The sequence below is a fragment of the Haladaptatus sp. QDMS2 genome (assembly GCF_029338295.1).
In the GTDB taxonomy this organism is placed as follows: Archaea; Halobacteriota; Halobacteria; order Halobacteriales; family Halococcaceae; genus QDMS2.
Genome location: NZ_CP119791.1, coordinates 1,318,314 through 1,373,745 on the forward strand (window position 1 = coordinate 1,318,314; position 55,432 = coordinate 1,373,745).

General features: G+C 60.5%; 58 protein-coding genes, 1 tRNA gene and 2 pseudogenes (2 of these 61 only partly in view). 38 read left to right on the forward strand and 23 right to left on the reverse strand.

The window, feature by feature from the left end; all coding sequences use genetic code 11:
* Window positions 1-726, forward strand: partial view of an SDR family NAD(P)-dependent oxidoreductase gene (locus P1M51_RS07205; RefSeq protein WP_276247508.1) — the 3' portion only. The gene continues 51 nt to the left of window position 1, outside the view; only the last 726 of its 777 coding nucleotides appear in the window; its start codon lies off the left edge, out of view; it ends in the stop codon at window positions 724-726.
* Window positions 727-794: 68 nt separating this feature from the next.
* Here P1M51_RS07205 and P1M51_RS07210 read toward each other — a convergent pair whose 3' ends face one another.
* From P1M51_RS07210 to P1M51_RS07220, 3 genes are all read right to left on the reverse strand, one after another.
* On the reverse strand, window positions 795-1,502 hold the full coding sequence (locus tag P1M51_RS07210) for a hypothetical protein (RefSeq protein ID WP_276247509.1): 708 nt from the start codon (window positions 1,500-1,502) through the stop codon (window positions 795-797).
* 89 nt (window positions 1,503-1,591) lie between these two features.
* A complete protein-coding gene (locus tag P1M51_RS07215) occupies window positions 1,592-2,575 on the reverse strand; it encodes an LLM class flavin-dependent oxidoreductase (RefSeq protein ID WP_276247510.1) in 984 nt (327 codons plus the stop codon).
* A gap of 44 nt (window positions 2,576-2,619) precedes the next feature.
* Window positions 2,620-3,780 (reverse strand): CaiB/BaiF CoA-transferase family protein, encoded by a 1,161-nt coding sequence (locus P1M51_RS07220; RefSeq protein ID WP_276247511.1) that lies wholly within the window; start codon window positions 3,778-3,780, stop codon window positions 2,620-2,622.
* Between the two features lie 88 nt (window positions 3,781-3,868).
* Between P1M51_RS07220 and P1M51_RS07225 the strand changes: the two genes are divergently transcribed.
* Window positions 3,869-5,086 carry an acyl-CoA dehydrogenase family protein gene (locus tag P1M51_RS07225; protein WP_276247512.1) on the forward strand — a complete coding sequence of 406 codons (1,218 nt, stop codon included), beginning with the start codon at window positions 3,869-3,871 and terminating at the stop codon, window positions 5,084-5,086.
* A gap of 27 nt (window positions 5,087-5,113) precedes the next feature.
* Here the strand turns inward: P1M51_RS07225 and P1M51_RS07230 are convergent, their stop codons facing one another.
* Window positions 5,114-5,545 carry a GNAT family N-acetyltransferase gene (locus tag P1M51_RS07230; RefSeq protein WP_276247513.1) on the reverse strand — a complete coding sequence of 144 codons (432 nt, stop codon included), beginning with the start codon at window positions 5,543-5,545 and terminating at the stop codon, window positions 5,114-5,116.
* A gap of 65 nt (window positions 5,546-5,610) precedes the next feature.
* Complete coding sequence (locus P1M51_RS07235) at window positions 5,611-6,087, reverse strand: redoxin domain-containing protein (protein WP_276247514.1); 477 nt, start codon at window positions 6,085-6,087, stop codon at window positions 5,611-5,613.
* Window positions 6,088-6,164: 77 nt separating this feature from the next.
* On the opposite strand from P1M51_RS07235, the gene P1M51_RS07240 reads away from it, so the two are divergent.
* Entirely contained in the window at window positions 6,165-6,404 is a 240-nt protein-coding gene (locus tag P1M51_RS07240; protein WP_276247515.1) for a glutathione S-transferase N-terminal domain-containing protein, read from the forward strand.
* On the opposite strand, the gene P1M51_RS07245 is transcribed toward P1M51_RS07240, so the two are convergent.
* Window positions 6,401-6,799, reverse strand: a complete 399-nt coding sequence (locus P1M51_RS07245; protein ID WP_276247516.1) for a cupin domain-containing protein — start codon at window positions 6,797-6,799, stop codon at window positions 6,401-6,403. The genes P1M51_RS07240 and P1M51_RS07245 overlap by 4 nt on opposite strands.
* A 34-nt stretch (window positions 6,800-6,833) precedes the next feature.
* Window positions 6,834-7,586 (reverse strand): Sir2 family NAD-dependent protein deacetylase, encoded by a 753-nt coding sequence (locus P1M51_RS07250; protein WP_276274943.1) that lies wholly within the window; start codon window positions 7,584-7,586, stop codon window positions 6,834-6,836.
* Between the two features lie 132 nt (window positions 7,587-7,718).
* Here P1M51_RS07250 and P1M51_RS07255 point away from each other — a divergent pair, with 132 nt between their 5' ends.
* Both P1M51_RS07255 and P1M51_RS07260 read left to right on the forward strand, forming a co-directional pair.
* Entirely contained in the window at window positions 7,719-8,789 is a 1,071-nt protein-coding gene (locus P1M51_RS07255; RefSeq protein ID WP_276247518.1) for a phosphotransferase family protein, read from the forward strand.
* Between the two features lie 83 nt (window positions 8,790-8,872).
* A pseudogene (locus tag P1M51_RS07260) lies at window positions 8,873-10,042 on the forward strand (3-hydroxyacyl-CoA dehydrogenase); the annotation flags it as partial.
* Between the two features lie 12 nt (window positions 10,043-10,054).
* On the opposite strand, the gene P1M51_RS07265 reads toward P1M51_RS07260, so the two are convergent.
* The 5 genes from P1M51_RS07265 to P1M51_RS07285 form a co-directional block, all read right to left on the reverse strand.
* Window positions 10,055-11,194, reverse strand: coding sequence for an acyl-CoA dehydrogenase family protein (locus tag P1M51_RS07265; RefSeq protein ID WP_276274944.1), 1,140 nt, complete (start codon window positions 11,192-11,194; stop codon window positions 10,055-10,057).
* Window positions 11,195-11,249: 55 nt separating this feature from the next.
* Window positions 11,250-12,146 carry a ribonucleoside-diphosphate reductase gene (locus P1M51_RS07270; RefSeq protein WP_276274945.1) on the reverse strand — a complete coding sequence of 299 codons (897 nt, stop codon included), beginning with the start codon at window positions 12,144-12,146 and terminating at the stop codon, window positions 11,250-11,252.
* A 453-nt stretch (window positions 12,147-12,599) separates the two neighbouring features.
* Window positions 12,600-13,394 (reverse strand): enoyl-CoA hydratase/isomerase family protein, encoded by a 795-nt coding sequence (locus P1M51_RS07275; protein ID WP_276274946.1) that lies wholly within the window; start codon window positions 13,392-13,394, stop codon window positions 12,600-12,602.
* A gap of 34 nt (window positions 13,395-13,428) precedes the next feature.
* On the reverse strand, window positions 13,429-14,973 hold the full coding sequence (locus P1M51_RS07280) for an AMP-binding protein (RefSeq protein WP_276274947.1): 1,545 nt from the start codon (window positions 14,971-14,973) through the stop codon (window positions 13,429-13,431).
* Between the two features lie 73 nt (window positions 14,974-15,046).
* Entirely contained in the window at window positions 15,047-15,814 is a 768-nt protein-coding gene (locus P1M51_RS07285; RefSeq protein ID WP_369685319.1) for an SDR family NAD(P)-dependent oxidoreductase, read from the reverse strand.
* A gap of 85 nt (window positions 15,815-15,899) precedes the next feature.
* On the opposite strand from P1M51_RS07285, the gene P1M51_RS07290 reads away from it, so the two are divergent.
* The 5 genes from P1M51_RS07290 to sod all read left to right on the forward strand — a co-directional run bounded on the left by P1M51_RS07290 (window position 15,900) and on the right by sod (window position 21,445).
* Window positions 15,900-17,291 carry a deoxyribodipyrimidine photo-lyase gene (locus P1M51_RS07290; protein ID WP_276274949.1) on the forward strand — a complete coding sequence of 464 codons (1,392 nt, stop codon included), beginning with the start codon at window positions 15,900-15,902 and terminating at the stop codon, window positions 17,289-17,291.
* 107 nt (window positions 17,292-17,398) lie between these two features.
* Window positions 17,399-18,340, forward strand: a complete 942-nt coding sequence (locus P1M51_RS07295; protein WP_276274950.1) for a UbiA family prenyltransferase — start codon at window positions 17,399-17,401, stop codon at window positions 18,338-18,340.
* 64 nt (window positions 18,341-18,404) lie between these two features.
* Window positions 18,405-20,111, forward strand: a complete 1,707-nt coding sequence (locus tag P1M51_RS07300; protein ID WP_276247526.1) for a histidine kinase N-terminal 7TM domain-containing protein — start codon at window positions 18,405-18,407, stop codon at window positions 20,109-20,111.
* Window positions 20,112-20,139: 28 nt separating this feature from the next.
* On the forward strand, window positions 20,140-20,757 hold the full coding sequence (locus P1M51_RS07305) for a DJ-1/PfpI family protein (protein WP_276247527.1): 618 nt from the start codon (window positions 20,140-20,142) through the stop codon (window positions 20,755-20,757).
* Window positions 20,758-20,845: 88 nt separating this feature from the next.
* Complete coding sequence (gene sod, locus P1M51_RS07310; protein WP_276247528.1) at window positions 20,846-21,445, forward strand: superoxide dismutase; 600 nt, start codon at window positions 20,846-20,848, stop codon at window positions 21,443-21,445.
* A 102-nt stretch (window positions 21,446-21,547) separates the two neighbouring features.
* Here the strand turns inward: sod and P1M51_RS07315 are convergent, their stop codons facing one another.
* A complete protein-coding gene (locus P1M51_RS07315) occupies window positions 21,548-22,351 on the reverse strand; it encodes a DUF1801 domain-containing protein (RefSeq protein WP_276247529.1) in 804 nt (267 codons plus the stop codon).
* Window positions 22,352-22,674: 323 nt separating this feature from the next.
* Between P1M51_RS07315 and P1M51_RS07320 the strand changes: the two genes are divergently transcribed.
* Together P1M51_RS07320 and P1M51_RS07325 are read left to right on the forward strand one after the other, a co-directional pair.
* Window positions 22,675-23,031, forward strand: coding sequence for a helix-turn-helix domain-containing protein (locus tag P1M51_RS07320; protein WP_276247530.1), 357 nt, complete (start codon window positions 22,675-22,677; stop codon window positions 23,029-23,031).
* Window positions 23,028-23,291, forward strand: a complete 264-nt coding sequence (locus tag P1M51_RS07325) for a hypothetical protein (RefSeq protein ID WP_276247531.1) — start codon at window positions 23,028-23,030, stop codon at window positions 23,289-23,291. Before P1M51_RS07320 ends, P1M51_RS07325 begins: the two co-directional genes overlap by 4 nt.
* Window positions 23,292-23,350: 59 nt before the next feature.
* Here P1M51_RS07325 and P1M51_RS07330 read toward each other — a convergent pair whose 3' ends face one another.
* Together P1M51_RS07330 and P1M51_RS07335 are read right to left on the reverse strand one after the other, a co-directional pair.
* Complete coding sequence (locus P1M51_RS07330) at window positions 23,351-23,881, reverse strand: hypothetical protein (protein ID WP_369685124.1); 531 nt, start codon at window positions 23,879-23,881, stop codon at window positions 23,351-23,353.
* Entirely contained in the window at window positions 23,881-24,651 is a 771-nt protein-coding gene (locus P1M51_RS07335) for a thioredoxin domain-containing protein (protein WP_276247533.1), read from the reverse strand. Before P1M51_RS07335 ends, P1M51_RS07330 begins: the two co-directional genes overlap by 1 nt.
* A gap of 273 nt (window positions 24,652-24,924) precedes the next feature.
* On the opposite strand from P1M51_RS07335, the gene P1M51_RS07340 reads away from it, so the two are divergent.
* The 3 genes from P1M51_RS07340 to P1M51_RS07350 are packed head-to-tail and all read left to right on the forward strand — an operon-like array spanning window position 24,925 to window position 28,971.
* The gene (locus P1M51_RS07340; RefSeq protein ID WP_276247534.1) at window positions 24,925-27,876 is read left to right on the forward strand and encodes an FAD-binding and (Fe-S)-binding domain-containing protein; all 2,952 of its coding nucleotides are present in this window, start codon (window positions 24,925-24,927) and stop codon (window positions 27,874-27,876) included.
* A gap of 37 nt (window positions 27,877-27,913) precedes the next feature.
* Complete coding sequence (locus P1M51_RS07345) at window positions 27,914-28,177, forward strand: DUF5827 family protein (protein WP_276247535.1); 264 nt, start codon at window positions 27,914-27,916, stop codon at window positions 28,175-28,177.
* Entirely contained in the window at window positions 28,174-28,971 is a 798-nt protein-coding gene (locus P1M51_RS07350) for an ATPase (protein WP_276274951.1), read from the forward strand. Before P1M51_RS07345 ends, P1M51_RS07350 begins: the two co-directional genes overlap by 4 nt.
* Here P1M51_RS07350 and P1M51_RS07355 read toward each other — a convergent pair whose 3' ends face one another.
* Complete coding sequence (locus tag P1M51_RS07355; protein WP_276274952.1) at window positions 28,972-29,550, reverse strand: MBL fold metallo-hydrolase; 579 nt, start codon at window positions 29,548-29,550, stop codon at window positions 28,972-28,974.
* Between the two features lie 39 nt (window positions 29,551-29,589).
* Window positions 29,590-29,937 carry a cupin domain-containing protein gene (locus P1M51_RS07360; protein WP_276247538.1) on the reverse strand — a complete coding sequence of 116 codons (348 nt, stop codon included), beginning with the start codon at window positions 29,935-29,937 and terminating at the stop codon, window positions 29,590-29,592.
* Window positions 29,938-30,020: 83 nt separating this feature from the next.
* On the opposite strand from P1M51_RS07360, the gene thyX reads away from it, so the two are divergent.
* Entirely contained in the window at window positions 30,021-30,764 is a 744-nt protein-coding gene (gene thyX, locus P1M51_RS07365; RefSeq protein WP_276247539.1) for an FAD-dependent thymidylate synthase, read from the forward strand.
* Here the strand turns inward: thyX and P1M51_RS07370 are convergent, their stop codons facing one another.
* On the reverse strand, window positions 30,765-30,977 hold the full coding sequence (locus P1M51_RS07370; protein WP_276247540.1) for a zinc ribbon domain-containing protein: 213 nt from the start codon (window positions 30,975-30,977) through the stop codon (window positions 30,765-30,767).
* 82 nt (window positions 30,978-31,059) lie between these two features.
* On the opposite strand from P1M51_RS07370, the gene P1M51_RS07375 reads away from it, so the two are divergent.
* The 9 genes from P1M51_RS07375 to P1M51_RS07415 all read left to right on the forward strand — a co-directional run bounded on the left by P1M51_RS07375 (window position 31,060) and on the right by P1M51_RS07415 (window position 38,064).
* Window positions 31,060-31,233, forward strand: a complete 174-nt coding sequence (locus tag P1M51_RS07375; protein ID WP_276247541.1) for a hypothetical protein — start codon at window positions 31,060-31,062, stop codon at window positions 31,231-31,233.
* A gap of 23 nt (window positions 31,234-31,256) precedes the next feature.
* Window positions 31,257-31,442: an HVO_2922 family protein gene (locus tag P1M51_RS07380; RefSeq protein ID WP_276247542.1), complete on the forward strand. Its 186-nt coding sequence runs from the start codon at window positions 31,257-31,259 to the stop codon at window positions 31,440-31,442.
* 87 nt (window positions 31,443-31,529) lie between these two features.
* Window positions 31,530-32,672 (forward strand): helix-turn-helix domain-containing protein, encoded by a 1,143-nt coding sequence (locus P1M51_RS07385; RefSeq protein ID WP_276274953.1) that lies wholly within the window; start codon window positions 31,530-31,532, stop codon window positions 32,670-32,672.
* 581 nt (window positions 32,673-33,253) lie between these two features.
* A tRNA-Glu gene (locus P1M51_RS07390) sits at window positions 33,254-33,328 on the forward strand.
* Window positions 33,329-33,672: 344 nt separating this feature from the next.
* Window positions 33,673-34,758, forward strand: coding sequence for an ATP-binding cassette domain-containing protein (locus P1M51_RS07395; protein WP_276274954.1), 1,086 nt, complete (start codon window positions 33,673-33,675; stop codon window positions 34,756-34,758).
* Window positions 34,755-35,594 (forward strand): ABC transporter permease, encoded by an 840-nt coding sequence (locus tag P1M51_RS07400; RefSeq protein WP_276274955.1) that lies wholly within the window; start codon window positions 34,755-34,757, stop codon window positions 35,592-35,594. Before P1M51_RS07395 ends, P1M51_RS07400 begins: the two co-directional genes overlap by 4 nt.
* Window positions 35,595-35,922: 328 nt before the next feature.
* A complete protein-coding gene (locus P1M51_RS07405; RefSeq protein ID WP_201741133.1) occupies window positions 35,923-36,084 on the forward strand; it encodes a hypothetical protein in 162 nt (53 codons plus the stop codon).
* Window positions 36,059-37,333 carry a transposase gene (locus tag P1M51_RS07410; RefSeq protein WP_276247569.1) on the forward strand — a complete coding sequence of 425 codons (1,275 nt, stop codon included), beginning with the start codon at window positions 36,059-36,061 and terminating at the stop codon, window positions 37,331-37,333. Before P1M51_RS07405 ends, P1M51_RS07410 begins: the two co-directional genes overlap by 26 nt.
* Before the next feature lie 107 nt (window positions 37,334-37,440).
* Complete coding sequence (locus tag P1M51_RS07415) at window positions 37,441-38,064, forward strand: NUDIX hydrolase (protein WP_276274956.1); 624 nt, start codon at window positions 37,441-37,443, stop codon at window positions 38,062-38,064.
* 519 nt (window positions 38,065-38,583) lie between these two features.
* Here P1M51_RS07415 and P1M51_RS07420 read toward each other — a convergent pair.
* Window positions 38,584-38,955 (reverse strand): annotated as a pseudogene (locus tag P1M51_RS07420) (zinc ribbon domain-containing protein); the annotation flags it as partial.
* Window positions 38,956-39,324: 369 nt separating this feature from the next.
* On the opposite strand from P1M51_RS07420, the gene P1M51_RS07425 reads away from it, so the two are divergent.
* The 5 genes from P1M51_RS07425 to P1M51_RS07445 all read left to right on the forward strand — a co-directional run bounded on the left by P1M51_RS07425 (window position 39,325) and on the right by P1M51_RS07445 (window position 41,458).
* Window positions 39,325-39,597 (forward strand): cupin domain-containing protein, encoded by a 273-nt coding sequence (locus P1M51_RS07425; protein ID WP_276247571.1) that lies wholly within the window; start codon window positions 39,325-39,327, stop codon window positions 39,595-39,597.
* A gap of 469 nt (window positions 39,598-40,066) precedes the next feature.
* Entirely contained in the window at window positions 40,067-40,264 is a 198-nt protein-coding gene (locus P1M51_RS07430; protein ID WP_276247572.1) for a hypothetical protein, read from the forward strand.
* An 84-nt stretch (window positions 40,265-40,348) separates the two neighbouring features.
* Window positions 40,349-40,474 carry a hypothetical protein gene (locus tag P1M51_RS07435; RefSeq protein ID WP_276247573.1) on the forward strand — a complete coding sequence of 42 codons (126 nt, stop codon included), beginning with the start codon at window positions 40,349-40,351 and terminating at the stop codon, window positions 40,472-40,474.
* 9 nt (window positions 40,475-40,483) lie between these two features.
* Entirely contained in the window at window positions 40,484-40,663 is a 180-nt protein-coding gene (locus tag P1M51_RS07440; protein ID WP_276247574.1) for a hypothetical protein, read from the forward strand.
* A 261-nt stretch (window positions 40,664-40,924) separates the two neighbouring features.
* Window positions 40,925-41,458, forward strand: coding sequence for a ferritin (locus P1M51_RS07445; protein WP_276247575.1), 534 nt, complete (start codon window positions 40,925-40,927; stop codon window positions 41,456-41,458).
* A 5-nt stretch (window positions 41,459-41,463) separates the two neighbouring features.
* Here the strand turns inward: P1M51_RS07445 and P1M51_RS07450 are convergent, their stop codons facing one another.
* Window positions 41,464-41,865, reverse strand: coding sequence for a hypothetical protein (locus P1M51_RS07450; RefSeq protein ID WP_276247576.1), 402 nt, complete (start codon window positions 41,863-41,865; stop codon window positions 41,464-41,466).
* 148 nt (window positions 41,866-42,013) lie between these two features.
* Between P1M51_RS07450 and P1M51_RS07455 the strand changes: the two genes are divergently transcribed.
* Complete coding sequence (locus P1M51_RS07455) at window positions 42,014-42,361, forward strand: nucleotide pyrophosphohydrolase (RefSeq protein ID WP_276247577.1); 348 nt, start codon at window positions 42,014-42,016, stop codon at window positions 42,359-42,361.
* Window positions 42,362-42,366: 5 nt separating this feature from the next.
* On the forward strand, window positions 42,367-44,256 hold the full coding sequence (locus tag P1M51_RS07460) for a DNA/RNA helicase domain-containing protein (protein WP_276274957.1): 1,890 nt from the start codon (window positions 42,367-42,369) through the stop codon (window positions 44,254-44,256).
* 334 nt (window positions 44,257-44,590) lie between these two features.
* Here the strand turns inward: P1M51_RS07460 and P1M51_RS07465 are convergent, their stop codons facing one another.
* Both P1M51_RS07465 and P1M51_RS07470 read right to left on the reverse strand, forming a co-directional pair.
* The gene (locus P1M51_RS07465) at window positions 44,591-45,037 is read right to left on the reverse strand and encodes a hypothetical protein (protein ID WP_276247579.1); all 447 of its coding nucleotides are present in this window, start codon (window positions 45,035-45,037) and stop codon (window positions 44,591-44,593) included.
* Between the two features lie 505 nt (window positions 45,038-45,542).
* Window positions 45,543-46,436 (reverse strand): hypothetical protein, encoded by an 894-nt coding sequence (locus tag P1M51_RS07470; protein ID WP_276274958.1) that lies wholly within the window; start codon window positions 46,434-46,436, stop codon window positions 45,543-45,545.
* A 259-nt stretch (window positions 46,437-46,695) separates the two neighbouring features.
* Here P1M51_RS07470 and P1M51_RS07475 point away from each other — a divergent pair, with 259 nt between their 5' ends.
* From P1M51_RS07475 to P1M51_RS07500, 6 genes are all read left to right on the forward strand, one after another.
* Window positions 46,696-47,094 carry a hypothetical protein gene (locus P1M51_RS07475; RefSeq protein WP_276274959.1) on the forward strand — a complete coding sequence of 133 codons (399 nt, stop codon included), beginning with the start codon at window positions 46,696-46,698 and terminating at the stop codon, window positions 47,092-47,094.
* Between the two features lie 415 nt (window positions 47,095-47,509).
* Window positions 47,510-47,770 (forward strand): hypothetical protein, encoded by a 261-nt coding sequence (locus P1M51_RS07480; protein WP_276274960.1) that lies wholly within the window; start codon window positions 47,510-47,512, stop codon window positions 47,768-47,770.
* Between the two features lies 1 nt (window position 47,771).
* Window positions 47,772-48,017, forward strand: coding sequence for a type II toxin-antitoxin system HicA family toxin (locus P1M51_RS07485; RefSeq protein ID WP_255195264.1), 246 nt, complete (start codon window positions 47,772-47,774; stop codon window positions 48,015-48,017).
* A gap of 452 nt (window positions 48,018-48,469) precedes the next feature.
* Window positions 48,470-52,039: an ATP-binding protein gene (locus P1M51_RS07490; RefSeq protein ID WP_276274961.1), complete on the forward strand. Its 3,570-nt coding sequence runs from the start codon at window positions 48,470-48,472 to the stop codon at window positions 52,037-52,039.
* Window positions 52,040-52,409: 370 nt separating this feature from the next.
* Window positions 52,410-53,525, forward strand: a complete 1,116-nt coding sequence (locus tag P1M51_RS07495) for a Fic family protein (RefSeq protein WP_276274962.1) — start codon at window positions 52,410-52,412, stop codon at window positions 53,523-53,525.
* Window positions 53,526-54,362: 837 nt separating this feature from the next.
* Window positions 54,363-55,289, forward strand: coding sequence for a PLP-dependent cysteine synthase family protein (locus P1M51_RS07500; protein WP_276247585.1), 927 nt, complete (start codon window positions 54,363-54,365; stop codon window positions 55,287-55,289).
* A 12-nt stretch (window positions 55,290-55,301) separates the two neighbouring features.
* On the opposite strand, the gene P1M51_RS07505 is transcribed toward P1M51_RS07500, so the two are convergent.
* Window positions 55,302-55,432, reverse strand: partial view of a peptidoglycan-binding protein gene (locus tag P1M51_RS07505; protein WP_276247586.1) — the end only. The gene runs 160 nt beyond the window's last position; the window shows 131 of its 291 coding nt (coding positions 161-291); its start codon lies beyond the right edge, outside the window; the stop codon is at window positions 55,302-55,304.

Below are 55,432 nucleotides of genomic sequence, written 5' to 3' on the forward strand. Positions count from 1 at the left end.
CGAATCGGAAGCGAAGACTGCCGCGTGCTGGCCGCAGAGGGCGCAGAAGTCGTCGTCCTCGACCTCGAAGTTGACAACGCAGAATCCGTCGCAGACGAGATTCGCGAGCAGGGCGGGACCGCTCACGCAGTGCAATGTGACCTGACCGACCGCCCGGACGTGGAGGACACTGTCGCCGCATTACGCGAGGAGACCGGCGGCATCGACATCCTCGTGAACAATGCCGGCCTCGTGGACGCTCAGAGCCAGCTCAAAGACTACGACGATGAGAAGTGGGACCTCGACGTGGAGGTGAACCTGACTGGCTCGTACAATATCTCCCGGGAGGTGTTCCCCGCGATGTGCGAACGCGGCTGGGGCCGGGTCATCAACATGTCCTCGATGGCCGGATGGTACGGCGGATTCGGGCAGGCGTCCTACGCGGCGACGAAGGCGGCGCTCATCGGCTTTGGCAAGACGATGGCCCTCGAAGGCGCGAAACACGGCGTCACCTGCAACGTCATCACGCCGAACATTGTGATGGGCGCGCTCGCTGACCTCCCCCCAGAGCAATTAGAGCAGGTAAACCCGATGTTCGAGCGGATTCGGAAGGCGACGCCGATGGGAAAACTCGGTCGCGAAGAAGACGTGTCGAACCTCATCGCCTACCTGTCGAGCGAGCAGGCGAATTACATCACCGGGCAGGTCATCGGCGTGACCGGCGGCGTGGACCTCTTTTCGTTCTGAGAAGCCGTTGACTCTTCGGTTTAGGTTATGGCAAAAAATCCCGGAGGGCTCGGGATTGCAGGTGAAGGTTAGTTGCTCGTCGTCGTTTCCGTGCTCGTCCCCGTGGACGTACTCGTGGCGGTCTCAGTCGAGTTGCCGGAGGTGGTGGTTTCCTCGACGCCACCGTCTAAGTTCGGCGTCGGCTCGCTGCCGTCGGTGGAGATCATGACCCAGAAGATGTCACCGTCTTTGACCTTGTACTGGGTCGGGTCGATGGTGACGTCGCGCTGCTGGAACGCGATGTTCGTGTTGAACTTACTGGAGTCGTAGGTCTCCCCGTCGATGGTGAGTTTCGAGTTGCTCCCGACCTTCTGATAACTGATGTTGGGAACCTGGTTCAGACCCTGACCGAGCGTGACGGCTTCCTCTGAGAGGTGCCACTTGTTGTTGTTGTTTTTCTCGGTGTGGAAGTGGAACGGTTCCAGGTTCTCGTCGTCGACGAACTTTTCCGTCGAGAGGTTCATGCGCTCGCCGTCGATTTCGAGGTACATGGCACCGTGCCAGTGGTCGCCGTCCTCGGGACCGGGCGACGCACCTTCTAAGTCGGTCTCGGTGGTCGTGGTTCCGTTCTCCGTCGTCGTCATACCACCATCGCTGGTCGTCGTCTCGCCTGCGGTGGTCGTCTCTCCGGTGGTGGTCGTGTCGTCGGAACCGTTGCTCGAACAGCCGGCGAGGCCGACTGCGATTGCGCTGCCTGTCACCTGAAGGAAGCGGCGGCGGGTTTTCTTCGTCATCATTCTGGCAAACCGGTGCTAGCCCCTTTCCTATGCACCCCGTAAATCGGGACCTAAGCACTGATTAATCAGGAAAAATAACTGTCTGTAACTCAGAGGCGGTCGGGCGACAATTCTGTAATGGTCTGTTCTGATAACTGTTCAGCCGTCTGATTTGGAATGGTGATGAGCGGCCGGTCGATGACCGGATTTGCCATCACGTCGCGGAGTCGGTCGCGCGCCTGGTCGGGCGTTCCGGAGACGCCAAGCGCCATGACCATATCGTCGGTGACCGCCCTCGCCGCGGCTTTCCGGTCGCCAGAACGCCACGCCTCGGCGACCTCCTCTGCCTCCTCGGGGAACACCTGTGCGACGGCCCGCTGGTAGCCCTTCCCGCTCCCGACGTAGTAGGCGATGTGCCCACGAACCGCGTCGTGTGCCTCTTCCTCGTCTTCACTGACGGCAGAGGGAATGTACGGGGCGACCGTGATGTCGTCTGGGTCCCGGCCAGCCTCTTCTGCGTGTTCGGCCACGTACTCGAAGGCCTCTTCGAGTTGTGGGAACGGGATGTTGTGGGGAATCCAGCCGTCTGCGAGGCGGGCCACGACGCGGCGGTTCGCCGGGCCGAGCGCGGCATGGTAGACCTCCACGTCGGCGTCGAGCGGTGGGAAGTCCTTGGTTTGGAAAATTTCGCCGTCGTAGTTCACCCGTTCGTCGCCGCCGCCGAGGAACTGCTTTACGAGTTCGATGGTTTCGTGGGACCGTCGCACTGGCTGGTCGAAGGCCATCCCGTGGAGGTCTTCGACGGCTTTTGGCGTACTCGTGCCGACGCCGAGCGTAAAGCGGCCGTCAGAGACGCGGTCGAGGGTTGCCGCGGTCATGGCGAGGACGGCCGGCGAGCGCGAGAAGACGTTGAGAATCGCGGTGCCGATTTCGACCTCCTCGGTATGTGCGGCGATGTCCGTGAGGTGAATCGTCGAATCTGACCCCCAGAGTTCGCCAAGCCAGACCGACCCGTAGCCAAGGTCCTCTGCTCGCATCGCGAGGTCGGTCGTATCGACGGTTCCGATATGTGGAAGTAACAGGCCGAGGCGCATGGTTGCATTCCACGCGCCGGGCAGATAACTCTTGGTGGCCGAGGTTAGTCGATGACGCCTTCCTCGTGGAGTTTGTCGATTTCGAACGCCGAAAACCCGATTTCACGGAGCACGACGGCCGTGTGCTCGCCCTGCTCGGGGAGCGACTCGTCCGTGTCCACATCGCGGTCGGTGACCGCGGGAAACCCGATTCGCGGGCGACCTGACTCGGGACGGCGAATCACGTCCCGCGACTGAAGTTGCGGATGGGAGAGCGCCTCAGAGACGGTGTAGACGCCACAAAATGCCGCTTCGACGCCCTCCAGCGTCGATTCCCACTCGTCTCGGGTCTTCCCGGCGAACAGGTTTTCCAGTTCCTGCCTGAGTGCCTCGCGTTCCGCCTCGTCGTCGGTCATGTGAACCGAGATGAGGTCCGTACGACCGACCGCCTCGCAGAACGCCCGCCAAAACTTCGGTTCGAGTGCGGCGATGGTGACGTAGCCGTCTTTTGCGGCGTAGACGTCGTACCAGGGATACGCCCCCGTGAGCGGCGTCTGCCCGGGTCGTGGCGTCTCGCCGTCGAACGCGGGGGCGGCGAGTGCGTGTGAGAATGAGAGGACGACGTCCGTCATCGCCACGTCCACGTAGCCGCCGCCGTTGCCGAGTTCTCGCGAGAGCAGGGCACTCACGATGGAGAACGCGGCGAAGAGGCCGCCCGCCATGTCGGCGGTCGGGTAGCCCGGAATCTGCGGCGGCGAATTCTCGTCCGCTCGCGTCATGTCGAGCAGTCCGGAGAGCGCGACGTAGTTCAGGTCGTGTCCCACGGTGTCTGCGAGCGGCCCTGACTGGCCAAAGCCACTCAACGAGCAGTAGACGAGGTCCGGATTGTGCTCGGTGAGTGTGTCGTAGTCGATGCCCAGGCGGTCGGTGACGCCGGGGCGAAAGCTCTCGAAGACGACGTCAGCATTCGCGACGAGTTCGTAGAACGCGTCCTGTCCTCGTTCTGCCTTCAGGTCGATGGCGACGCTGCGTTTGCCGCGATTCACGCCGTCGAAGACCGCGCCGACGCCCTCGTCGGTGAGCGGCGGCATCGACCGGGCGTAGTCACCAGTGTTCGTATCCTCGACTTTGATGACGTCTGCGCCGAGATCAGAGAGCAGTTGGGTCGCGTACGGCCCGGGGAGCAACCGCGTCAAATCGAGCACGCGAATGCCAGCAAGGTCCATGCAACCCCCCACAGGGGCAGGCCACTTAATCTTCGATGTCCCCGCAAGCACCCCGAACGTTAACACCCACTCGCCTGTTGGTAGAGCCATGCACAAAGAAAACAACCAAAGTGGGGTTTCCTTCGAGACGGACGAGGAAACTCGGCTCATCCGCCAGAGCCTCGATGAGTTCGTCGAACAGGAAGTCGAACCACTCGAAGCCGACCTCGGCGAGACGTACACGAATCCGCGAAAACGGCACGAAGCCGATGGACGACTCGTTCCCGAAGTCCACGAAGCCATCGAGACAGTCCGCAAGAAGAGCGCAGACGCCGGGTTCTACGCGATGAACATGCCCGAAGCCGTCGGCGGCGAGGGTGTCTCGACGGTGACGTGGTATCGGGCGAAAACGCACGTCGCGTCGATGGGGCTCGGCCTCGCCCGCCACGTCCTCGCGGGACCGGAAGGCCCGAAACCGCTGCTCTTGCAGGCAGACGACGCCCAGACCGAGGCGTACCTGAAACCGGTCGTCCGTGGAGAGAAATCGACGGCCTTCGCCCAGACCGAACCCGGCGCTGGCTCCGACTCGCCGAATATGCAGACAACGGCAAAACGAGACGGTGACGAGTGGGTGCTAAACGGCCAGAAACAGTGGATTACGAACGCCCCCTACGCCGACTTCGTGCAGGTGTTCGCCCGGACCACCTCGCAAGAAGAAGCCGGCAGATACGGCGGCATCACCTGTTTCATCGTCGAGGCCGACGAGTACGAACTCGGCTCGATGAACAACGCCGTCGGGCTGGAGGGAATGCAGGCAGAACTCCTGTTCGACGATATGCGCGTTCCCAACTCGCGCGTGCTCGGCCAACCGGACGCCGCCTTCTACAACGCGATGGACTTTCTCTCGCTCGGCCGCCTCGAACTCGGCGCAGAAGCGATTGGCCACGGCCAGCACCTCGTCGAGGAGTGCGTGAATTACGCAAACGAACGCGAGGCCTTCGGGCGGCCAATCGGCAAATTCCAGCAGATATCGTCGAAACTCGCCCGCGCCAAAGCCCGTATCGACGCAGCGGACGCCACGGGCCTGCGCTGTGCGTGGACGATGGACCGCAGCGAACAGGCCATCGAGGAGTCTTCCGCGTTCAAGTGGCTCGCGACAGACGCCTACTTCTCACTCGCCGACGACGCGGTGCAGGTCCACGGTGGCAACGGCGTCGCAGAGGAGAATCCCTTCATGGACCATCTGCACCTCGCGCGCATCCTCAGAATCGTCGAAGGAACCGACGAGATCCAGTTGAACACGATTGCCAAGCAGCTCGGGCTGTAAGGTTGGGAAAAACAGCGGCAGCTCCGGTCAGAATACCTTGTCCATCTGGACATGGGGGATGCCCGCCTCCTCGAACTCGTCGCCGACCTGCAAGTAGCCCAGTCGGTCGTAGAAGGGTTTCGCGTGGGTCTGGGCGTTGAGGATGAGGTGGTCGTAGCCTCTCTCGTGCGCTTCAGATTCGACGCAGGCCATGAGTTCGAAGCCGAGCCCGTTCCCACGGTGGGAGTCGAGGACGGCGACGCGTTCTACCTTCGCTGTGTCTGCGTCGATAGGGCGGAGTCGCGCCGCGCCGACGGCCTCATCGTCGACGTAGGCGACGAAGTGGATACAGTCGTCTTCGTACTCGTCTACTTCCAGTTCTTCCGGAACGCCCTGCTCGTCTACGAACACCGTAAATCGAACGGAGAGGGCGTCTTCGTATTCCCCGTCGGTTTCGACGACGTGGATTGCCGAACGCATATTGACACAATTATCGCGGCCCGAGCAGATAAATCGCCGGTCTGGGGTGATGACTGCCAGCTCACTCAGCGGGCTGCGATTGCGGCTTCGATTTCCTCGCGTGGAACCGGTGAAATCCAATCGTCGCCGAGCCAGCGATACTCCACGACGCGCGCTGCGTCGAGGACGAACACGGCGCGGCGGGCGGTCTGCGTGCCAGCCATCCCGTCGCGTTCGGTGAGCAGGTCGAACGCCTCGATGGCGCGGGCGTCTACGTCCGAAAAGAGCGCAAAGGGGCTGTCGAGGTCCCTGAGGAAGGCGTTCTGGGCGTACGGTCCGTCGCGGGTGACGCCCGTCACCGACACGCCGTCGAAGTTGTCCCACCCGGCGTTCGCGTAGCGCGTCCACCAGTTGTGCGTGATGGCGCTTCCCGAGAAGCCAGAGAAGACGAGGACGCCGCCTCGAGGGCCAAGTCGGTCGGCGAGCGAGGTGGGCCTGAACGTCTCGCCGTCACAAAGGAGGCTGGTGAAATCTGGGGCGCGATCGCCGGGTGCTGGAGGCATACCCGTGTGGACAGACGCGAGGGGCAAAAGTACCCGGGCGGCACACACTTTTCACCGTGGACGTACCTCATTCGGGTATGAGCCGCACACTGTATCGACTCGAAGGCTGTCCGTGGTGTGAACTGGTCGCCGACAAACTCAAAGCGCTCGACGTCGACTACGAGAGCGTCTGGGTCGAAGCCCTCCACTCGAAGCGAAACGAGGTGAAGCGCGTCTCCGGCCAGCGCGGCGTCCCCGTCTTCGTAGACGAGTCCCAGGGCGTCACGATGGCCGAATCCGAGCGCATCAACGAATATCTGGAAACCTCGTACGCCTAATCGAGCTGGTGGGGGTCTAACCCGGGGTCTTCGACCGGTGGCGACCCGATAGCGAGCACGAGCCCAGTTTCGTCGCCGACGTTCCGGTAGCCGTGGCCGATTTCGGGGCCGGCCGCGAAGAACGTCCCCGGACCGGCTTCACGAATCTCTTCCTCGCCTGACTTCCCGAGTTTGAGCGAGAACTCTCCCTGAATGACGTAGTAGAACTCCTCCTGCTCTGAGTGGGCGTGGTAGCCGATCTGCTCGCCCGGGTCGAGATACCAGAGTTTCGCGTTCATCTGGTCTAAGCCGAGCGCCTCGTCTATCGCCCGAATGTCGAGGTCCGGGGGAAGTTCGTCTATCTCGGAGAGGTCGGTCACGGGTACGTCGTTCGTGTGGGCGACTCCGTATTCCATTCCGGTGAAACCCACGGGAGTCGATAGCAAAAGGCTAGGGCTTGCGGACAGCCCTGACGAGACGCGGTAGGACGTCGGTCACGTCGGCGGTGAAGGTGTAGTCGGCGTCGAATCCCGTTTCTTCGAGATTCACGCAGATGGTGGTCGCACCGTTTCGCGCCGCGGTCCGGGGCAGCGAGGCCGCCGGTTCCACCGACAGCGACGACCCGGCGACGATGAACACGTCGCTGTTTGAGGCGAGCGACTGGGCACGATGCAGTTCGGCTTGCGGCATCGACTGCCCGAACAGCACGACGGCTGGCTTGAGGACGCCCTCACACGAGTCACAGCGTGGTGGTGTGTTCCCTGCTTTTACCGTTTCCCACGCCGAATCTGCGCCATCGTGTTCGCCACAGTCCATGCAGACGACCTCCGCGCCGGTGCCGTGGAGTTCCACGACGTCGCCAGAGCCAGCCGCCCGGTGGAGGCCGTCGATATTCTGGGTGATGAGCGCCGAGAGATGGCCCGCGGATTCGAGGGCGGCGAACGCCTCGTGGGCCGCGTTCGGCGCGATGTCGCCGCCCGCGTAGATATCCTCGAACATCGCGAGTCGGTCGCGCCAGAAGCCTTCGGGGTCAGCGCGAAAGCGACTGTAGTGGAAGTTCTGGGGGTCGTGCTTCTCCCAGAGTCCGCCCTCGCTGCGGAAGTCGGGGATACCGGAGGCGGTGCTGACCCCGGCCCCGGTGAGCGCGACGACGCTGTCTGCCGCGCGAATCGCCCGCGCGGCCTCGGCAAGTGCCTCGTCCATGGCCCTCCTTCACCAGCCGACCAGATTGGTCTGCCGGTTCGCTCCGTCAACAGCCGCCGATACCCGCAGTTTTTCGTATGCGGCCGGTGTAGTCCTAATCATGTTTGTGAACGTCTATCTGTGGAGGGCACGATGACCGACCAGTCAGAGGACTACTTCTCGCGAATCGTCGACGAGGAGAAACTGGCCGACTACCTCGAAGCCGAACTGGGTGCAGTAGACGAGTACGACGTTCGCCACCACAAGGAAGGCCACTCGAACGAGACGCTGTTCGTGACGTGGGGCGACCTCGAACTCGTCATTCGCCGGCCACCTCCGGGCGAGACGGCCGAATCGGCCCACGACGTGCTCCGCGAGTACAAGGTGATGGACGCGCTCCAGGATACCCCCGTCCGCGTCCCGCGGACTATCCTCGGGACGGACGACCACTCCATCCTCGGCTGTGACTTCTACGTGATGGAGAAGGAGGCAGGCGACGTACTGCGCGAGGACGAACCCGAGCGATTCGCCACCCCCGAGATGCGAACGCACCTCGGCGAGCAACTGGTCGATGCGCTCGCGGAGATTCACGAGACGGACTACGAGGCAGTCGGCCTCGGCGAGTTCGGCTACCCGGAAGGCTACACCGAGCGGCAAGTCAAACGGTGGAAAAAGCAGTTCGACTGGGCGAGCGAGGTGACCGAAGACGACCGAAAAGTCGAGGGCGTCGAGGCCGTTTACGAGTGGCTGGTCGAGAACACACCCGAGAGCCACGACCACACGCTCGTCCACGGCGACTACAAACTCGATAACGTCATGTTCGGTCCGGGCACGCCGCCCGAAATCGTCGGCGTCTTCGACTGGGAACTCTCGACGCTCGGCGACCCGCTCTGTGACCTCGGCTGGATGCTCTCCTACTGGCGCGACCCGGAAGACGAACCGCCCGCCGTCCCCGACCTGATGGCGCGATTCATGGAACGCGAGGGCTACCCGAGCAGACAGGACCTCGTCGACCGCTACGAACAGCAGACGGGCCGCGAATTCGTCCACGAGCGATTCTACCGCACACTCGCCGTGTTCAAACTCATCGGCCTCGGCGAGATGTTCTACCGGCGCTACCTCGAAGGCAACAGCGACGACGACCTGTACCCGCAGATGGAGACGCAGGTGCAGGCGCTCACAGACCGCGCAAAGCGCATCATCGACGGCGAAGAACCGCTCTGAGCGCGGCGAGTACACCGGATTTCCGGTGGAATTCGACCACCACCGGCGGTGGAATTAAACCGTTGCCCCGCCCCCACCTAGGTATGGCACTCGAGGGGATTTCGCGGGTGGCAGTGCTCGGGGCGGGAAACATGGGCCACGGCATCGCCGAGGTGGTGGCCATGGGTGGCTACGACGTGACGCTCCGCGATATCGAGAAATCGTACGTGGAAAAGGGGTACGAACAGATTCAGTGGAGTCTCGAAAAACTCGAATCGAAGGGCCAACTCGCAGAATCCGCTGCGACCATTCTCGACCGCATCGAGACGACGGTGGACCTCGTGGAATCGGCCCGCGGCGCTGACCTCGTCATCGAGGCCGCGCCCGAGCGGATGTCGATAAAACAGGGCATCTTCGCCGACCTGTCGAAGGTAGCCTCGCCCGACGCGATTCTCGCGACTAACACGTCATCGCTCTCGATTACGCAAATCGCAAAAGTCGTCGAAAACCCCAGTCGGGTCGTCGGCCTGCACTTTTTCAATCCGCCAGTGAAGATGCCGCTCGTCGAAGTCATCTACGGCGAGGAGACGACCGAGGAGACGGCGACGACGGCCGCGACGTTCGTCGAATCCATCGACAAGACGCCCATCTACGTCCGCAAGGACGTGAACGGGTTCGTCGTGAACTCCGTGCTCGGGCCGTTCCTCGAAGAGCCAGCGTGGATGGTTTCGGAGGGCGTGGCGACCGTACCGGAAATCGACGCGACGCTGGTGTACGAACGAGGCTACCCGATGGGGCCGTTCGAACTCTCGGACATGACGGGCATCGACGTGTCCTACGACGTCAGAACCGAGGCCGGAAAGCCAATCGCCCCGGCCATGCAGGAGCGCGTCGATGCCGAAGAATACGGCCGGAAGTCAGGCAAGGGCTGGTACGACTACGAAAACGGCGGCGCGGACTACACGGAGGAGGACATCTCTGGCGACGTAGACACCCTGCGAATCGAAGCGCGGATGATAAACGAGGCGGCAAAACTCGTAGACGACGCCGTCTCCATCCCCCAGGAAATCGACACCGGGATGCAACTGGGCGCAGGGTTCCCCGACGGTCCCTGTACGAGAGGCGACGAAATCGGCCTGGACGTGGTGCTCGACACCTTGCGAGCCTACGCAGACCGAACCGATGCCGCCCGCTTCGAACCGAGTTCGTACCTCGTCGGGCTGGTCGAGGTTGGCAAGACCGGAAAGGCCGCGGGCGCAGGCTTCTACACCTATCGCTGACGACCGTCAGAGCAGACGGTCTGCGATGATGTTCTTTTGAATCTCAGAGGTTCCCTCGTAGATTTTCGTGATTCGCGCATCGCGGTAGAATCGCTCTGCGGGGTGGTCGGTGACGTAGCCTGCGCCGCCGTGGACCTGCAGACCCTCGTCTGCGACGCGGACTGACTGCTCGCTCGCGAACAGTTTCGCCATCGAGGCGAACTTCGCGGCGATGTCGTCGTCGCCGGATTCGACCGCCGTCGCTGCCCGATAGTTGAGCGACCGGGCGGCTTCGACGCTGGTCGCCATGTCCGCAATCTTGTGGCGTATCGCCTGAAACTGCGAAATGGGCTGGTCGAACTGCTCGCGTTCGTTCGCGTAGGCGATGGCTTCGTCAACCGCCGCCTGCGCGACGCCGAGTGCCTGCGAGGCGACGCTCACCCGTCCGTGGGCGAAGAAGTTCATGAGCTGGTAGAATCCCTTGTCAACTTCGCCGACGACGTTTTCGGCGGGGATGCGCAGCTCGTCGAAGGTGAGTTCTGCGAGGTCGGAAGCGTGGATACCGAGTTTGTTGTCGATTTTGTGTGCGGTGAACCCCGGCGTGTCTGTCGGGACGAGGAAGGCCGTAATTCCCCGGTGGCCCGCGTCGGGGTCGGTTTTCGCCATCACGATGGCCACGTCCGCGACGTTCCCGTTCGTAATCCACATCTTGTTGCCGTCGATGACCCACTCGTCATCGTCGCGGACGGCGCGCGTCTCCATCCCGGCGACGTTCGACCCGTGGGCGGGTTCGCTGATTGCGCTCGCGGAGACCGCTTCGCCTCCCGCAATCTTCGGCAACCACCCTTCTTTCATCCACTCGTCGCCGTAACGGATGAGCATCGCCGTGCCGAACCCGGCACTGGAGATGGCGCTGCCGATACCGGCGTCCGCCCGCCAGAGTTCCTCGGTGATGACGGCCGTCGAGAGGAGGTCGAGGCCCGCTCCGCCGTACTCCTCGGGGATGTTCGGCGCGACGAAGTCGTACTTCGCGGCCTGCTTGCGGATGGTTTCGGGATACTCGCGGGATTCGTCGAATTCGCGGGCGACGGGGCGAATCTCCTGTTCCCCGAACTCGCGGACGGCCTGTCGAATCGCTTCTTGTTCGGCCGTAAGTTGAAACGACATAGCCGACTCTTGGTAGCACGACCCAAATACCTTCGTGCGGCGGCGACGTGGGCGCTCAATCGAGGGCAGTAAGTGCCTCTACGTCCGGAATGTCGCGGGCCGCGTCTACGATTTGCTCCATGCGTTCTGTGTGCTTGCTCGCGGCGTAGGTCGTCAGGTCGGCCGCAGCAGGTCCCGGCATGCCGTCCGTAGCTTCGAGATCGTCGGTGGTCGTGGCGTTGACCAGCGGCAGAAGTTCTGAAACCGTCTCGTGGAGCAGCGTCGGGTCCACGCCGTCCTCGACCAGCGCCTTCAGCTTCGCCATGCCAAAGCCGACGTGGCGACCCTCGTCACCCCGGATTTTCGTCAGGCCAGCGGTGAGTCCCGGAAGCGTCGGCAGTTCGGGGTGGGTGTCCGGCCCGTAGGCCTGCTGGAGGCCGAAGTAGGCGGTCTGCGCGAGGATTCCCTCCACGACGAGGTGGTAGTGACAATAGGCTCTCGCCCGATTCGCCGGGCTGTCGTCGGTGAGCAGCGCCTCCATCGCCGCCTCCGTCCGGTCGAACAGTTCGACGTACGCGGGGACGTACCAGCGGTCGTCCTGTGGCGAGGTACTGGCTTCTCCCCGGGCCGCTTCCGCCTCGTTTACGACCTCTTGCCAGTAGCGGTCGAAAAAGTCGGTGTGTTTGGCCTCCTCGTAGAGTTGCGTCGTGATGAACGCCTGGTCTTCCGGCGCTTCGAGGACGACGGCGAGGGGTGCGAGGTCTGTCGTGACCGCCTGTTCACCCGCGCCGAACTTCGCGATGGCACCGCGAAACCGGTCGAACACGAGGTCGTTCATGGACTCGACGGCGGCGCGGTCGGCCGAGAGGTCGATGGCTCCAGGGTCCCAGTGGCGCGACACGGCGTTTTTGAAGTAGCGAAACGACCGGGTCTCACGGTCGAGGAAGTCGCCGCGTGTCGAGTCGAGATGCATACCCCCGTGGTCACCCCCCGCGACAAGAAAGATTGTGCAACGCTACCAAACTTCAATGTAGTTTATGGAAGGCGGTTCAGGGCGCTACAACCTCGCCCGTCAGGGCGGGGATACAGCGCCCGTTTTCGTTCACGTTCACCGTGTGGCAAAGGCCTGAGTGCCCTCGGTACGTTCGGATGCGTGTCGAGCCGAATGGTGAAGCCGTTCGGTCCTCGGCAGTCCACAAATTGGCAGTTGACTCGGTGTTTGCCTCAGCAAAACGTACGCCCGTGGACCGCAGCACCGACACAAAACAAGCAGGTACCTCTGAGTCGCCGTGTCCGTCTTGGACACCCGATAGGAGTATCGGGGGCGTGGCACTCCCATCGGCACGTCGGGTCGGTAACCCGAAGAGACCAACGAACCGTCCGTTGGTGGGCGTGGGAAGCCCCGTCGTTTACGGCAGGGAGGATGTCACTCGCCCGTGAACTCTGGAGAGCGCTTCTCCATGAATGCCGTCGCACCCTCTACGTGGTCGTCCGTCGAGAAGCAGGCGACCTGTGCCGCCGCCTCGTTCGTAATCGCCTGGTCGAGCGACTGCTCCATGCCCTGTCGGAGGAGGCGCTTCGACGCACGGAGCGCGACGCTCGGGCCGGTGGCGATTTCCTCGACGAATTCAGCGACCTCCTCGTCGAAGTCGCTCTCGTCGTAGACATGGTTGAACAGGCCGAGGTCCTCGGCGCGGTCTGCGTCCACGAGTTCGCCCGTCAAGACGAGTTCCTGGGCCGTGTTCTGCCCGACGATGCGCGGCAGGAGATAGGAGGTGCCCGAATCCACGGTGAGGCCGACCTGTCGGAAGCCGAAGCTAATCTTCGAGTCTTCGGTGGCGAGCAGGATGTCGCAGGCGATGGCGAGGTTCGCCCCGGCCCCGAACGCGACGCCGTCGATTTTCGCGATGGTCGGGAGGTGGAACTGCGCGACGTGCTTTACCGCCCGCGAGGTGCGCTGGACGATGAGTTGCTCGCGCTCTGCGAGCGAGTACTCCCCGTTCAGCCCCTTCATCATCGCATTGATGTCACCGCCCGCGCAGAAGGCTCCGCCCGTGCCCTGAATCACGAGACAGCGGGCGTCGCTTTCCTCGATTTCGTCGAGTGCGTCGATGATGCCACCCGCCACGTCGTGAGTGAGAGCGTTTCGCACGTCGGGTCGGTTCAGCGTGACCGTCGCCACGTCGTCTTCAATGTCAAGTAAGACTGCGTCGTCTGCCATATCACCACCACCGAGAAGTGGGGCGTACTTGATTCTACCGCCGACCGACCGAGCGACGTTTTACCTTCCCCGAGTCGGTCCGGGGCAATTCGTCGACGAATTCGACTTCACGGGGGTGTTTGTACGGCGCGAGCGTGTCGAGGCAGTGCTGGACGAGTTCTGCTTCGGTCACGGAGACGCCGGGCGTGGAGACGACGAACGCTTTCACCGTCTCGCCGCGGCGCTCGTCGGGAACGCCGACCACGGCTGCTTCGACGACTGCGGGATGATCGGTGAGACAGAATTCGACCTCCCGGGGATAGACGTTGTAGCCGGCGGTGACGATGAGTTCGTCCGCTCGCCCGACGAGGTAGCAAAAGCCGTTCTCGTCGTGGTAGCCCAGGTCGCCGGTGTGAAACCAGCGCCGCCCGTCGCGTTCCGTGATGGCCGCGGCCGTCGCCTCGGGCATCCCGTGGTAGCCAGCCATCACGGTGGGTCCCGCAACGACGACTTCGCCGACGTGCTCGGCGACGGAATCTGGGGCTACGGGGCCGGTTTCGACGGGCGGTCGTTCTTCGAACTCGTCGCCCACGACGCGCCACGCGACGCCTGAAAGTGCCCGCCCGACGCTCCCTCGGCGGTGCGCATCGGGACGATTAAAGTGCGTGACCGGCGCGGTTTCGGTGAGGCCGTAACCCTCGTACACCGGCACGTCGAGCAGGTCTTCGACGGAGGTGAGGAGCGACCCGGGCATCGCCGCACCCCCGGTTCCGACGAACCGGAGCGACGACGTTTCGAACTCGTCGGCGTCGGCCGCCCCCACGAAATCTGCGAACATCGTGGGGACGCCGTGGAACGTGGTGACGCCTTCCTCCTCGATGGTCCTGAGCGCCGCCCTCGGTTCCCAGTGTTCTTGCAGGTGGAGCGTCGCGCCCGAGATAAGCGTCGCGTGCACGACGGCGCTCAGGCCGTAGATGTGCGTGAGCGGGACCGCAGCGAGCATTCGGTCGTCGGTAGTGAGACCGCCCTCCGGAAGCGCCGCCGTCTGTTCTGCGTTCGATGAGACGTTCGCGTGGGTCAGTTCGACGCCCTTCGGGCGGCCGGTCGTCCCGCTCGTGTACGGCAGAAAGGCGAGGTCCCCCTCGTCCCGGCTGATTGGATTACGAGGCGTCGATTCGAGTAGCGACTTGACCGTCTCGAAATCCGGGTGCTCGCCCGCGCTGACGACGGTTTTGACCGCTGATTCGTCTCGGAGCGAGGCCGCCAGCGACGCGTCTTTCGCCCGCGTGACGACGAGGGTGGCCCCGCTGTCTGCGAGGTGATGGTGTAACTCGCGTTCACGGCACTGGGGGTTGATGGGAACGACGACTGCACCGGCTCGCAGTGCCCCGTAGAGACAGCAGACGTACGCAATCGTGTTCGGGAGGTGGAGCGCGACGCGGTCCCCGGGTTCGACGCCGCAGGCGGCGAGTCCACCGCCGATGCGCCCTGTTCGGTCCCAGAACGCCTCGAAACTGAGTCGCGTCGTCCCGTCGGTGACAGCAGGGACTTCCGGAAGGGTATTGACCGTCCGTTCGAGGGGTGTCAGGACGTTAGGCATCGGGGTCTGGTGCTCTCTGCTGAGGGAATCGACAAAACGTTCGGGGTTGCTGAAAACCGTGCCGCAATCGGCCTCAGCGGGCCGTCCAGCCGCCGTCGACGGTCAGGCACTCGCCGGTCACGTAAGAGGCGGCCCGGCTCGCGAGGAACACGGCGGGGCCGGCCAGTTCTTCGGGCTGGGCAAAGCGGTCCAGGGGCGTCCGGTCGCGAATCGACTGGGCGAGTTTCTCGTTGTCGGTCACGCCCTCGGTGAGGTCCGTCTCGACGTAGCCAGGCGCGATGGCGTTCACCCGCACGTCGGGGGCCCAGTCTAAGGCCATGCTCTTCGTGATGCCGAGCAAGCCGTGTTTCGAGGCGACGTAGGGATGCTGGCGCGGGAGGCCGACCAGACCGCCGACGCTCGCGACGTTGATGACCGACCCGCCGTCGCTCTCGTGGAGGTATTCGGCGGCTGCCTGTGCACAGAGGAACGCCCCACGCAGGTTGACGTCGATGACGAAATCGAGCGCGTCCACCTCGACGCGTTCGGGTTCGCCGAGTGCACCCCCCGGATTGACGCCCGCGTTGTTCACGACGCAATCGACGCCGCCAAACTCGTCCGCGGCGGTTTCCATGAGCGCACGCACGTCCGTCTCGTCGGTCACGTCCACCGTCGCGGCGAGGGCTTCACCGCCGCGGGATTCTATTTCCGCGGCGACCGCGGAAACGTCGTCTTCGGTGCGTGCCGCCGGCACGACGGCCGCGCCAGCGTCGGCGAGGCCGAGCGCGATTGCCCGCCCGATACCTCGACTGCCGCCCGTCACCACGGCCACGTGCCCGTCTAAATCGAACTGCTCCATCACGGAGTCCATGCGTGGTTCTGACTGCCGCCCGTCTTAACTTCCCCGAACGCGGTATACTTTGGCCGCCCGGCTCGAATGACTGCACATGCACCTGTGCTGGCACCGCCGTGACCTCCGAGTGGCCGACAATCGCGCGCTCGCCGCCGTCAACGGGTCGGTCCTCCCGGTGTTCGTCTTCGACCCGAACGTCCTCCAGTACGGGTCCCCAAACCGCGTCGCATTCATGCTCGACGCCCTCCGGGCACTCCGCGACGACTACCGCGACCTCGGCGGCGACCTGCTCATCGCACAGGGCGACCCGGCAGTAGTCATCCCCGAACTCGCCACAGAACACGACGCGGAGAAGGTGGTCTGGAACACGGATTACTCTGGGCTCGCCCGGGAGCGAGACGCCGCGGTGCGGCGGGCGCTCGCCGACGCCGACGCGCCCCGTGAAGCCTTCCACGACGCCATCTGCCACGAACCGGGGAGCATCACGACGAACGAGGGCGACCCCTACTCCGTGTTCACCTACTTCGGGCGCAAGTGGCGCGACCGTGAGAAAGCCGCCCCCTACAACTCGCCCGAGTCGGGTAGCGTTGCTGACGTTGCTGGCGAGGAGCTGCCGACGCTCGCCGACCTCGGCTTCGACGACCCGGCGGCAGACGTCCCACCTGCCGGCACCGACGCGGCCCGCGACCGTCTCGCCGCGTTCTGCGAGGGGCCGATTTTCCGGTACGCAGACCGCCGTGACTACCCCGCAGACGAGAACACCTCCCGGCTCTCGGAACACCTGAAGTGGGGGACCATCGGCATCCGCGAGGTGTTCGTCGCGACCGAGGAGGCGAAAGCACAGGCCGACTCCGAGGCGGAGGCAGAGTCGGTCACCGAATTCCAGTCACAACTGGCGTGGCGGGAGTTCTACACGCACGTTCTCTGGTTCAATCCCAACGTCACGTGGGCGAATTACAAGACCTACGAGAACCCCATCGAGTGGCGAGACGGCTCCGACGAACTCGCCGCGTGGCAGGCCGGGGAGACCGGGTACCCCATCGTCGACGCCGGAATGCGCCAGCTTCGGACGGAGGGATTCATGCACAACCGGGTGCGGATGATCGTCGCCTCGTTCCTCACGAAGGACTTGCTTATCGATTGGCGCAAGGGGTACAACTGGTTCCGCGAACACCTCGTAGACCACGAGACAGGCAACGACACGGGCGGATGGCAGTGGGCCGCCTCGACCGGGACGGACGCCCAGCCGTATTTCCGCATCTTCAACCCAATGACGCAGGGCGAACGCTACGACGAAGACGCGACGTATATCAAGCGGTACGTCCCGGAACTCCGCGACGCAGACCCGGACGACATCCACGACTGGCACGAACTCTCGGGCGACCGCCGCGAAGAGGCAGCCTCGGATTACCCCGCACCAATCTGCGACCACAGCGAACGACGCGAGGACGCCCTCGCGATGTTCGAGGCCGCTCGCGGGGATTAACCGACCGCCCCGTTTCAACGCCCGTTTTCGCTTACGTTTCAGCATTCGTGTCAGAAATACTAATCATGCGAACACCAAAATGAATTCGCGGAGTTGCGTACGTGGAGATGTCACGAACTGCAACAGCGGCAAGTATTCTCGGCACCCGACTGCACCGCCTCGGAACCACCATCGCGGCTCCGGCGGCTCTCTCTGAGACCGGCCAGCGATTCTACGACCTCGTCATCCACGGAACCCTGTTTCTCGGACTCGTCGCGGCGACCAAAATCCTCGTCGTCGCGTTGCTGTTGTCGGTTCCGCTGAACCCCGCCGTCCTCATCGCGTTCCTCGTTTCGTTTACCATCTACACCCACAACAAACTCACTGACCTGAACGAAGACGCCATCAACAACCCGGACCGCGTCGCGTTCATCGAACCGCGAAAGCGCCTGTTCCTGGCTCTCTCGGTCGGCGCGTACCTGCTCGCGCTCGTCGTGTCTGCGTTCGGCGGACTGATGGCTTTCCTCCTGACGTTACTTCCCGGTGTGGCGGCGGTGCTCTACAGCGAACCGTGGTTGCCCCTCTTCGAAGCAGACCGCCTGAAAGAGGTGTTACTCGTGAACACGACGCTCGTCGCGATTTCGTGGGCTGCGCCCGTCGCGTTCCTGCCGCTCGCGTTCGCGGGCAAAACTCTGGTCATCGGCGGCACGGTCGTTTTCGTGTTCTTCTTCCTTCGTACCTTCATCGCGGGCGAAGTGCTGAACGTCCGAGACGTGGCAGGCGACCGCGAAGAAGGAATTCCGACGCTTCCGGTCGCCGTTGGCGTGAAGCGAACGCAGATAGTCCTCTACGCGCTCGACATCGGGTCGCTCGGGCTCGTCGTCATCGCCGGTGTGTTCGGCACCATTTCGACCCTCCACGGCCTCGCGCTCGCCCCGGCCATCGTCTACTCGATGTTCATCACCTCAATGCTTACTGCGGACGTGAACCTGCGACACCTGGGGACGATGCGCGACTTCGAGTACATCCTGATGGCCGTCGCCCTGCTCGCCACGGTGGTTCTGTTTTGAATCACGAGTGTTCAACACACCTAGAGTAATTACGTTCCGGTGGTAAGACTCGAACCGACCCCCCGTGCCCCTCCCCTTCGACCTGCTCGTTTTGATGCTCGCCGCGGTGTTGACAGGCGGTGCGGCGACGGTGTTTGCCTGGCGGCAGCGACCCGAACCGGGGGCGACGGCACTCGCGGTTCTGATGGCCGCCGCAACGTGGTGGTCGGGGATGTACATCCTCGAACTCAACGCCGCGACGCTCATGGGCAAGTTATTCTGGGCGCGCATGCAGTGGGCCGGTTCGGTGACCGTGCCGGTCGCATGGGTCGTCTTTGCGCTCGAATACACTGGTAACGATGAGTACGTCAATCCCCGAAATATCGTGTTGCTCGGCGCGATTCCCGCGCTAACGGTGGTACTCGTCTGGACCAACGAAGCCCACCTCCTCGTTCGTCACTCCGTCGGCCTCAGACTGGTTGGCGACACGCTCGTCATGACCCAGACGTTCGGCCCCTGGTTCTGGGTCATCATCGGCTACTCCTACATCCTCGCGCTCGTGGGCGACCTGCTGTTTTTCAACCTGCTCGAAAATTCACCGATTATCCACCGCAAGCAGGCCATCGCCATCTTACTCGCCGCGCTTGCCCCGTGGGTCGGGAACCTCATCTACGTCGGCGACCTGCTCCCGTGGGTCGCCGTGGACCCGACGCCGGTCGCCTTCACTGTGTCGGGCATCGCGAGTCTCGGGGCGATTTCTCAGTACAAACTCCTCGATGCGAGTCCGGCACCGGGTCGCCTCGCGCGCACCTTCGTCGTAGACGAGATGGCCGACGGCGTCGTCGTGGTCGATTCGACGGGCCGCATCGTTGACGTAAACCAGAGCGCCGCTGCCGTCATAGGCGCGGTTCCGCTCGACCTTCTCGGCACGCAGCTTGACGAAACCTTCCAAGGGTACGACCAACTCTCCACAAAACCGACGGAGGGGACAGAACTAGTCACCCTCGGCACAGGGGGTGACGAGCGCCACTACGAGGTGAGTCGGACCGACCTCCAGGACTACCACGACCGGGTCATCGGTCGCGTGCTGGTGCTGCGCGACGTCACCGAGCGGTTTCGCTACCAGCAGCGACTCGACGTGCTCAATCGCGTACTTCGCCACAACCTGCGAAACGAGATGAACGTCGTCCTCGGATTCGCAGACCGCCTCGAAGCCGGCGGGGGCGACCCTGCGCTCACGAACCGGCTCAGACAGAAGGCCCTCCACCTCGTCGATATGGGGAACAAGGCCCGGGCGATACAGGAGATAATCGACAGCGACCACGCGGACCTCATGCAGATTTCGGTCGCACCAATCATCGAGGCTGCCGCCGCAGCCGTCAGCACCGCGCACCCGAACGTCGCGGTGCGGGTCAAGTCGCTCCCACCCGAGTCGACCACCTGCGGCTGGGTCATCGAACCAGCCATCGAGAACCTCCTCGAAAACGCCGCAGAGCACAACACGAACGACCGGCCGGAAGCGACGATCACCGGTTCGGTGTCCGGAGAATGGCTCACGATTTCGGTTACGGACAATGGGCCGGGCATTCCAGAGACTGAACTCGAAGTGCTCGACATGGGCCACGAGACGGCGTTACTTCACAGCCAGGGGCTCGGCCTTTGGCTCGCAAACTGGGCGGTCAAGGCTCTCGACGGGGAACTCACCTTCGCTGAGAACCACCCCGAGGGAACGACGGTGACGATTCGCGTGCCACTCGATCGCGGCGCCGAGGACACAGAAGCGACGAAATGACTTTCTGCCGTGCTCGCACATCTCAGGTATGCCAACCCGAATCGACATCCTCTGCTACGAGGGGTTCGACGAACTCGACGCAATCGGCCCCTACGAGGTGTTCAAATCGGCCGCCGAGCTTGGCGCGCCATTCGACGTGCGACTGGTGACGCTCGACGAGACGAAGACGATAACGGCGAGCCACGGCCTTCGCGTCGGTATCGACGGCGTGCTCGTGACCGACGACCCGGCCGACATCGTCCTCGTGCCCGGTGGGGGCTGGAGCAATCGCAGCGAGGCAGGCGCGTGGGCCGAAGCCGAGAAGGGCGCGGTTCCAACTGCGCTCGGGAAAGTTTACGACGCTGGCGCGACGGTGGCCTCCGTCTGCACGGGCGGGATGTTGCTCGCCCGCGCTGGCCTCACGGACGGACGACCGGCCGTGACCCACGCCTCCGCGCTCGGAGACCTTCGGGAGACTGCGGCTGAGGTGGTGGACGCACGCGTCGTGGACGACGGCGACCTGCTCACCGCGGGCGGTGTTACCTCCGGCATCGACCTCGCGCTGCACCTCGTCGCACGTGAGGCGGGCGAGGATATCGCGGCGCAGGTGGCGACCGAACTCGAATACGACCGGCGGTCGGACATCGTGGTCGGGAGAGACCACTAGCGGGCGACGGATGCATGCAGGGTGCTAGCAATCGCCTCCTTAAGGTTTAACAGGATTCCGCCGCATGCTTCAGACGGAGGTATATCTCATGAGCTACGAACTTTCGCCGCTTCCGTACGACTACGACGCACTCGAGCCGCACATCTCAGAGCAGGTCCTCACGTGGCACCACGACACGCACCACCAGGGCTATGTAAACGGATGGAACTCCGCAGAGGAGACGCTCGAAAGCAACCGCGAGTCCGGTGACTTCGGGTCCTCGGCTGGCGCAATCCGCAACGTGACCCACAACGGCTGTGGCCACATCCTGCACGACCTGTTCTGGCAGAACATGTCCGCAGACGGTGGCGACAAACCATCGGGCGACCTCGCAGACCGTATCGAGCAGGACTTCGGTTCCTACGAAGCGTGGAAGGGTGAGTTCGAGGCTGCCGCATCCGCCGCAGGCGGCTGGGCACTCCTCGTTTACGACTCGTTCAGTAACCAGCTGCGCAACGTCGTCGTCGACAAGCACGACCAGGGCGCACTCTGGGGCAGCCACCCAATCCTCGCACTCGACGTCTGGGAGCACTCGTACTACTACGACTACGGTCCAGCCCGTGGCGACTTCGTTGAAGCCTTCTTCAACGTCGTCGACTGGGAAGAGCCATCGTCGCGCTACGCGCAGGCAGTCGAGCTGTTCGAGTAAGTCCCAAATCTTCCACTTTTTATCGCGCTCGCCCGGTAAGCGACGGCTCTCGTCTGAAGGGGAGTGCGACCGGCACGCGACCAGCGAACGTACCGAGAACCGTCACCAATTCATCCCCGGGTTGTCGGCGGCCTGGCGAATCCACGATGAAACCTGTTCCTCGTCCAGCGTGTCCGATTCTTTCAAATCCAGGGCTTGCCGTGTCGGTCCCGTTCCGCTCGGCGGCACCGGGTCGAGATACTCCTCGGTCACGAATGTGAGTTTCACGTGCTTCGAGAGCGCGCTGAACGCCGCGAACCAGCCCTCGTCCGTGACGCCGTAGAAGGGTTGATGATATCGCACGGCGCGACGCACCTCCGGGACTTCCTGTTCGATGAGGCGGTCGAATCGCTCCGCAATCTCGCCCTTCCATCCCGGCAGGGCTGCGATGAACGCTTTCACCGACGCGGCTCCATCGGCGGTATCCTTCCGCCGCGCCGTCTGGTAGCGTTTTTCTCGGTCCTTCCACTCCTGTTGGGTCGGTACTTCGTCCGGGAGTTCGATTTCTCCGACGTCGTCTCCGATGGATCCCTCCCCCGCACGGCCCGCAATCGCGGTCACGACCACGACTGGGTCGGATTCGTCGTGGTCGGAAAACAGGTCAAAGGCAAGTCGCATCGTCGCGCCGCGCCAGTGGCGGGCGAAGGCGACCCACCCGCTTGACTCGTCCTCTCGGGTGTCCGGTTCGACCGCGAAGAGACCGAGCAAAGCGGGAATAGCGTCCGCGCCCCACTGGAGGCCCCGGTCTAAGTCAGTGTACTGAACCCCGTCATCGTGGGTCGAAGTGTAGTGAGGTGCCCTGATTGCACGGTTCGCCATTACGAGGGCGGAAATTAACTCGGGAGTTGGTGGGCTGGACTCGCGCATACTCACTCGCAGAAACGTAGTGTGAGTGTATCAACATTTCTACGGTTCAGATTGGGTGAAGCATCCAGAGAGTCCGACTCTGTGCTAATTTCGTCGAAATCGCGGTCACGGTCGAAGGGACGGAGCCATACTCCGCGACGGGCAGACTGGTTTCAGGTAGAGTGCTCCCGACACACCACCACACTCATTAGCCCAATCTGAGAACAGGTGGCCTGACCCTCGATTGGGCATGACTGGATAGGGGAGCGTATGAATAGGAAGGGACGTTCGCTGAGTCAGCGAATCACCACGTGAATTAGTATCCCGCTATGAGTGAGTGAACCGTGGGCGACGACGTCGAGGCGACCGAACTGTTCCAGCTACTGAACGATAGCTATGCACGCATGATTCTCACCGAGACGACCACCGAACCGATGTCAGCAGCAGCCCTCAGTGAAGCCTGTGATGCCTCCCTTTCCACGATTTACCGGCGGGCGAACGCCCTCATCGAACAGGGGTTGCTCGTCGAACACACGAAACCCGACCCCGATGGGCACCACTATACCATGTACGAGGCCACCGTCAGTCACGTCGACATCGATTTTACCGAGCAGGGAATCGACGTTTCCGTATCGACGCACGAAGATGCAGTCGACCAATTTGCCCGCACCTGGGCCGGCATCCGAGGTGACGACGAATGAGTCTCGCCCTCCTCGCCGGGAAGCTCCTCACCGTCGCCCTCGGGTTCATCATCGCCGCGAAGGGCTTTCAGGGCTACCGACGCCACCAGAGTGAGCCGATGTTCTATCTATCGTCTGGCTTCCTGTTCATCAGCGTCGGCGGCGTGATGGACTGTTCGTTCTTCACCCTCCTCGACATCGAGACGCTCATGTCGGGCGTCATCCAGACCAGTCTGGTCGCCATCGGGATGGTGCTCGTCCTCTACTCGATGTACCGGTGACCTGCGGGGACTCAGCGTTCTCCCGAAAGCGAGTTTCGATTAGAAGGGGTCCCCGTCGGTCACAACGTGCATTCTCGGGGGTCGCCTGCCCGGCCGAGGAAGAACAGCAAGAGTGCAAGCCCGCCGACACGGAGCAGGTCGCCGTGGAAGGGCATCGCGGCCATCGCCCCGGCAAATCCGAGAAAGCCGAGCATGCCCGCACCACAGCTCGCACAGCCCGACGCCAGCAATCCGGGGACGATACCCACCAGGTCGGAGACACTCGAAACCCCAACCATCCGGACCTGTGCGATGGTGTTGACGAGTGCGACGCCGGTGAGAATCGAGTAGGCGACGATGACGCCCAGGCCAAACCAGCCGTTCGACCGATAGGTCGTCTGCGTCAGCGAGATGACGACGTAATCGAACCAGTGGAGGCCCGCGCTCAACATCTGGATGGTGAACTCCGGCATCACGCTCATTATCAGGAGGAGATACGTGAGGACTCCGATAACGGCCATCGAAACGGTCCGCTGCCACGAGGTGAACGGATAGGTGAGGGCGCTTTCGAGATTGCTGCTGAACTGAGCGGTTCTGGACTGTACGTTCATCATTCGGCTAGCTTTTCGATTTCGCTCTTGAATCGCTCGTACGGCTGTGCGCCGGTGAGTCGTTTTGCGTTTTCAGTCTCGTGGTTGTAGAGGGCAAAGCCGGGCGTCAAGCCGATTCCCTGTTCGTCAGCCTGTTCCAGGTCCTGTTCGACCCAGCCTTTCATCTTCGACCGACGGTTCTCGAGACACGAGTGTACGGCTTCTGCGTCCACACCGCCGACTGATTCGGTAATCGCGTGGAGATTCTCTCTGACGGCCCACCCCGAATTTGGTTCTTTCTGGGCGTCGAACACCGCCGAGTGCCATCGGTAATACACGTCTGGCCGGTCAGCTTTGACCTGGTCCCACACGCACTTCGACATCGCGGCCGCAATCGTCGATTCGTCGCCGATGTTTGGGAGTTCGAGGAGCACGATTCGCAGGTTTCCGTTCGACACGTCGTTCTCGATGAGCTTCGGTGCCGTGTTCTGCTCGAATCGATTGCAGAAGGGACACTGGAAGTCGCTCCAGTAGTACATATCGACGTGCGCGTCCGGCGACCCGATGAGGGGATTCCCCGTGAGGTCCACGCCAAACGTCGTCGTATCCGTACTCGCATAGAGCGAGAGCGCTGTTCCCGTCGGATTGCTGTCTGCCGTAGGCGGTTGCGAGGTCGATTCCAGTTCACGTTGCTCCAGCGAATTGACGATGGACGTACACCCGGAGAGACTCGCGAGAATCGCTGCAGAGCTCCCGAGAACCGCCCGACGAGAGCGTTTTTGCGACGTCATTTTGAACGAAAGCGGGTGGCGTTCGTTCGGTGTGCCGATGGATGCTCGAAGTCAGCAGTTTCAGGGACCAGCAAACGTTCACACCGTCCGTCAGTAGTTGATGGGAAGGATTGCACGATTCGAACACGAGTGTGGAGAGACATAGTGAGAAAGGCACGTTCGCTGAGTCAGCAAAACTGCGGTGTCGTTTAACTGGAAGGGGGAACTCGACTGTTCGCAAATGTGTGCGCAACGACAGCATTTATCTCACTCAACCAAGTACCGAAAGGCAATATGGCCACGAAAGATGCTGAAGGTTCGGTGTCGTCGCCTGCCGAACATAACGCGCTGGCCGCGGCGCTCTCAGACGCAGTCCGGGGGGACGTTCGATTCGACGAGTACTCGCAGGTGCTCTACGCCACGGACGGGAGTATCTACAAAGCCCGGCCCGCTGGCGTCGTGTTCCCAGAAGACGTCGAAGACGTCCAGGCGGCAGTACGCACGGCGACCGAACACGACACGCCGATTCTTCCGCGCGGAACCGGGTCGTCGCTCGCGGGGCAAGCCGTGGGCCCGGGGTGTGTCGTCCTCGACCTGACCCGACACATGGACGAAATTCTGGACGTGGACCCCGAAGCGCAACTGACCACCGTGCAACCGGGCGTCGTCCAGGACCACCTTGACAATCACCTCTCGCAGTGGGGGCTCAAGTTCGCCCCCGACCCCGCCTCCTCGAACCGGGCGACGGTCGGCGGGTCCATCGGGAACAACTCGACGGGGGCGCACTCGGTGCGCTACGGCATCACCGACGCCTACACGGAGGAACTGAAAGTCGTCCTCGCAGACGGGTCGCTTATCCACACCCGCGACGTGGTGCTCGACAGTCCGGAGTGGGACGACATCGTTGCACAGGACACGCTCGAAGCCCGCATCTACGAGACGGTACGCGCGCTCGTCGAGGAGAACGAGGTGGAAATCGAAGCGCGCTACCCGACGCTCAAGCGGTCGGTGAGCGGTTACAACCTCCACAAGGTCATCCGCGAGCAAGACGGCGAACGGGTCATCAACCTCTCGAAACTCCTGGTCGGTTCGGAGGGCACCCTCGGCGTCGTCGTGGAAGCGACGCTCTCGCTCGTGACGAAACCCGAGGAGACGGCGCTCGTCCTCTACTGCTTCGACGAGTTGACCGACGCGATGGCCGCGGTGCCAGTCGCGCTCGAATACGACGCCGGCGCGGTCGAACTCATGGACTCGGAGGTGTTTCGCCTCGCCCGTGAGTCAGAGGAGTACGCCCAGTACGCAGACCCCATCCCAAAACGCGCGAAGGCGGCGCTCATGCTCGAATTCGATTCTGAGTGCCACGACGATTTCGAGGCGGCCATCGCCGCGACCAACGAGCGATTCCTCGAAAACGGCACGGCGTTCGACGCTATCGAGGCGTACACTCCAGAGGCGCAGGGCGACCTCTGGAAGCTTCGGAAGGCGGCGATTCCGCTCCTGATGAGCTTACAGGGCGACGCCAAACCCTACCCGTTCATCGAGGACGCGACAGTGCCTCCCGAAGAACTCAAAGAGTACGTCAAAGAGTTCGAGCAGGTGCTCGAAGATCACGGCACGTCTGCGGCCTACTTCGCCCACGCCGGGAGTGGGACGCTCCACATCCGGCCGATTCTCTCGCTCAAAGAGGAGGAGGGCATCGAGAAGATGCACTCCATCGCCGAAGACGTGACTGACCTCGTGCTCGAACGAAACGGCTCCTTCTCGGGCGAACACGGCGACGGTCTCGCGCGGACGGAGTTCAACCCGAAGATGTACGGCCCGCAGTTGTGGGCAGCATTCCAGGACCTGAAGACGGCGTTCGACCCCGAGTGGCTCATGAACCCGGGGAAGGTCGTCTTCGGCGACGAGGTGACGGACATGCGCGAGAACCTGCGCTATGGGGCGCAGTACAGTTCCATCGAGCCACAGACGGCCCAGGACTTTTCGGACGAGGGTGGGTTTTCGCACCTGGTCGAACTGTGTAACGGCTGTGGCACCTGCCGCCAGACGGACACGGGGACGATGTGCCCGACGTGGCGCGCCTCGAAAGAGGAGATTCAGACCACTCGCGGTCGAGCGAACCTGTTGCGGGCGGCCATCAGCGGCGACCTGCCCGAAGAGGAACTGTACTCAGAACAGTTCCACGAGGAAGTCCTGGACCTCTGTGTCGGGTGTAAAGGCTGTATGACCGACTGCCCGACGGGCGTGGACATGGCGAAGCTCAAAGCCGAGGTGAAACACCAGACCCACCAGAAGAAGGGTACCTCACCCCGCGAGCGACTCTTCGCCGACATCGAGCAGTTCTCCAAGCTGGGGAGTGCGCTCGCGCCCATCTCGAACTGGGCGACGGAACTGCCCGGCGCGCGGACGGTCATGGAGAAGACCCTCGGCATCGCGAAAGACCGCGACCTGCCGCACTTCGAGCGCGAGTCGTTCCGCGACTGGTACGCAAAGCGCGGGCCAAAGGTTCCGACCAAGGACGCCACCCACCGTGTGCTCCTGTTCCCGGACACGTACATGAACTACGCCTCGCCAGAAATCGGAAAGGCCGCCGTGCGCGTCCTCGAAGCCGGCGGCTGTCACGTGAAACTGCCCAAAGAAACGACTGCGACGGGTCGAGCAGCCTACTCGAAGGGGTTCCTCGACAAGGCAAAAGAACAGGCGCAGACGAACGTCCGGGCGCTCGCCCCGCAGGTCACCGACGGCTGGTCGGTCGTATTCGCAGAGCCCTCTGACGCCGTCATGTTCCAGGACGAGTACCGCGACTTGCTTCCCGGCGACGAAGCCTGCGAAGCAGTCTCGCGGGCGACCTACGGCGTCTGTGAGTTCATAGACCGCCTCCAGGTGGACGAGGAGATGTCGTTCGACGACCCGCGCGAATCCATCGCGTATCACGGCCACTGCAACCAGAAGGCGGTCAAGCGCGACCACCACGCCGTGGGCGTGCTGCGTCGGGCGGGCTACGACGTGGACCCACTCGATTCGGGGTGCTGTGGGATGGCCGGGAGCTTCGGCTACGAAGCAGAACACTACGACCTCTCGAAGGCAATCGGCCGGTTGCTGTTCGAGAAGGTAGACGAGAGTCCGGCCTCGCAGGTGGTCGCCCCCGGTGCGTCCTGTCGCACCCAGCTTGGGGAGCGAGAGGGCGAAGGCGAAGACCGGCCTCCACACCCAATCGAGAAGGTGGCCGAGGCGCTCGCCCGGTAGCGGGACGTTTTATTTGCTCGAACGCCAAGCGCCGGCCATGCCACGCGACAAAGACGCGTTCGAGAACATTCGACCGCTCGATTTCCGCTCGCCAGCCGAAGTGCTCGACGACGACAAGATGTACACCGTCTTCGAGATCGCGCGGATGCTCCAGGGCTTAGAACCGGACCACGACCTCGACTACGACACGGAGGACGTCCTCCTCTCGTGGGCGATTCCGTGGGTCATGGTGAACGCAGACGAACTGTCGTTCGCCGACCCACAATCCGACGAGGACCCCGGGTTCTACGGCCTGCGATGAACCTGCTCGTCGCCGGCAGCGACCAGGTGGACGCGGGAAAGACCACCTTCTCGGTCGGCCTGCTTCGCTACATCGACGGCACCGGCTTCAAGCCACGCGCCGGCAACGACCACTGGTTCGACCACGACGACTACCTCGTGGCCGTCTCCGAAGGACGGTTGTACGGCAAGGACGCCAGCCGACTGGCCGAGGCGAGCGCCGCGGACGTAACGCCCGAGGACATCAACCCAGTCCATCGGCTGTGGCGACCGGCTCCGGGCGGGGGCGCAGGGCTGCTCGGCCGACAGGACCGCGAGTTCGTCTGCGACCGGGCCGGCGACGCGATGGTCGTGAACGCGATGGCCGAAGTTCCCGGCGAAGTGGCCGACCTGCTCGCAGACGCCATCGAAATCTCGACCGTCGAAGAACTGAACGAGGCGATGAGTCGCCATCACCTGCCCGCGCTCGAAGCCTGCGCGAAGCGCGTCGCAGAGACTGAGCGCGTCGTCGTCGAATCCTACGCTGACATCGCCAGACCGCTTCGGGGCTACGAGGCGGACGCGGTGGCCATCGTCGAACCCGGCAGAGCGCGCATTTACGACGGGGCGCGCTACGCGAAGGCCTGTGAAGTCGCGGGGAACAGCCCCCGTGAAGGACAGTTAGAAGAAGTCGTAAGCGGCGTCGTCGAACTCATCGAACCGCGGGCGAGCGTATCCTTGCCGGCGCTCGACTCGGAAACACGAACCGACCCGGACGCCGTGTGCGAGGCGTACGAAGTCGCCTACGAGGCGCTCGTTGCGGTGGCGCTCGACTGACTACTGCATTCGCGCCATGCGGGCGCTCAGTTCGATATCGTCGTAAGGGTTGCTCGTGATGCTCGGGCCGTGGCCGACGTGCATGACCGAGAGTGATGAGTCGAGCGTCGCGATGAGTCGCTCGATGGATTTGATGAGCAGTTCGCGGTCGCCCTCCGGGAGGTCCGTCCGGCCGAAGCTCCCGTTCTGGAACACGAGGTCGCCCGCGAACAGGACGCTCGCCGTGGGGGAGTGAAAGCAGAGGTGGTCGTTTTTGTGGCCCGGCGTGTGGAGTGCGGTGTAGTCGTCGTCGCCGAGTTGCACCGTCTCGCCGTCTTCGATTGCGTGGTCGACGAACGGAGAGTCGGGGTCGTAGCCCCACACGTCCACGTCGAAGGCGTTTTTGACGGCGGAGACGTTGCCGACGTGGTCGGGGTGGGTGTGCGTGAGGACGATAGCGTCTAAGTGCTCGGTGCGCTCTTCGAGTTTGCTCACGACGTCGAAACCGCTGCCGGGGTCTACGAGGACGGTGCGTTCACCGCTCACGAGAAAGACGTTGCTGGTGAATGCCTGCACGCCCTGGGCGAGGTTCGATATCATATCCGACCCATCGAAGGGGCGGGGTTTGATTGTGTCGCTCTATTGAGGCGGCCGGCCCGCTCCGGCGATGACGAGGCGGGCGCGTTCCTCGCCGGTGTTTTCGACCTGTCGCGTGTCCCCGGGATCGACGCGAAGGGCTTCGTTCTCGCCGAGGAAGACGCGCTCGTTGTCGACCGTGACCGTCACCTCGCCGTCGACGACGCAGTAAACCTCCTCCTGGCCGTCGCCCGCGTGGTCGTGGACCTTGTTCTTCCCGCCGGGTTCGAGTTCCATCACCGAGAGGCCAATCGCCTCGGTTTCGAGCGAGTTGCGGAACATCCACATCCCACCGAACTCTTCGGGAATGAGCGAATCCACGTCGTCTGCGGTCGATTTCTTGTAGCCCATGGGCGGGCGTACACATGGCGCTAACTTGAACGACGTGGCCGAAATCCCGCAGAATTATCTGTCCTCCCTGCGCGCCTTTGGGTATGAAAGTTCGTCTGCTCGAAGCCACCGACAATCCGGAGGAACTCATCTGCACTGCGGCGCGAAACGACTACATGGCTGACTTCGTCGGCGACACCTCCTTCGAGGACATCATGAAGAACGTGAAAGGCGACTCGCTGGAGGCGAAAAAGCGCACCCTCATCGGCCACCTGCTCAACCACGGCCACTTCGGCCCGTTCGAACACGTCCAGGCCACGTTCGCCGTCGAGGGTATCAGTCGGTCGTGTATGGCTCAGATTACGCGCCACCGCCACGTTTCGTTCGACGTCCAGTCAATGCGCTACGTCGCCTTCGACGACGTCGACGTAGAAGACGTCGCCGCCGGTGAGATGGTCGTCTGGCCCCCCTCTGCGACGGACAAAAACTGGGTTGGTCGCAACCAGAAGACCGGCGAGGTCACAGACGAGATGATGGAAAAACGCGAGGAACTGTTCCGTGAGTCCGTCACGAACTCCGTCCAGACCTACCAGGACCTCCTCGACCTCGGGATGCCCCCCGAAGACGCCCGCTTCGTCCTCCCAATCGGGACGGAGGTCAACATGGTCATGTCGATGAACGCCCGGATGCTCATGCACGTCGCCGACATGCGCGCAGCTGCAGACAGCCAGTGGGAGATTCGCGACCTGACCAATCAGGTCCTCGACCTCGCCGCCGAGTGGTGTCCGCTCACCTTCGAGCATTATAACGAGAAGATGAAGGGTCGGAAGAACCGCCTCGCGCCGTAGTCAGCCGAAAAAGAGGTCGAGCATGTTGCCCTTCGACTGGCCGCGGTACAGCTCCGTGTAGCCGCAGTTGGTACAGGTAATCGCCTGGAAACTGCGATTCTGAATGTCGAACATCTTCGAGAGCCCGGTGCCGGAGGTGGCGATTTTGTCGGTCGAGACTTCGTCGTGACCACACTTGATGCAGCCACGTTTGTCGTCCACTGGAGGCGTCATACACCGGACACCTCTCGGGCGAGTGGTAAATACTTCTGGGTGCGGGGAAACGATTACGTCGCGCGATTTCGAACCGTGAACCATGGCCACTGGAAGCATCTTCTTCGTAATCATCCTGCTCGCCATCGCCGTACCGCTCGTCCTCTACTTTTTCATCCAGTCTGAGACCGCAGACCAGCCGGTGATGAAACGCGAGGACGCAGAGCGCAAAGCTCGGACGGAGTACGAGGACACGAACGACGCGAAGCGGCGATAGCTACGGAGCACCTCTCTTTCTGTATGCAGAAGGCGACGTTCGAACTGTACCGAGATGCCGAGGACGACTATCGCTGGCGGCTGGTTCACGCCAACGGGAATATCCTCGCAGACAGCGGCGAAGGGTACGCGAGCAAACAAAAGGCGCGACAGGGAATCGAGAGTGTGAAGAAAAACGCACAGAGCGCACCTGTCGAAGACCATTCCTGACCGGGCGTCGCGTCCATCGATTTGCTGGTCTGCCGATACATGTAGAGTCACAGCACTTTTATAGCGACCAAGTAAGGTTTAGGTTAGATGAAAGGGCTGTCTGCGGCGTGTCTCGCGTTCCTCCTCGTCTTCGCGGCGACAGCGCCAGCAGTTGCCGCTCCGCCCGACAACCCGGAGGGTTCTTCGGGCTCGATCGCCGCGGCTCAGGAGTTCGACCGGACGGAGTTCATCGTCGAAGTCTACGAAAACGGCTCGGCGCGATGGACGTTCTCTTATCGATGGACGCTGGAGACGGACGAAGACCGCCAGCAGTTCAACCAGTACGCAACCGAGTTCAACGAAAACGAGACTGAGCTCTACAAACAGTTCCAGAATCAGTCACAGGCGCTCGCCACTTCCGGCGAGCAGGCGACCGGGCGGACGATGAGCGCGAGCGACTTCTCGAAACAGGCGTACGTGAGCGAACTCGGCAACGAAGGCATCGTCGAGATGCAGTTCACCTGGTCTAACTTCGCCCAGACGGGCGACGACCAGGTCGTCGTCGGCGACGTCTTCGAAGGCGGCCTCTATATCGGTCCGAATCAGTCGTTTGTCATCAAACACGACGGGCCACTCCAGTTCGCTGAGGCGGAACCGGAACCCGGCGCGGTGTCAGGCGGGTCTCTTGCCACCAGCGACTCGCTGACCTGGTTCGAAGACACCCAGTTCGCAGACCAGCAACCCCGTGTCGTCCTCGCGCCCCCGGGCAGCGACGTAGGCCAGACCACGACCGATGACAGCATCGTGCCCGAACAGAGCGGAAACTTCCCGCTCATCCCGGCCGCCGTCGTGTTCTTCCTGCTCGCCATCGCCGCCAGCGCGTTCGCCTACCGTTCGGGCGCGTTCCCAACCCGCGGGGGCGGTGGAAGCGGTGGCGCAGGCGCAGGTGCCATTAAGAAGTCGTCCGGCGGCGGTACGTCCTCACCCACCCCCGCCGCGGCCGCCGTCGCGGACGACGAACTGCTAACCGACGAGGACCGCGTCCTCAAGATGCTCCAGGACAACGGCGGGCGCATGCGCCAAGTCAACATCGTCGACGAGACCGGCTGGTCGAAGTCGAAAGTCAGCATGCTCCTCTCGGACATGGAAGACGACGGCCTCATCAGCAAACTCCGGATGGGCCGCGAGAACATCGTCAGTCTCTCCGGCCAGGAGCCAGAGGCGACCCGCTCTGCGCTCGACGATGAGTGACACGAGGATTCACCTTCACGACGTGCGTACCGGCGCTCTCAGCCTTGTACGCTACCATGTCGATGAAGGTTCGTCACGCGGCGTGTGCCACGTTCTGACTGTTCCGTTGCTTTTCCACTAGTCCAGTAACGTTGAGGTCTTCGACGGCGATGAAGTCGTGATTCTTCACGTACCACGACGACAGTGTGTGCAGGAAATCTCGGTGGTGATTGATAAGTCGGGCGTGCGCCTTTGCAACCACGACTCTTCGTAGTTGTTCGACCCTTTATCCGAGGCACCTTGGGCTGTTCACTGGCGAGACGGTCGCACGTCTCTGAGCAATCGGGGAACTTGACTGAGAGGTTGTTGGAATCGTGTGTGTTCGTCAACTACCCCGCCCTACTCGCTTCTTGAGGACAGTGACTTAGCCTGTTGAAATTCAACTCATCGAGCGGAGAGAGTCTATGTACAAAATCGCCCGAGTGAGTCGTGTTTACACAGTCAGAAAATTTCAAGGGTTTTTTATACAACCACGTCCTCCAAACGAGTAAGGACGCCCCGTCACTGGCGCAAAAGCGCGTGATGGAAGTCCCGTGTGATCGGCTCCGTTGGTGTAGTCCGGCCAATCATCTTGCCCTCTCACGGCAAGGACCAGGGTTCGAATCCCTGACGGAGCATTTCTCTCGAACTCAATCGCCAAGCGAAGCCTGTCCTTCGGCGTGCAGGAATGGAGAGGTCGTTGACGCACGACGATGGGTGAGTTGGTAGGTCCAATTGTACAGTAGTTGAGACCAATCGAGGCCGTTCGGTGGACACTTTCACTCCGCACTTGGCGCAGGTATATCGGCGCAATGCTCGTAGGAATATTACGGAGAATCAGCGTGGAAACTATCCAGTTACGTGCCGAGAGGTTGGTGACCAGAACCAACAGCAAGCGCACAAGCAACAGCAATCCAACGGGCAGTCCGGGGACTCGTCGCGCCGTGAGTGACAGACTACGCGGTACCGAGAGGGGGTACGCATGACCGAACACCAGACGCAACACCAATCAACAGAAAGAGAGGGAGCTGCAACCGAACCGGAGTTCGCGCCGCCAACATCGACGGCTCACTACGGCGATTCGGAACTCGAAACCTCCAACCGGGAATCGACGTTCGCCATCGAAGTGACTGGCTTACAGAAGTCCTTCGGAGAGACGCGAGCAGTAGACAGTCTCGACCTTCGAATCCCCCGAGGCTCCGTCTACGGACTGTTGGGGCCGAACGGTGCGGGCAAGACGACCGTCATCCGAATCCTCACGACGTTGCTTCGTCCAGACGCCGGAACCGCAACCGTGCTCGGCCACGACGTGGTTCGTGAGGCCCCACGCGTTCGCGAGCGAGTGAGCTTGACCGGCCAGTTCGCCTCGGTCGACGAAGACCTCACCGGCCGTGAGAATCTCGTCCTCGTCGCCCGTCTCCTCGGCTTCTCGTGGCGTGATGCGAAGGTGCGCGCCGACGAGCTGCTCTCTGCATTCGGTCTGAGCGACGCCGCCACGCGGCAGGTTCGAACGTACTCGGGGGGGATGCGACGGCGACTCGACATCGCAGCGAGTCTCGTCGTCACGCCAGATGTGCTGTTCCTGGACGAACCGACGACTGGGCTCGACCCACGCAGTCGGAATCAGGTCTGGGCAATCATCCGAGCCATCGCTGCCGAGGGGACTACGGTCCTCCTCACCACGCAGTACCTCGACGAGGCAGACCGACTCGCAGACCGCCTTGCCGTCATCGACAACGGCCGAGTTATCGCCGAGGGGACGAGCCGCGAGTTGAAGGCAGCCCTGGGTGCGAGCACCCTCCACATCCGCCTTCGAGACCCAGCGCGGAGGACGGACGCAGAAACCGTTCTGAACGAACTGACCGGTGTGAGCGTCCACAACGGCGCTGACCGCGATGCGCTCGTCGCGAGCGTCCCCTTCGACGAGGAGGCGACGTCGGTGCTACAGGCGCTCTCGAACGCGGGCGTGCAGGTCGCCGAATTCTCTCTCGGACAGGCGAGCCTCGATGAGGTGTTCCTCGCACTCACGGGACGGCCTGCTGAAGAGACCGCGGAGGGACTTGCATGAGCACAGAGACGACGCCATCGGCCGCAATCGTCGAGGAGGAACTCGAGGGGGTCTTCTCCCGTATCGAGCGACCCCGCCGACCTGGCGCAGTCTCTGCCTCGCTCACGCTTGGCTGGCGTGCACTGTTGAAGATCAAGCACGTGCCGTTCCAACTCTTCGACGTCACGGCGTTCCCGCTCATGTCCACCATCCTGTTTACGTTCCTCTTCGGTGGTGCGCTCGCGGGGTCTCCACAGGAATACATCCAGTTCCTGCTGCCAGGCATCCTCGTTCAGGCCATCGTGTTCGTCACCGTCTACACGGGCGTTGGCCTCAACACGGACATCGACAAGGGATTGTTCGACCGCTTCCAGTCGCTCCCTATCTGGCAGCCTGCGCCGCTCGTCGGGGCGCTCCTCGGTGATATCCTCCGGTACTCGATTGCCGCGTTCATGGTCGTCGGCCTCGGCGTGATTCTTGGATTCCGCCCCGAAGCCGGGTTCGCGGGCGTGTTGCTCGCGCTGGCGCTCGTGCTCGTCTTCGCGTTCAGTCTCTCGTGGATCTGGATCGTCGTCGGGTTACTCGTCGACACGCCGGAGTCGGTCATGACGACGAGTTTCCTGTTGCTGTTCCCGATTACGTTCGTGAGCAACATCTTCGTCGACCCCGCGACGATGCCAGCGTGGCTCCAGACCGTGGTCGGCGTGAATCCCGTCACGCACCTCGTCGACGCCGCTCGCAGTCTCATGCACGGGACCGTCGTCTTCGCCGATGTCGCGTGGGTACTCGGCGTCTCTGCCGTCATCGTCGCTGTGTTCGGGCCGCTGGCCCTCCACTTGTACCGCACGGAGCGATGATTGAGAGACCGTCCTGACCGACATCACCTGCAAGACGGTCCGGTTGGTTGGCTGTCGAAACGCAGTCCACTCCGCGATGACGTCGCCAGTGGCAACATTCAATGAAGAAGAATTGGACGAATAAGGGAAAATAGAGAATTTTTGTCATTTCTAGTTCACCTGTAATTGATTTTGAATTGTGAATTCAAAGTCCATCTTAATTCAAGCAGGGAATCCCGTCCTTTAGGACGGGAGGGAATGCGACCACTGATGGATTAACTACGTTCAGACGCTCAGACTGAATGCCAACCGCCATCTTTAACTTACGCTACTCCTTACGTTTTAGTGGATGAGAGCAGACTTCGATATGGAGCGAGGCGGGCCACTTCACGAAGCCGTGAAAGAGTACGCCCGCGACCACGGGATACGCCACTCACGAGCGTACCCCGAACTCCTCCGCAAAGCACTCGAATCCGAAGGCTACGATGTCAACGACTCAGACAGCGAATAAGATGCTGGAAGCCACGCTCGCACCGCCCACGCGGTGTAAAGAGCAACGCCTCCAGCAAACGCTGTCTGAATACCGAGACGCACTCAACGACGCCTTCGAGCAACACTGTACGACGATGAGCGCCACAAACGACGTGGTGACGCCGTACAACCTGCCGTACCAAGCAAAAGACGCCCTCAAATCCTACGTTCCGAAACTCCACAAGACGTACAACGCCAAGGAGTTAGACGACGAACACCCGCTCCGCTTCGTCAATCGAGCCGGGAAGTTCGACCGCGACTCCTCGCGTGAATACGAACTCTGCTGGAACGTTCCGCAACCCGGTCGCGGAACCAACTTCTGGATACCACTCCGACTGAACCCAGACCAGCAAGAATTGTGGGACGACATGCTCGATGACGAGTCGAGTACCAAAGTGGGCGAACTTCGCTTGCAGAAGCACCGCAAGACGTGGAGCCTCCACGTTACCGTCGAATACGAAATCAAGGACACCTCTGAACTACCCACTAATCCAACTCGGGTTGGATTCGATATTGGTGAGTCGATGTTGGTCGCGGGCTGTGCCCTCCAACACGACACTCCCACGAAACCACTGTTACTCAACGGGAAAGAAGCCAAGCGAATTCGTAAGGAGATGTTCACGACGCTCAAGCGACTCCAAGAGCGAGACGCCTCTGAGTGGCGTATCGGGGAACGTTTCTCGTACTACCAAAACCGACTCACGGACATTATCGAGAAAGCGTCTCGTGAGTCTGTGGAGTACGCTCGGCAGTTCGAGAACCCTATCATCGTGATGGAGGATTTAGCGTACATCCGTGAGTCGCTGGACTACGGGAAGTACATGAATCGACGCCTACACTCGTGGGCCTTCGCTCGCTTGCAGGGACGCATCGAGGACAAGGCGAAGGACGCCGGGATTCCGGTTCGGTACATTCACCCGCAGTACACCTCAAAGACGTGTCACTCGTGCAAACACATCGGGTATCGGCCTCGACAAGCCGAGTTCAAGTGCAAGAACTCAGAGTGTCACGTATCGACGTTTCAAGCGGATATTAACGCGAGTGCGAACATCGCACGTCGCGTAGACCCGTGGGGAGAGAGTCTACCAGTGAAACAGGTAGACGATGACTCGCCACAGGACGGGAGCGGTTGTGACACCGCCACGACTCAGTGTGAGCAGAGCGAGACACCCTCGCAGATGACACTCACAACGTTTCAAGAGTCGAAACCCACTGCCAGCGACGACTAACTGGCATTCCCACCGTGTGGGAAGCCCCGTCGTTTACGACGGGGAGGATGTCACGGAAGAAGGATAGTCACAATGCATTTACTTGGGTGTCACGTTGTGTCAAAGGAATGCGGTTGAGTCTCCCTGAACGCGCACACGAGCTACTCTCGAGTCACGACGTTCCGCTGGAGATCGTGACGCTGAGTGAACCGCATGCCTTCCCGGAGAACGAACTCATCGTGACAGGCATCGCGAAACGCGACGGGGAAACCCTGTTCGTGAAGAACACGAAACCCGACCGAGAATGGGAACTTCCGAGTGGCACTGTCGAAGACGGGGAATCTCTGGAAGAAGCGATGCATCGAGAGTTCCTCGAAGAGACCGGCTGTCCAGTCGAAGAGTCAGAACCGGTAATGGTGTTGGTGTGGGCGTTCCCCGACAGTCTCCTCACGCAAGTCATCTACCACATCACGTGTGGGCCTCAAGAAGGAGAAACCGTGGACGAGATAGCGGAAACCCGCTGGATGGACGAAATTCCTGCCGACGTTTCGTTCGGGTCGATCAGCCGAGAAGCCTTCGAGGACTTGCTGGAGTTAGACAATGAGGATGCACTCTCACGGCTTCGCGACCTGCTAGATGGCCCAATTAAGTCACGGAAATCGTTGGCAGCTGGCGCCGCAACCGGGGGACTCGCTGTGCTGGCCTTAGCTCACCGGTACCTTCCACGGAAAGAATCCTCGACCGAAGAGTAAAATAACGGGGACACTCATCCAGGTACCACGCAGTTCGCATCCGACACCTAGAACAAACAACGATTGCTTGCCACGACACCCTGTGGTTCCGTGCGTGCGGTCTGACAGCAGTCAGGGAGGCAACAGCGGTCGTGCTACATAATGGATACAAGCGGGTCAGGGGCGAGCCAGCACTCTTGACCCAATCGGATCGTTCGAGAATGAGTGTGGATTGACCACTTCGAACACTCCCTGTTTTCAGAGGAACGTATTTCTCGCTGTAGATGAAACACAGTGTATGGTTTCTTATCTGTCACTTGCGGTGGGGATATTTGCGCTGTGGGTTGGCTGGACATTCTATGCAACCCCCCAAACTGCCTTTCGGAGACGCCACTGGCCATTCCATCCAGAAGGCAATGGACTGACTGAAGAAGGTGAGTACTCCTACCGAGTTCTCGGGGTGTTCTTTCTCATCACCGGTGTGGGGTCTCGTGCTGTGGGGAGTACTCGTCTGAGTGACCGCACCGCTGGGTTGGGATATTAGGGTTTGCAGTCTACCACTTGTTCGCTCGGTGAGAATCCGTGGGACAAGTCATGAAGGTAGACTCCGGGCTGTGCCAACCAGCCGGTACTCCTATCCCCACCCACACTGGCCGGAGACTCGGAGTTACGTTGATTGATATTTAGACGGATATTCTCCGCTCCGTTCACGTCAGCGTTGAACGCTGCATCACACCCTTCACAGACGTACAGGCCACGCTCGACACGCTGGCGGTCGTCCTCTCTACCACAGACGCAACACGTCTTGCTCGTGTCGCGCTCCGACACTTCCACGACTTCGATGCCCTCGACTTTCGCCTTGTAGGTGAGTATCTTCGTGAAGCGGTCGAACGCCCACCCGTGCCGGTCGAGCATCTCATCCACTTGGCTGTGGTTGACGATTTTCGCCCGGTGGATTCGGTGGACTTCCAGCATTCTGAACGCCTGTATAAGCACGTATACTCACGTCTCTTGTAACGATTCGGTTTGGGAACGATGGAATATCCGACCCTGCCATCGACGGTGGATTGTGGAGGAATTGTCGGATTCATCCTGACCCTAAAGGGTCAGGTATTCTCCTTGATTCTGTATAAGTGGTGGCTACTTTTCTCTCTTCAGTCCGTATTATATAAACTGGATTCACCCATGCCTGGCTATGTTACGAACATCGAACGTGAGACACAGAACAACGATGACTTTCGCCATGTCCTGTTCACCGCTGACCACGTCTAGTTAGTCCTCATGACCCTCCGTCCGGGTGAGGACATCGGACTCGAAACCCACCCCAACATCGACCAGTTCATCCGCGTTGAGTCAGGGACGGCGACGGCCGTCCTTGACGGCGAGGAGTCGAGGCTCGGTGACGGTGACGTCATTGTAATCCCTGCTGGCACTGAACATAACGTCACGAATACGGCTGATAACGAACCGCTCCGGTTGTACACGTTATACAGTCCACCCGCCCACCCAGACGGTACCGTCCAAGCGACGAAACCACAGGATGAACGGCACTGATACGGCGACTACACACGACCACCCAACGGAGATTTGAGTCGTGTTGTTCGCCGGCCACTTGCGCTTTGCCGAAAAGACTGAAAATTGACACAAAGTTGCTGACTCAGCGCAGTCAGTTAGCCTGATCGAGACGTACTCCATCTCGTTCGCACATCAGAACGCTTTGCATAATACTTTGCATTCTGGGGACGTCTACAGGCACGGGAGGATGTCAGTGGGACTCAGAGACACTATCCTACAATGAATGAACCCTCCGACGCTCGCCGCTCTTCCTCGTCCAATCCGTCGGACTCGAAGGGCGAATCTGCTGGTCACACGAAGGGAACCGAGAGTGTCGCAGCAGACACGACGTACGGGCGTTTCGTTCTCGATTACGATTCAGAACAGCTCTCAGCTCGCGAGGCAGAGTCAGGTCTGTGTTGCAAAATACCGAACTGGGCTATATATTGGTTCGCTCGTATGCAACAGTATGCTCACAGAAGGCGAGGTTCGTGCCCGCACTGCCCTCCACGGTGAGCAGACGGTCTCTGAACTCGCAACAAGTCTTGATCTGAGTCAGCTACAAGCGGTGCTTCTTCAACTGGGATACGATATCGTTCGGGAGCCGGACGAAGCGTACGAAGAACTCGGTGCCCAGCGCATCCGTGAGCGGAGTTCCCGCGAGTGAAACGAGTGGGAGCACGGAAGACGAGCGAAGCGCGTCTTCAGGCGCGAACGCTATCTCGACCCGGGGAATCTCGTAGTCGAGGTCGTGAGTCCAGAAGATATCTTCCTGTTCAAAGCGGTTGCCGGTCGGGTGGACGACATCGAGGATCTGTTCTCGTTGCTGCAGACCGGCCTCGAGTTCGACGTCGCCGAAGCAGAACTCGAGATGTAGGTCGAACTCTTGGGCCAAGAGCTGTTCGTGACGGACGTGAACGAAGCGTTGACCGATCTTACCGACCAACACAACGTGACGACGCCGTTGCACGGCCCCGTAGCGAAGATCACCAGGCGCGTCTACGAGGAACTCGAAGTGCTGTACGCGCTTGACGACCCGAAATCTGGACCTGCACCAGGAACGTGACTGGCCTGCAGCGGACGTCCAGGAGATGGTGCAACGGCTGGAAGCAAAAGACGCCGTCGCGGTAATTGCTGGCCGTGTCAAACGTCGCTCAACGACGATCTGACCACGGAGGGGAGGAAGTGAGGCTGAGAACAGCCAATCAGGTGGACTGCTCTTTCAGTCGGGCCAAACGTGCTGGAACTTCTCCGCCCCGCTAGTTGTGGGGCCTCGGATGCCCTCGGCCAGCAACGATTATTTGTCTGGTTGGTGATTCTGTGAACGATGCTGAAAGAATCACTCGAATCGGCGTTGAACGAGCAGATCAATGCGGAGCTACGTGCGGAGTATCTCTACCTCTCAATGGCCGCGTATTTCGAGGATGAGGGGCTCCCGGGATTCGCGAGCTGGATGCGCGCCCAGTCCGAGGAAGAGCATGCCCACGCGATGCGCATCTATGACTATGTCCTCGACCGGGATGGACGAGTTCGCCTCGAAGGCATCGACGCCCCGCAATCGTCCTGGGAGAGTCCACAGGCCGCCTTCAAGGCAGCATACGACCACGAAGTGATGGTCACGGGGCTGATCGACGACCTCGTCGCGCTCGCCCGTGAGGAGAACGACAACGCAACCGAGAATATGCTCCAGTGGTTCGTCGCAGAACAGGTCGAAGAAGAGGCGACTGCACAGGCCATTATCGACAAGCTCAGGCACGTCGGCGATGACGGCCCTGGGCTCCTTATGATCGACCAAGAACTCGGTGACCGTGGCGAGGTAACCGGGAGCGAGGAAAACGAAGCGGCGAAGCACCCAGAGTAACAGACTCACCGAACCGATTGAAATCCGATGCGGTAGGCATTTTCACCAGTGGCATTTCGTGTGACGCTGCATGACACCGTCTGCAAGTTGACGCCCTTCAGCGAACAGTCATCTATTCGGGCGATATCCTCGTGCATTTCAGTGACTTCCTCAGGATTGAACACCCACTGGTGAGTTTCCCAGAGTTCTCTGCATTTCTTCCAATGGGTTCGCGCGTTCCGGTTAAAGTCAATAGCAACTGAAAGGGTGAGGAATCGTGCTCGTGATACCGGATTTTCGATACCACTGACCGCCTCTTTCTCCGGCATCTCGTTGGTGCTGAAGGGACCAATCTTGGCTTCGTAATTTGAAATCAGATTTTCAACCAAGGAGACCACGTAATCCGGATTTGTTGAAGGCGAGTCCATGTTTACTTCATCACACAGGATTTGTAATGAATTATACCGCTCATCCAGTGTTCCCCTCAACCATGCGTACAAGTGCTACGGTCTGACTAACTATATGTGTCTCGGGGCTTCTGTACTTCTTTGTGTGTGTGTCGGGTAACATTATCCCATGCGGCTTGATAAGTTGAATGCAGATGTGCGAGAGTTCTGCGAACGTCGAGATTGGGGGCAGTATCATACGCCAAAAGACCTTGCGATCGGTTTGACAACGGAATCAAGCGAGCTGTTGGAACTATTCCGATTCCAAGATACTGATGACCAATCAGACCTCCTCGGTGACGCCGAATCCCGCGAGGACATCGAGGATGAACTGGCCGACATTCTGTTCTTTTTGCTTCGATTTGCAGACCTCTATGACATCTCCCTCGAAGCAGCCCTGGAACGAAAACTCGAGAAGAACAGCGACAGGTATCCAGCGAAGGAATATAAGGGAAGCAACCGAAAGGCGGACAATTAGCCAGGATGCTCGTCTACGAAAACACCAAATCCGGCTTCTTAGAAGATAGCCTGACGGATCAGTTGGTCCCGGAGATCAAACGGGGGTACGAATCTAAGGGGCTTGGAATGGGGAGTGAGAGCGAAGTCCGGTCCTGGGAGAACTCCTTTCAGTACATGCACAAGGTGTTGAGTGGGAGTTCGCTGCCCGACGACGCAGGCGTCGCAATCGAGTTCAAGATCCCGCTCACATCTCGGCGAATCGATTTTCTGATCTCCGGGTACGATGCAGCCGAGAATGCGAACGTGGCGATCGTCGAGTTAAAGCAGTGGGATGGACCCAGCACAGAGGCCGTTGAGGACAAGGACGGAATCGTCAGGACATTGCTCGGGGGTGGTATTCGGGAAACGACGCACCCAAGCTACCAGGCGTCGTCGTATGCACAACTCCTGAAAGACTTCAACACACGCATTCAGGACAAGCCGATTCACCTCTATCCTGCAGCCTATCTTCACAATTTCGAACCAGCCCATCGAGAAACGCTAGAGCGCGACGTCTATCGGCGGTATACTGATGAAGCTCCACTGTTTGTTCGCGGCGATGCAAAGAAACTGCGGTCGTTCTTAGAGTCACAAATCGAAGTTGGAGACAACCTGGAGACGCTCTACGAATTGAACGATGGGAAGCTCCGCCCAGCAAAGTCGCTGCAGGATTCGCTCCTGGCGATGCTCGAAGACCGCGACGAGTTCACCCTGATCGACTCACAGAAAGTCGTCTTCGAGAAGGCCGTCGAGTTAGCCAAACGCTCCGCTCGTGACGGGCAAAAACGCGTGTTAATCGTCGATGGCGGACCTGGAACTGGCAAGACAGTCGTCGCGATCAACATTCTGTCCGAATTGATTCAACAGGATCTGGTCGCCCAGTACGTGTCGAAGAACCGTGCGCCCAGAGAGGTGTACAAGCAGAAGCTACGGGGCGATAAGCTGGTCAAGGAGATCGACCATCTGTTCACGGGCGCGGGAAGTTTCGTGGAGACGGCGTCGAACGCACTTCCTGCCTTGATCGCTGACGAAGCTCATCGCTTGAACGCAGAGTCCACGTTCTTCGGTCGGGGTGAGAATCAAATCATGGAGATCATCAACGCCGCGAAGTTCAGCGTGTTCTTCATCGACGAAAGTCAGCGCATTCATATCGACGATATCGGCTCGAAAGCCGAGATTCGAAGGCATGCCCGTGACCTGGGTGCCGAGATTGAGGAGGTCGAGTTGGATTCACAGTTTCGATGTAACGGCTCGGAAGGCTACATCGCGTGGCTCAATGATGTTCTGGAGATCAGGGCCACGGCGAACGCAGACGGGTTCGATCTCGACTACGACCTACAGGTGTTCGATACGCCGCAGGCGCTTCACGACGCAATCGCACGCAAAAACGAGCACACCCGATTATCGCGAGTCGTCGCTGGGTATTGCTGGGAGTGGGACAAGGAGGGCCGGTCTGACCCCGACGCCTACGATATCAAGATTGGCGAGTACGAACGAAGCTGGAATCTCGATACGAGTGAACCATGGGCCATTGCAGAAGGCTCGATCGACGAGGTCGGGTGTATCCACACCTGCCAGGGCCTCGAATTCGATTACGTCGGCGTAATCATCGGAGCGGATTTGAAGTATCGTGAAGGTGAGATCGTCGTCGATCACGAAGCCCGCGCGAACACGGACCGTTCACTCTTCGGTATCAAGAAGATGTTTCGTGAGGAGCCGGAGAAGGCGGCAGCAAGAGCCGAAGAACTGATTAAGAACACGTATCGAACGCTGATGAGTCGTGGAATGAAGGGCTGTTACATCTATTGCTGCGACGAACAGCTGCAGGAGTACCTCAAAACCCGTTTGGCGACTGGCAGTGCGGAACCGCGATAATGCAACAGTAGAGTCGGTCGATGGCGTCGTCACGGGAGGCAGCGGGAAATGAGTGATAGTGGTCGCGAGCGTTGTGTGGGGTTTTCGTGTCGGTCCCATCGACACTTGATACGCTCACCTGACCACTGCTCGACGTAATGGATGAAGAAGTCGCCGCTCAGCTCACGTTCGATATCGAGTAGACGTGAGAGATATCGTCAGCATAGACGCTGTGACTCTGCTGAAAACCTCATAATCTGACAGATGTCGCGTGTTGAATAGAGAGGGTGAGTTCAGCAGCCAGTTATCGTTCGTTTCAGCCCACAGAAATGCATCAGCCACGAGATTGGTGTGCTTATGTACCAGAATCCGAGCGGGACTCGATGATGGTTCGCTCGGTCACAACGACGATACCGTCCGGGGCCGTCTCGTAAACCCGCGGAAAGACGCCTTGTGTCGCTGTCCCCTTCCTTCGATAGGCGGCCATTCGGGTTCCTGCCACTACGAGTCTCCCCACGAGATTCCCGGGGGCGAGTATCGAGCGAACCTCCGATGCGGTTCCGGGCGGGAACGACTCATGGACGAGTCTTCGCGCAGGTGACGGAGAGGTTGGCCGAACCATGACGCTCTGTCCAAGAACATCCTCTCTCCGTTCACCAATCAGCGTATGGACGTCGAAATAGACCACATCACGTTCAGCCTCCTCTAACCCCCGTTCGTCGGTCGTCGCCGGAGCCACATATGCTCCGACCGTCCATTCGTCCGTAGAGATTGCAACGACATCGCCCGACGACAGCTCCATCTCTCGCATCGTGTCGGGGTGGAGCCGACATTGTCCCAATGATGCGTCTCTTGGGTCGGGACCGGCAATACGGAGTCGTACTCCGTTGTCCATATTCAATCGGTAGTACTTGGAACCCTGTACCAATAGACCTTCTTCCTCCACCAGCTATAGATGTACAATCGTTCCGTTGTATGTGACACGGAGGATAAGGGAAACCCAATGACCGACTTGCGCCCTGAGTTCAGCACGTCTACAGAGACCTCTCCAGGCACTGTCAGTAGCGGCGTACACCACACAGAGGGTGTGTCAACCGGCTGATTATGACCACAGTGGCTACAATATATTTATACGTCACAGAACCATTCGTTCACCTAAGCACCATGGACTTCAAGAAGACCGTTCGAAACCTCGAACGTCGGTACAACTTCGAGAACGGAGAGTACTGCCGAGCGGTTGGTCGGTCGAACGCTCACCTCCAGGACTGACTCGTCGTCCATTTTCAGCTTCAACACCACGTCAAGAGCTACGGTTCGTGTCCGGCAAGTAACGACGCAAAGTCTGCCTGAGAGAGTCCAACCCGCTCGCTCAATTCAGGAACGCCCGCTCGCTCAGCGATTTCCTCGGCAAATAGAACACAGAGTTGTTCGTGCTTTCGGGCGTAGTGGGTCCACGCGTCTCGATAGTGCATGCCGAGGTCCCATTCACCCAACGCGATCTCGATACCGCCTTTCCGGATTACAGTTTCAACACCGTACTCACTGAGCTTCTGGAACCGAACGTTGTTCCGTCGGACTGTCAGAATCCGCTTCGACTGTGTGATGTACGGATCGACCCACGCTCGCCACTCGTTGTCAGCAGTGTGGAGTCGAAGTCCGTTGTACTCGACTTCACGGCCGAACGTGCAGAAGTCGAGATAAATCTGGAGCATCGAGATGCTGGACCGATGGTTTGCGTTCGGAAGGACATGTCTCAGGATGAGGTTCGACATCAGTTCCCCGGCCACGTTGGTTGCTGTCCCGTTCCAGTTCACTTCATCGATCGCTTCCGGGACACGACTGAGTTCCAACTCTTTGTAGATCTCTAGTCCATCACCGGTTTCTTCGGCTTCCTCACGGACGCCTTCCCATGCCTCGAATAGACCGATTGCAATCGGACGCTCCCGATCTGGATGCATATCGTCCAATGCAGCAACAATCTCGGTCTCGCTGGTTTCGAGGTCGTCAGCTGTCCCAGACTCGCCAGTCTGCGTGTACAGACAGTAGATTTCGGCCTCTCCAATCAGATACCCGAGTGCCTTCACCGTCCCTGAGTCGTATCCACCGTATCGCTCAGCGAACTGTGTCGCATCGTCGTCAACGTACTCTAACGAGTATCGCTTATCAAGCGGATAGTGATAGTGGACAACTCGGTGCTCCATACTAGAGAGCCTCAACCGAGTGGGAAAATGGTTCCGTCGTGGGTTTTCCAACCGAAACTGAGCGCTCAAATCAGCGAGCTTACAGAGACCTCACCGAATGCTGTCAGAAGTGGTGTGCAACACTCAGAGGGTGAGTTCAGCACCGATTGCCGGTTGGTTTCACGTTATCAGGGCTGATTCAGCCGGTGAGTTGTGTAGCGTATCGAATGTTCATTTTCCGCGCTGGAATGTTTATTCTGCTCCTGAAACAACAGACTGTATGACTGATCACGATGAGTTGGCACGGAAATTCAACAATGCAAGTAATCTCGACCAAGCAGCGACGCATTTCGCACTCGCTGCATTCGAGTTGATGGTCACGAAGAAGTTTGAAGACACGAAGACGTTGTCACTCGGCGCAGCAGAACTCTTGCGAGCGATAAGCTGTGATGTGAGAGTGAACAATACCGGTCGGGCAACCCACCTGTTTGACTTTGCGAAGGTACTCTGCGAGCGGGTGCGGGCAGACACTGACGACGAGATACTAGAGGGGCTATCGTACGAATGGGTCGGCGACGGCTATCTCATGCTGGGTGACCAGCGTGCGATTGAGTGTTACGAGGTGGCTGCCGAAAAACTCGCTGACGTGCCTCCCGGTCACGGATGGGGAGGTGAGTAGGAATTTGATTATGCGCTGTGGGCGTTTCAAGATTACATCGAGGCACGGGGCTACGAGCTGACCAAAGACCCGTATGAGAAAGAGCCTTCCATTGATTTCCAAAATCGGATTAAAGAAAAGATGGCAATCACAGACATGTTACTGAACGTACGCTAATCAGACAACCGTACATCGGTCAACGGCAACTCTGCATCGAACGTTCCAATCGACTCATTGGTAGCCACTGTCCCGTGACCGACTCGCGCTGTGAGTTCAACACGGTCGTAGAAACCTCACCAGCCCCTGTCAGAAGAGGCGTGCAAGACTTAGAGGGTGGGTTTAGCATTATTTCTCCGATTGGTTGTGTCGCCCGGTCATAGTACAATGCAAGCCGTCCGAACGCTTATCTGTAGACGTCGACTCAATTCTAGTAGAGATGGCCAGCACGACTCGTGACAACCGTAACGGTGGCGTTGAGTTCATTCGCGAGGATGATGGTCGAGTCACCGCGAAGGACATCGAGACGGGTGTGGCTTCCTTCGGCGACGATCGTGCGGAAGCATTGCGGATGCTTGCTGACGCACTCGATGCGTACCATGGAAAGGGCGAGCCCGTAGACGAGAGCGAACTGGCCGAAGAACTTGGTCTCGATGAGAACGAAGCTGGGAGCGAAGGCCGTCCGCCGTGGGACAAGTAGCGTGGGCCGAACGACCTTCACAGGTCGAGAAGTTGCGAAGGTGCTGATGAAATTCGATTACGAGCCGAAGTCACGGACTGGGAGTCACCTCACACTAGAGTACGTCAATCCAGACACTGGCGAGGTCCGACGCCCAACTGTTCCACTCCATGGAGAGATTCCTCGTGGAACACTTGGAAGTATCGCAGAGCAATGTGGTGCAGAGGATTTCCACTCATTTTGTGAGTGGATCGACGACCACTGTTAGATGTCGTCTGAATCGGATGAATGACCAGCGTGAGCGGGCACTCGGCGCGATTGTTCGACTGCCGAGTGTTTGTCCGTCGGTTCAGCGGCGAGAAGTGATTCCAACTCCTTGCAGAACTCACCGAGGAGGGCCATCAGTACGTCCTTGTCGGTGGGTATGCGGTGAGACTACACAGACCACAGGGTGGGAGGACGGGGCCGGGCGCTCGCGCGTGTCTGGTCGCCTCAGCGACCCCTATCGGCCGTGCCGATATGTCGCCTGAGCGACCGCGAGCGGCCGGGGGCGCTCGACGTGGTACCGTCGCCTGCCTCCACACTCACGAAATCTCGACGACCAGGTAGAAACACTCGACACGACACCCAGAACCCCTTACCGCACAATCATGTCGCTTGCTATCACTATCCGAGCTATTATAGCACAAGCCATCCCCAGGAAGAATACTGCAGATTTCGATGCCCGCCGCCGACGCTTCCACCGACGACCGGTCGATCGCTCCTGAAACCACCTACATTCGCATTCGCCCGACGGACGATTCGCTGCACCCGAAAACCGTCACGACCCATCTCAGGCGACTCCACGGGCTTGGCCCGGACCCGAACACGAGCCTCGTCTCACGACTCACCAGACGAACGCCCGAGCCACCGACCATCGAATTCCGGCTCGTCGCCGATGGCACCGAGGACACGACCATCGACTACTACGTCGGTGTGACCGACCCAAAAGTGACGGATGCACTCGAACGCATTCTCAGAGGATTATTCCCGAATTCGTACGAACTCACGCGCGTCGATTGTGTGGACCCACTCACTGACGCCGAGGCCCACCCACTCGCCGCCGTCGAATTCTGCGGCCAGCCAGAGCGCCTGAACGACTGGCAGACCCAACTCACCCCGTTCGAGGACTTCCAGCACGAAAGCCACTCCCGCCTGCCGCTCGGAGCCCTCGTCGAGACGATGGCTGCGAGTGCCGTCCCACTCGTCTACCAGACGCTCCTTCGGCCGAAGCCAGATTGGTCACGCAGAGCAGAAGAGCGCAGCGCCTACATCGAGGGCGGCCTGGACACGTACGGTGGGCAACTCTTGAACGCCATCTGGGGGCCACCGCCGAAAGACGAACTCACGATCACCGCCAGTGACCAAGCCCGCATCCAGGAACTCGCAGAAAAAGATGGACGTCGCTCGTTCGAGGTGAACGCCCGCGTTGTCGCCATTAGCACGGACAACCCGGATACCCCAGACGCACCTATCCGCGAACTCGCCACCGCGTTTGGCGACGTGAGCCACACCTGCTACGAGGTTACGAGCGTAGTCCACACCGACGGCGACGCCACGCGCGTGTACGAAGACATCCAGACACAGCGATTCTACCCGGCCGATTACGGCCGCCTGAGGAACAAGATTCCGTGGACGACGAACACGAGCAGGGCCATCGTCGCAGACGCCCGCGAGGCGTCTAACTTCTGCGTACTCTCTGGAGATTCGCTCACGGGTGCGGGCAAACGTGCCGTCGCGCCGACGCCAGGCGAGCGAACCGCCCTGCCACGTCCACCCGCAGACCAGTTGCGGGCGTACACAGACGGTCTCCTGTTCGGCCACCCGCTCACGCAGGATGGGGCGACGATAGACCAGGGCCTCTCACTTCCGCCTGCCCTCCAACCGTTGCACGTCGCCTGGTTCGGGAAGACGGGTTCGGGTAAATCGACGGCGCTCGTGAACGCCATCCTCGAAAATCAGGAAGCGACCGAGGGGGCGAATATCCTCATCGACCCGAAGGGCGACGGCATGGGCGAAGACTACTGTCGCGCCCACTTCGCCCGCTACGGCGACCTGGAGAACGTGCGCTACTTCGACTGTGCGGAGGTCCTCCCCGCGTTCTCGTTTTTCGATATTCGCGACGAGTTGGAAGTTGGCGTCGCCCGAACGACCGCAGTGGAGGATACCGTCGACCACTACATCGAGATTCTCACCCAAATCATGGGCAAGCGGCGCTTCGAACAGGCCGTTCGCTCACCCGACATCATCCGCTATCTCGTGAAGGCGCTGTTCGACCCCGTCAATGGAGACGACGCCTTCTCGCATCGAGACCTCCACGACGCCGCCCGACGGATGCACGAACGACAGACGGCACCCGCCGTTTCTGATGACGAACTCGAACGCATGCTCGGTGGCGTAGTCGCAAATCGCGCTCGCTCGTTCGACGAGATCATGCAGGGTGTGGCCAATCGTATCGAGAAGATTCCCGTCGACAAGCGCCTCGCGCGGATGTTCAATCACGTCGCCGACGGGGACGAAGCGAGCGATACGCCGCATTTCGACCTCGCAGACTGGCTCGACGAGGATGCGGTGATTATCTTCGATACCGGCGGCCTGCGGAGTGAAGCCCAGCGCGTGTTGACGCTCGTGATTCTCTCGAATCTGTGGACGGCACTCCGGAGACGCACCCAGCAGAGCGACGAGGAGGACCACCCGCTCGTGAACCTGTATATCGAGGAGGCTGCGTCTGTCGCGGTGACGGACCTGCTTACGGAGTTCCTCGCAAAATCCCGGAGTTTCGGGTGTTCGGTCACGCTCGCGATGCAGTTCCCCGGCCAACTTAGAGAGGCCAGCGAGCGGGCGTACAACGAGGTGTTGAACAACGTTTCTACCTTTGTGACGGGCAACGTGCCCGTCGACCGCAGGTTGGCCACGCGGCTGGCTACCGACGAGATGGATACAACGGAAGTCGGGAATCGACTTCGAGCACTTCGTCGCGGCCAGTGGTTCGTGAAACTCCCTGCCGCGTTCGATACCGACGAACCGCGCCCGTTCCTCGTGCGGTCGGCACCGCTTCCGCCGGGTGACCCAGAGGGCCCACAGCCACTGACGGCGAAAGATGCGACACGATTTTCAGACCAGTTCGAGGAGACCCTCGACCGCACCTATTTCGAAGCCGGCTTGACGCTCTATCAGCCGAGCCTGGCAGACGATTTCGAGGAGGACACGCCCTCGGTGGTCCGGGTGGATACCGCACTCGCCCACACGAAACGCATGCCCGAGACGGTGGAGTACGACGCGGAGATTCACGCCCTGCGGTGTGTGAGTTGTGACAACCGCTACGACCGGTCGCTCGACGGCATGCAGCGTGCGATTGCGTGTTGTTCCTCGCTCGACGCGGTCGACCGCCACGACATCCCCGTCTGTTCGGTCGGGCTCAAACTCACCGACGACGAGCGCGAAGCCTCCGAGTGGACCGACCGACAACTCCTGTTCTTACAGGTCGTGTACAACGCCCAGCAATTGCGCTACGACCCACTCGAGTACGACCTCAGATACGACTCGATGCTCCGCCTGCAGGAGTACACCGGCATCGACAGTGACACAGTCCAGGAACTGGTCGAGGGTGAGTTGCTTCGCCACGACACCGACCACCCCCACCGCCTGTTCACGGTGACATCTGCCGGCCGAAAGGCAATCGGTGAGAGTTACCGGGAGGGCGTCGATTACGGCCACGGGAAAGGCGACTTAGAGGAATCCAGCCAGCACATCTTCGGCGTCGAAGTCCTCCGCCAGTATCTGGAGTCCGCGTATGTCGAGAATCCGGAATCTGCAGTCGTCGACGTCGTGCCCTATTACGAGATTCGCGAAGGCAGCGTTTCTGCCGCCGAGTTCATGGGCAGTTCCGTGAGTGCTCCCACCGAGGAGTTCCAACTGCATCGCCTCGACTGCGTTGGCCTCGACGCGAACGAGAACGTCGTCGTGACGGGTGAAGTCGAGCGTATCAACAACGACTATCGACGCGCTATCCCAGAAGATTACGACAAGATGGCCGCCTGTGAGCCAGACGAGGCGATCTGGGTGGTGATGACCCAATCAGCTGGGCACAAAGTATTGGGGGTGTTGAACGACCCACCAGAGGGAACGCCACGCGTCGAGAAGACCTACGCGAAGACCACGCCACCACAGCATTTCAACATCGATTCGCCCGGACTGACGGCGGTGTATCCAGCACCGTGGTTGCGTGACCGCATGCAGGAAGACGCGTAAGCGTGCTCGGCTCACGGTTGGTGAACTAGCCGTGTCTAGGTAGTTGTGATTCCGGTAGCAGTCGACACTGGATTGTGATTCGTGGGCAGATTCGCCAAGACCGTCTTCGGACTGCTGGGCCCGGCATCCGTGGCTTGATGGTTCATTTCTGACGAGGCGCTCCGGCGAAGGATAGTCGTCTGACCGTTATCTACTGGTGGTGTCGAGCGCGATTTGGATAGTGAAAGTATGAATTGGCTATCTTAGAGTGCTCTAACAGCTATTTTGGATAGTAATATTGGTTATTCGTTATCTATAAGCCGCTCCGAACGTGTGTTGGATACCAATGAGGCCTGAAGACTTTGTTGACGACGCTCCGGGAGAGGTTGAGATGGTCGACGGTATCTTCACGTTCAGCCCAGACCCGCTCCCACCAGACCTCGACGCCACACACGACCTAGTCAGCGACAACGGGGAGGCAATGTATGCCGTGGGTCAACTCTCAGACCTGGATACCTGGCTGGATTCGCCGGAGGTTATCCTCAGTCCCCTCATCCACCGTGAGGCCGTCGATTCCTCGAACATCGAGACGACGACCCGACTCACGCTCTCGGACATCTATCGACGCGAAGCCGGTGAAGAGCCCGGACGAACCGCGACCGAGCGAGCCGACATCACGGAAGCACAGAACTACGTCGAAGCAATCACCACCGGCATTCAGGCGCTCAGAGAAGGCGCCGAGTTAGACCGGGACTTGCTGTGTCGCCTCCACGAAATATTGCTGCAGGGTGCACGTGGCGAGCAAAAGAACCCCGGAGAATTTCGCGAAGACCTCGTGGGAATCGACAAGCCGGGAACGCCACTCAGTGAGGCACGATTCGTTCCGGCTCCCCCAGCGAGTATCCCCTATGCACTTCGGAGCCTGCTCCAGTACATCCGCACAGGCCCACGGTACGCTCCACTGGTTGACCTGGCGCTAATCCACTACCAATTCGAGACAATCCATCCGTTTCAGGACGGCAATGGGAGACTCGGTCGCCTCCTCGTGATGCTCGCCCTCTACAAGTGGGAGCTGTTACCCGGTCCGTATCTATATCCGTCGTCGTATTTCAACGCGAACCGTGATACCTATCTCGACAGGCTGCTGGCCGTAAGTCGTGACGGGGCGTGGATAGAATGGGTGTCATTTTTCGTTCAGGCAATCGCCGAACAGGGTCGTGAGGGATATACTGTCGCCCGAGAACTGCTCGCGTTGCGCGATCGGTATCGAGCCCAGTATCAGGGCCAGGGTGCCGTGATTCGCGAACTCATCGATTTTATCATCGAACACCCGTATCTCACAGAGCCACAGGCGGTCGACGCTCTCGGGCGGTCTCAACCTGCCGTGAACCAGGCGATTCGGCGCGTATGGGATGATGGGGTCCTGCGTGAGACGACCGGCCAGCAACGCAACCGACGGTATGAAGCGCCCACGATTCTCAAAATCGTCGAACCGTACAATCCGTAACTCGCGAGACAGTGGGGTCGTTCGTTGACACACCGTTCGTTGTGATGGTGATTGCCTGTTCATACTCGGAATCGTGGTTTCCACGCGCCTGAACGGGCATCTAGGCAATTCTAGGGGGCTGATTTATCTTTCCTAGTCGGGGTCTGAGTCCGGAAGAGAGCGAAACAGCACAAAAAACGAGCACGAGGTCGATTCGAGCGCGAGAGAGCACAGGCCAAAATGGTCGTAAATGGGAGAACGATACGAAACCCGGATGCGTGAGGCGATTATATTCCGATTTCTCTGAGCGCGACGCACCAAAAGCAACATCCCAAAACCACAAGAGGGAATCCGATTATGAAGCGCAGAGAGACGGATTTGGAGGCATTCGCGAACGCCCGCAATTCCCCCTATCTAGCGAATTCAAACCCCACAAGCGCTCAAACCCCAAAATCATCCCCGCGAAAATCCCACACTAGTCTGGAACTCAATACCTCACAACAATCCTCTTCCGGGATTTCCAACCGGTTAGGATTCGGAATTGGGTGGTTCAGATTCCTCATAATCTGCTAACATGGGCTCTCCGCCCGTTATTCCGACAATGAGCGGTCAACTCCTGCATCAATCACGGATGGAATTTCTCTATAACAGACTGACAACGCCACTTCGAGAAGCATTTCAACCATCGATTAGACCTTGAACGGTAATGAAATCGCAAGACTAGAACCGATTATGAAAATCGAGGGTGGTGATTGATTCTTTGAATATAGGGTCCAGGGATGACGTTGAACCGTTCAGGCTTCTCTACATCATTAGCCCTGCGCCACTCTTTTTCAAACGCCACATCGAGTAGCTAGCATGCACGCCCACTCTGTCATCGAAGCCGTTGGAAACACGCCGCTCATCGAACTTCCCGGCATCCGTCCCGAAGGTGGCGCACGCATCTTCGTAAAGTGGGAGGGCGGGAATCCGACGGGGAGCATGAAGGACCGATTCGCCCTCTCGATGATTCGGGGAGCGCGCCGCGACGGCTTGCTCGACCCCGGTCAGCGCGTCGTCGAGTACACCGGCGGCTCTACCGGCTCTAGTCTCGCGTTCGTCTGTGCGGTGATGGACCATCCGACGACGATGGTGACCGCAGATTGCTTCGCCCAGGAGAAGATTCGGACGATGCGAGCGTTCGGCGCGGAGGTCATCGTCCACGAAACACCTGACGGGAGTGTGTACCCGGGTATCATCGACGACATGATGGCGTACGTCGAGGAGGTGAAAGCCGAGACTGAGGCGTATCACACCCATCAGTTCGAGAACCCGTACCTGCTCGACGGCTACACCAAGATGGGCGAAGAGATTCTCGACGACTGCCCCGACGTGACCGACTTCGTGATGTCCTACGGGACCGGTGGCTGTCTGACCGGAAACGCGGAGGTGCTCAAGCCGGCAGGTGCGCGAATCACAGCCGTCGAACCCGCCGAGTCCCCGCTTCTGAGCGAAGGTCGTTCCGGGAACCACCACATCGAGGGCATCGCCGTGGGCGTGAACCCGCCCATCTTCGAGCGGGAACCGTACGACGACGTTCGCGCGCCGTCCGAATCGACGGCCAGAGAGATGATTCAGCGAGTCGCCAAAACGGACGGACTGTTCGGCGGATTATCGACGGGATTGAACTTGACCGCGGCGGTGGAAATCGCGAACGAGCGCGATCCAGACGACGCCGTCGTCACCGTCGCCTGTGATACCGGACTGAAATACCTGCAGGGTGACCTCTTCGCCAAAAAACAGTGAGTCGGGTGGGCTTCAGAGTGCCATCAGCGCTTGCCACGTGTCGTGGCCGATGACGCCGTCGACGCGGATGCCGGCATTCGATTGGAAGTCTTCGACCGCACCCTTCGTCTCGGGGCCGTAGTAGCCGTCGACGGAGATGGAGT

Coding starts and splice junctions, on each gene's coding strand:
- P1M51_RS07210 (WP_276247509.1), bottom strand. CDS start 1,502: ATGATGACGAAGAAAACCCGCCGCCGCTTCCTTCAGGTGACAGGCAGC.
- P1M51_RS07215 (WP_276247510.1), bottom strand. CDS start 2,575: ATGCGCCTCGGCCTGTTACTTCCACATATCGGAACCGTCGATACGACC.
- P1M51_RS07220 (WP_276247511.1), bottom strand. CDS start 3,780: ATGGACCTTGCTGGCATTCGCGTGCTCGATTTGACGCGGTTGCTCCCC.
- P1M51_RS07225 (WP_276247512.1), top strand. CDS start 3,869: ATGCACAAAGAAAACAACCAAAGTGGGGTTTCCTTCGAGACGGACGAG.
- P1M51_RS07230 (WP_276247513.1), bottom strand. CDS start 5,545: ATGCGTTCGGCAATCCACGTCGTCGAAACCGACGGGGAATACGAAGAC.
- P1M51_RS07235 (WP_276247514.1), bottom strand. CDS start 6,087: ATGCCTCCAGCACCCGGCGATCGCGCCCCAGATTTCACCAGCCTCCTT.
- P1M51_RS07240 (WP_276247515.1), top strand. CDS start 6,165: ATGAGCCGCACACTGTATCGACTCGAAGGCTGTCCGTGGTGTGAACTG.
- P1M51_RS07245 (WP_276247516.1), bottom strand. CDS start 6,799: ATGGAATACGGAGTCGCCCACACGAACGACGTACCCGTGACCGACCTC.
- P1M51_RS07250 (WP_276274943.1), bottom strand. CDS start 7,586: ATGGACGAGGCACTTGCCGAGGCCGCGCGGGCGATTCGCGCGGCAGAC.
- P1M51_RS07255 (WP_276247518.1), top strand. CDS start 7,719: ATGACCGACCAGTCAGAGGACTACTTCTCGCGAATCGTCGACGAGGAG.
- P1M51_RS07265 (WP_276274944.1), bottom strand. CDS start 11,194: ATGTCGTTTCAACTTACGGCCGAACAAGAAGCGATTCGACAGGCCGTC.
- P1M51_RS07270 (WP_276274945.1), bottom strand. CDS start 12,146: ATGCATCTCGACTCGACACGCGGCGACTTCCTCGACCGTGAGACCCGG.
- P1M51_RS07275 (WP_276274946.1), bottom strand. CDS start 13,394: ATGGCAGACGACGCAGTCTTACTTGACATTGAAGACGACGTGGCGACG.
- P1M51_RS07280 (WP_276274947.1), bottom strand. CDS start 14,973: ATGCCTAACGTCCTGACACCCCTCGAACGGACGGTCAATACCCTTCCG.
- P1M51_RS07290 (WP_276274949.1), top strand. CDS start 15,900: ATGCACCTGTGCTGGCACCGCCGTGACCTCCGAGTGGCCGACAATCGC.
- P1M51_RS07295 (WP_276274950.1), top strand. CDS start 17,399: ATGTCACGAACTGCAACAGCGGCAAGTATTCTCGGCACCCGACTGCAC.
- P1M51_RS07305 (WP_276247527.1), top strand. CDS start 20,140: ATGCCAACCCGAATCGACATCCTCTGCTACGAGGGGTTCGACGAACTC.
- sod (WP_276247528.1), top strand. CDS start 20,846: ATGAGCTACGAACTTTCGCCGCTTCCGTACGACTACGACGCACTCGAG.
- P1M51_RS07315 (WP_276247529.1), bottom strand. CDS start 22,351: ATGCGCGAGTCCAGCCCACCAACTCCCGAGTTAATTTCCGCCCTCGTA.
- P1M51_RS07325 (WP_276247531.1), top strand. CDS start 23,028: ATGAGTCTCGCCCTCCTCGCCGGGAAGCTCCTCACCGTCGCCCTCGGG.
- P1M51_RS07330 (WP_369685124.1), bottom strand. CDS start 23,881: ATGAACGTACAGTCCAGAACCGCTCAGTTCAGCAGCAATCTCGAAAGC.
- P1M51_RS07335 (WP_276247533.1), bottom strand. CDS start 24,651: ATGACGTCGCAAAAACGCTCTCGTCGGGCGGTTCTCGGGAGCTCTGCA.
- P1M51_RS07340 (WP_276247534.1), top strand. CDS start 24,925: ATGGCCACGAAAGATGCTGAAGGTTCGGTGTCGTCGCCTGCCGAACAT.
- P1M51_RS07345 (WP_276247535.1), top strand. CDS start 27,914: ATGCCACGCGACAAAGACGCGTTCGAGAACATTCGACCGCTCGATTTC.
- P1M51_RS07350 (WP_276274951.1), top strand. CDS start 28,174: ATGAACCTGCTCGTCGCCGGCAGCGACCAGGTGGACGCGGGAAAGACC.
- P1M51_RS07355 (WP_276274952.1), bottom strand. CDS start 29,550: ATGATATCGAACCTCGCCCAGGGCGTGCAGGCATTCACCAGCAACGTC.
- P1M51_RS07360 (WP_276247538.1), bottom strand. CDS start 29,937: ATGGGCTACAAGAAATCGACCGCAGACGACGTGGATTCGCTCATTCCC.
- thyX (WP_276247539.1), top strand. CDS start 30,021: ATGAAAGTTCGTCTGCTCGAAGCCACCGACAATCCGGAGGAACTCATC.
- P1M51_RS07370 (WP_276247540.1), bottom strand. CDS start 30,977: ATGACGCCTCCAGTGGACGACAAACGTGGCTGCATCAAGTGTGGTCAC.
- P1M51_RS07375 (WP_276247541.1), top strand. CDS start 31,060: ATGGCCACTGGAAGCATCTTCTTCGTAATCATCCTGCTCGCCATCGCC.
- P1M51_RS07380 (WP_276247542.1), top strand. CDS start 31,257: ATGCAGAAGGCGACGTTCGAACTGTACCGAGATGCCGAGGACGACTAT.
- P1M51_RS07385 (WP_276274953.1), top strand. CDS start 31,530: ATGAAAGGGCTGTCTGCGGCGTGTCTCGCGTTCCTCCTCGTCTTCGCG.
- P1M51_RS07395 (WP_276274954.1), top strand. CDS start 33,673: ATGACCGAACACCAGACGCAACACCAATCAACAGAAAGAGAGGGAGCT.
- P1M51_RS07400 (WP_276274955.1), top strand. CDS start 34,755: ATGAGCACAGAGACGACGCCATCGGCCGCAATCGTCGAGGAGGAACTC.
- P1M51_RS07405 (WP_201741133.1), top strand. CDS start 35,923: ATGAGAGCAGACTTCGATATGGAGCGAGGCGGGCCACTTCACGAAGCC.
- P1M51_RS07410 (WP_276247569.1), top strand. CDS start 36,059: ATGTCAACGACTCAGACAGCGAATAAGATGCTGGAAGCCACGCTCGCA.
- P1M51_RS07415 (WP_276274956.1), top strand. CDS start 37,441: ATGCGGTTGAGTCTCCCTGAACGCGCACACGAGCTACTCTCGAGTCAC.
- P1M51_RS07425 (WP_276247571.1), top strand. CDS start 39,325: ATGACCCTCCGTCCGGGTGAGGACATCGGACTCGAAACCCACCCCAAC.
- P1M51_RS07430 (WP_276247572.1), top strand. CDS start 40,067: ATGCTCACAGAAGGCGAGGTTCGTGCCCGCACTGCCCTCCACGGTGAG.
- P1M51_RS07445 (WP_276247575.1), top strand. CDS start 40,925: ATGCTGAAAGAATCACTCGAATCGGCGTTGAACGAGCAGATCAATGCG.
- P1M51_RS07450 (WP_276247576.1), bottom strand. CDS start 41,865: ATGGACTCGCCTTCAACAAATCCGGATTACGTGGTCTCCTTGGTTGAA.
- P1M51_RS07455 (WP_276247577.1), top strand. CDS start 42,014: ATGCGGCTTGATAAGTTGAATGCAGATGTGCGAGAGTTCTGCGAACGT.
- P1M51_RS07460 (WP_276274957.1), top strand. CDS start 42,367: ATGCTCGTCTACGAAAACACCAAATCCGGCTTCTTAGAAGATAGCCTG.
- P1M51_RS07465 (WP_276247579.1), bottom strand. CDS start 45,037: ATGGAGCTGTCGTCGGGCGATGTCGTTGCAATCTCTACGGACGAATGG.
- P1M51_RS07470 (WP_276274958.1), bottom strand. CDS start 46,436: ATGGAGCACCGAGTTGTCCACTATCACTATCCGCTTGATAAGCGATAC.
- P1M51_RS07475 (WP_276274959.1), top strand. CDS start 46,696: ATGACTGATCACGATGAGTTGGCACGGAAATTCAACAATGCAAGTAAT.
- P1M51_RS07480 (WP_276274960.1), top strand. CDS start 47,510: ATGGCCAGCACGACTCGTGACAACCGTAACGGTGGCGTTGAGTTCATT.
- P1M51_RS07490 (WP_276274961.1), top strand. CDS start 48,470: ATGCCCGCCGCCGACGCTTCCACCGACGACCGGTCGATCGCTCCTGAA.
- P1M51_RS07495 (WP_276274962.1), top strand. CDS start 52,410: ATGGTCGACGGTATCTTCACGTTCAGCCCAGACCCGCTCCCACCAGAC.
- P1M51_RS07500 (WP_276247585.1), top strand. CDS start 54,363: ATGCACGCCCACTCTGTCATCGAAGCCGTTGGAAACACGCCGCTCATC.